Genomic DNA, 54,568 nt, shown 5'->3' on the forward strand with positions numbered 1-54,568 from the left:
GGCAGCGTCAGATGTGTATAAGAGACAGGGACAGGTCAGAGAGGGGGTGGGTTGCCATGCATGGCAAAAGTAGCGCCCAGGGAAGGGGTCACAGCGCCCCTCGGCGACCTGTCGCCGGATCAGCCCCGAGAGCATCGGTACGCCATCAGGACTCGTCGTCGTCCTTGCGGCCCTTGCCACCCAGGTTCTGCTGCCAGAAGCGCATGTTCTCCTCGGCCATCTCGCGCATCAGCTCCATCGGCGTGTGGCGCATGGCCTGCTGCCACTGGTCCTGCAGGTGCTTCTGCTGCTCCATCATCAGCTGCGTGCCCTGCTCCAGGTAGCGCGCCAGCGGCAGCGGCTGGGCCATGTTGTAGACGCGGATGAACTGGGCCAGCAGGTCGTTGGAGAACACCTGGGCGTCGCCGTCGGCCTGCTCCTGCTCGATGATGATGGTCAGCAGGATGGTCCGGGTCAGGTCCTCGCCGCTCTTGGCATCCTCGACCCGGAAGGGCACCTCGTCGAGGATCAGCTTGCGCAGATCCTCGAGGGTCACATAGCGGCTCTGTTCGGTATCATAGAGCCGGCGATTGGCATACTTGCGAATCACGCGCACGGCGCTCTCCTTGTTCGAATCGGGTGGGCGAATGCCTCCTTATGCAGGTATTGTGCACCGCCTTACCGACCATGCAAGGCATACCGGCACCACGAGGCCCCATGAACCTGATCCTGCTCTCCCCCGACGACATCGAGAACGACCGCCTGGCCCGGGTGCGCGCCCCGCGCCGGCTCGCCCATCTCAGGGAGGTCCATCGGGCCCGCGAAGGGGACACGATGACGCTCGGCATCGCGGGTGGCGCCCTGGGGCGCGGCGAGCTGCTGAGTCTCGGCGAGCACGAGGCAGTGTTCGACGTGTCGGGGCTCGATCAGGCGCCGCCACCGCCGCTGCCGGTGCATCTGGTGCTGGCCCTGCCGCGGCCGCGAATGCTGGCACGCACGCTCGAGCATGTCACCGCGCTGGGCGTGAAGGAACTGACGCTCTTGAACACCAGGCGGGTGGAGAAGAGCTACTGGCAGTCGCCGGAGCTGTCCGAGGACAAGATCCGCCGCCATCTGGAGCTGGGCCTGGAGCAGGCCCGGGACACCCGTCTGCCGCGGGTGACCCTGGCCAAGGGCTTCCGTCCCTTCGTCGAGGACGACCTGCCGGGGCTCTTGGCCGGCCGCCGCGGGCTGCTGGCCCATCCCGGCATGCCGGACGCCTGCCCCCGCGGGGTCGAGGCGCCGACACTGCTGGTGGTGGGCCCCGAGGGCGGCTTCATCCCCTGGGAGGTGGAGAAGCTGGTCGAAGCCGGCTGCCAGGGCGTCCACATGGGGCCGCGCATCCTGCGCGTGGAGACCGCGGTCACCGCCCTGCTGGCGCGGCTATTCTGACGCCGACTCGGTCTCGGACTCGGCGGCCGATGACGACGATGCCTCACCGCCATCGGCCTTCCCGCTCTCTCTGTTCTCTCTCTTGTCACCGTTCTCCCCGTCATCGCCGGACGCCTCATCATCGGCTCGATGGGGCATCCGCGGCGCGTCGCCGTCGCAGCCGGGCTCGGTCAGGTGAGTGCTGGCCACGTCCAGGCGGCCCAGGTGGCCGATGGTCTGGCGCCCCAGCAGGATCGGGTAGGTCATCTCCGAGCGGTCGCGCAGGCTGAACTCCTCCTCGTAGCGCACGCCGTCCACGCACACATCCAGCAGCACCACCGGCCGGTCGTCGGTACCGCCGGCGCCGCGCACCGTCAGGCGCCGCACCCGGGGGCGCTCGAGGGTCATGGCGAAGGTCTCGCCCTTGTCGTCGTCATCGAACTGCAGCCGGAAACGCACCCAGGCCTCACCGTCGCGCTCGAAGCGTTCGATGTCCCGCGCATCCAGCGACGAGGTCAGCGCCCCGCTGTCCAGCTTGGCCTCGAAGGGCAGGTTCCAGGGCATCAGGGTCACCGATTCGACCCAGCCCACGCTGCGATCCGGGGCCTCGGCCAGGGCCAGCCCCGACCACAGCGCCGCCGCCAGACACCACGCCGCACGCCTCATGAGCCCACCTCCCGCAGCCGCTCCAGCAGGCCCAGGGTGGCGAAGCCGTCCGGCGTCACGCCGATCTCGCGCTGGAAGGCCCGCAGGCCACGCCGGGTGTTGGGCCCGAGGATGCCGTCGGCCTCGCCGACCTCGTAGCCGCGGGCGTTGAGCCGCCGCTGCAGCTCCAGCACCTGGGTACGCCTGAGCGCCGGCTCCTCGCGGGGCCAGTCGCCCTGGACCGCGGGGCGCCCGTCGATGGCGTCGCCGAGCGTGGCCACCGCCAGGGCATAGCTGGTGGCGTTGTTGTAGCGGCGAATGACCCGGAAGTTGTGGCCGACCAGGAAGGCCGGCCCCCGTGCACCCGCCGGGGCGATCAGCGCGGCCTCGCTCAGTGCGGGCAGCGCCTCACCGGCGCGCGGGTGCACGCCCGCCGCGGCCCAGTCGTCGGCGCTGCGACGCGTGGTATCGCCCGTCAGCGAGTAGTCGAAGTCGGCCGGCAGCACCACCTCGGCGCCCCAGCGCTCTTCGGCCCGCCAGCCAGCCTCGACGAGATAGGCGGCGATCGAGGTCAGGGCATCCGGGACGCTGCCCCAGATATCGCGGCGGCCGTCGCCGTCGCCGTCCACCGCGTGGGCCAGGTAGCTCGACGGCAGGAACTGCGGATGGCCCATGGCGCCGGCCCAGGAGCCGACCATGCGCTCGGCAGGCACGTCGCCGGCCTCGAGGATGCGCAGCGCCGCCAGCAGCTCGCCGCGGGCGAAGTCGCGCCGGCGACCGTCATAGGCCAGGGTCGCCAGGGCATCGAGGGTCGAGACCTCGCCCTGATAGCCGCCGTAGCTGCTCTCGATGCCCCAGATCGCCACCAGCACTTCGGCCGGCACGCCGTAGCGCGACTCCGCGCGCTCGACCGTGCGGCGATAGGCGTCGAACCGGTCGCGGCCGGTGCTCACCCGGCTCGCCGACACCGCGCCGTCGAGATACTCCCAGATCGGGCGCACGAACTCCGGCTGACGCCGATCCAGTTCGATGACCCGAGGCAGGTAGCGCAGCGCGTCGATGCGGGCCAGGGCAGTCTCGCCGAGGCCCTCGTCACGGGCCAGGCCGCGGAAGTCGCGGCGCCAGTCGTCGAAGTCGCCCACGGCCTCGGGGCGCTCGGCGGATGCATTCCCCCCGCCCTCCGGCCTCGTCGAGGCGGCGACCTCGGCCGTGGGCGACGCCATCGGCGAGATCGGAGAAGAGGCGGCTTCGGCGCGGGGGGTGGCGATACCCTGGCAGCCGGCCAGGCCGGCGCAGAGCAGCACGAGGAGCAGTAACGGGGGCAACATCGACGACGTTCCTTGACGAAAAGAGCCCCCGATGATCGCGCAGAACGCCGGCTCAGGCCAGTAGCAGCAGCCGGGCGATCAGCGCCAGATGGCAGGCCGCCACCACGGCGGTCAGGCGAGTACGAAGCCGCCGATAGTCGCTCGGCAGCCCCCCGGCGCCGGGGCCCGCCTCGTAGAGACGCAGGGCGACGAAGCCGGTCAGCAGCGTTGCGGCGGTGGCCGGCGGGTCGAGCAGCAGCGCCGGCCAGGCGATCAGGCTCGGCAGCACGCCCACGACCAGACGGCGACCCGCGGGCTCGGGGCCGCCGGCGCCGACCAGCGCCAGTCCCCAGTGCACCCCGCCGAGGAAGGACAGGATCACCGCGCCGTAGGCGAGGAAGGCCTCGATGGCCAGGGCCTGCCCGGGAGGCGGTGCCAGGAAGGCCGCCGCCAGGGTCGCGAGGAAGGGCCCCAGGCCGGCGACGCCGAGTCCGACCGTGGCGACGCGGGGCAACTGGCGAGCGCAGGGAGCGGAATCGGTACTCATGGCGCGGCCTCTTCCTGGATCGACAGCGAAGGGGGCGGCAGGAAAACCGCGGGATCATGCCGCCAGGGCCGATGGCGGGCGTTCCCGGGCGGCAGATCGGCGAGCTCGGGGCACCAGCGGGCCACATAGTCGCCCTGAGGATCGTAGCGCTCGGCCTGGTCCAGCACGTCGAAGCGATGCGCCTTGGCATGACGGCCACGGCCGGCGATATAGCCCCAGTTGCCCCAGTTGCTGGCGACGTCGTGATCGATCAGGCAACGCTCGAACCAGGCCGCCCCCAGTCGCCAGTCGACGCCCAGATCGTGCACGAGATGGCTGGCCACGTTCTGCCGGGCGCGGTTCGACAGCCAGCCGGTCTCGGTCAGTTCGCGCATTCCGGCGTCGACGAACGGCAGCCCGGTCTCGCCGCGGCACCAGGCCGCGAAGTCCTCGCCCCCGTCGGGTGGCGTGGCGCCGCCGTAGAGTCGCCGACCGTCCTGCCGGGCGGCCCAGTGGAAATACTCCCGCCACCAAAGCTCGAAGCGCAGCCAACGGCTCGAGTCACTGGCCCCGCGCTCCGCCTCCCAGTCGTCCAGGGCGTCGTTGACCTGAGCGGCGGACAGGCAGCCCAGCGCCAGCCAGGGCGACAGCCGGCTGGATACGTCGGCGCCGACCAGACCGTTGCGAGTCTCGGCGTAGTGCGCCACCGCCCCGCTGCCCCACAGATAGTCGTTCAGCCGGGCGAGGCCGGCACGCTCGCCGCCGGTGAAGCGAAAGCCGCCGAGCGACGAGGCGCTCCATTCCGCCGCCCGCACGTCGACCCAGCGCAGCGGCGGCAGCCCGCGTGAGGCCTGGGGCGGCCAGGGCGGCAGCGTCACGGGAATCGAACCGGCGTATTGCGGGGTGACGGTCTCGAGCCGACGCCGGAACCCGGAGAAGCCGGGCGGCAGCGCCTCGACGGGCCGGGGCAGGTCGTCCTCGGTGAACAGCATGCCCCCTTCCAGGCACTCGAGCTCGCAATCCGCGGCGAGGCGTGGCGCCAGCCGCTCGACGGCGCGGGTCTCCTCCCAGCCGGGATCCCACCGCACCCTCACTCGCCGAGCGCCGAGCTCGGCGGCCAGGGCCGCTACCTCCTCGGAAGGGTCACCGAGGCGTACCAGCAGATCGCTGCCCCGGGCGAGCAGGCGGCCGCGCAGCTCGATCAGGCTCTGCCACAGGAAGCCGAGGCGGGCCGCACCGATGCGCCGTTCCTTCAGCCAGCGCTCATCCAGCACATAGGCGCAGGCCAGGTGCTCTCCCAACGGCCCGTCGAACAGCGGATTGTCGGCTAGGCGCAGGTCCTGGCGCAGCCAGACTAGATCGATACTCATGACGGCCCCCTCATGCCCCGTCCTGGCGTCGTGAAAGGCGCCTGACCTCGCGACGGCAACGGTCGCTGCAATAGCGCACCTCCGCCCAGCAGCGAGCCCACTTGCGCCGCCACCGGAACGGGCGGCCGCAGCACTGGCACGGCTTGGAGGGCAGATCGGCCTTGCGACGCATGGCTCCACCTAACATGGACAGGGATAAAAAATGGTACAACTTATGTACATGTTATATCCCATGGCCGCGAACGCAAGCGGAACGGCCGACGCGGTCAGCATTCGCCCTGCGGGCCGGCAGGCGGGTGGGATGAACCGAACGTGGTGATCGAGACGTCGGCCTGTGGATGTCGCGAGTCTCGGGGGCGACGCGCCTCGGTGCAACGAGACGCGTCTTGCGGGCGGGGCAGTCAGTCGCGATGGGGCGGCGTGGCAGGCGGTTCGTCGTCGCCTTCGCGCCCGCTGCGCAGGCGATGGGTCAGCGGATCGTAGTGGGGGCGCAGCTCGTCCTTGACGGTGCCATCCCACAGTCGGGCCCCGACGAAGTAGCCGGCGCGGCCGATGATGTGCGCCGCCACCGGCGCCGTCAGCATGAGGAACAGGATGATCCCCAGGGCCCGGGCCACCACCGCCGTCTCGGCGAAGTGCACCGCCACCGACAGCATGATCAGCGACACGCCCAGCGTGGCCGCCTTGGTGGTCGCGTGCAGTCGCGTCAGCAGATCGGGCAGGCGGACCACCCCCAGGGCCGCCAGCAGCATGAAGGTCGAACCGGTCAGCATGCCGGCGGCGGTGAGCACCTCAGTCATCTCTCGGTCCTCCCCGCTCCAGGAACCGGGCGAAACCGATGGTCGCCATGAAGGCCATCAGCGCCATGACGATGGCCACGTCGAGCAGGATCGACACGTCGGTGGCGATGGCCACCACGCCGATGATGCCGACGAGAATCGAAGAGAATAGCTCCAGCGCCACGACCCGGTCCGGCAGGCTCGGCCCCCGGAACAGGCGCGCAAACGCCAGGCACAGGGCCAGCGACATCACGGCCAGGCTGAACAGGATCACGATCGACACGGGATAGGCCTCCCCTCGTCAGTGGAAGAGTTCCAGGGCACGCCGCTCGAGCTCGGCCAGGCTGCGGGTCAGCGCCGGCTCGTCGTCGAGGAACATGGCATGGATGTAGAGCACGCGGCGGTCGTCGGAGACGTCCAGGCTCAGCGTCCCCGGGGTCAGCGAGATCAGGTTGGCGACGAAGGCGATCTCGAATTCCGTGCGGGCCTTCAGCGGCATCGCGATCACCCCCGGCTTCATGTACCAGGGCGGCGTGACGATGTCGTAGGACACCCGCAGGTTGGAGACCACCAGCTCCTTGAGGAAGAAGACGACGAAGCGGATCAGTCGCGGCAGCCGCTGGGCGTAACCGGCCAGCGCCGGCACCTGGGGCTGGATCAGCGCCAGCACCAGGTAGCCGAACACCAGCCCGGCGAACAGGCTGCCGCCGCTGAAGTCGCCGGTCAGCACCACCCAGGCGACGCCGAGCATCAGGTTCCAGGCCGCGCCGATCATGATCCCCCTCCCGGTACGCCGAGTACCGCCTCGATGTAGCGCTCGGGCGCCAGCAGCTGCGCCGCCGAGGCCTCGGCCAGCGCATAGAGCGCGTCGGGCTGCAGGCCGATCGCCAGGGTGCAGAGCGCCAGGCCGACCGCCGGCGCGCCCATCAGCCACAGCTCGCGCTGCCCGACCTCCCGCTGGGGCTCGCCCCCGGCCTCGCCACCGGGCGGCGCCTTCCAGAACGCCTCGTTCCAGATCTTGATCATCGAGTACAGGGTGAGCAGCCCCACCAGCAGGGCGATCGCCGTCACCCCGTAGGCCTCGGCCTCGAGGCCCGCCCGGATCACGATGAACTTGGCGAAGAAGCCCGACAGCGGCGGCATGCCGGCCAGCGACAGCGCCGGTATCAGGAACAGCACCGCCAGCCAGGGATGCTCGCGATAGACGCCGCCCAGCGTCTCGAGGCGATAGCTGCCGCGCAGCCGCTGGACGATGCCGCTGATCAGGAAGAGGTTGGTCTTCACGATGATGTGGTGGGCGATATAGAACACGCCGCCGAGGATCGCCAGGGGCGTGAACAGCGCCAGCCCCAGGATCATGTAGCCGATCTGGCTGACGATGTGGAACGACAGGATGCGCCGGAACTCGAACTGCGCCGCCGCCCCCAGCACGCCGCACAGCATGGTCAGGGCGGCCCCCCACAGCAGGATCTCATGGGTATAGCCGGGGCTGTGATGGAAGATCAGCGTGAACACCCGAAACAGCGCATAGACCCCGACCTTGGTCAACAGACCGGCGAACAGCGCCGACACCGCGACCGGCGGCGTGTGGTACGAGGCCGGCAGCCAGAAGAACAGCGGGAAGGCCGCCGCCTTGATGCCGAAGGCGACCATGAACATCATCGCCAGCACATCGACCATGCCGGTATCGTCCAGCGTCGCCAGCCGGCGGGCGATGTCGGCCATGTTGAGGGTGCCCACCATGCCGTACAGCAGGCCCACGGCGACCAGGAACAGCACCGACGACACCAGGTTGAGGGTGACATACTTGATCGCCCCTTCCATCTGCGGCTTCTCGCTGCCCAGGATCAGCAGCGCGAAGGACGCCACCAGCATCACCTCGAACCACACGTAGAGGTTGAAGATATCGCCGGTCAAAAAGGCCCCGGCCACGCCGGCCAGCAGCAGGTGCATCAGCGGAAAATAGCCGTAGTCTTGGTGCCCGCGGCCGACCGACGCCAGCGAGAAGAGCGCCACCGCCAGGCCGATGATACCGGTCAGCACGACCATGAGCGCGCCCAGCAGGTCGGCGACCAGGCTGATGCCGAAGGGCGCCGGCCAGCCGCCCATCTGCATTACCTGGATGCCGTCGCGGTTCACCGTCATCAGCAGCCAGATGCCGGTGACCAGCAGCCCGACGGTGCCGCCCACCGCGATCAGGCGCTGCATCGTGCGGGACCGCCAGAACACCAGCGACAGGGCCCCGGCGAACAACGGTATGAGGACGGGTAGCGCGATCTGCGGGGTCACGTATCGGTATCCTTCATCCGGTCAAGGTCGTCGGCGCGCACGATCTCCCAGGCGCGCCGCACCAGCACCACCGCGAACGACAGCACGCCAAAGGCGATGACGATGGCGGTCAGCACCAGCGCCTGGGGCAGCGGATCGGCCACCGCCGACTCGGGGGCAGCGAGCCCCTCCGGCACCAGCGGCGGCGCCCCGCGGCGCATGCCGGCGGTGGCGAAGATCAGCAGGTTGGCGGCGTTGGACAACAGCATCAGCCCGATCACCAGCTTGACGATGGAGCGCCGCAGCATCATGTAGATGGCGGTGGCGAACAGCACGCCGATGGTCACGGCCATCAGGGGTTCCATAGGCTATCCCTCATCGTGTCGATCGGTGTCCACCAGGGCGGTGATGGCGGTGAGCACCACGCCCACGACCGCCAGATAGACGCCGATATCGAAGATCAGCGGCGTCGAGGCCTTGAAGTCGATCACCGGAATCGTCCACCAGTGGGCGGTGAAGAAGGGCTCGCCGCTCCACCAGGCCGGCAGCGTCGAGCTCACGCCGAGCAGCAGCCCCACGCCCACCAGGTCGCGCGGCGAGACCCGCAGCACCCGGCGCAGGGCATGACGACCGAAGGCGAACAGGTAGAGCGCGAAGGCCCCTGCCGCCACCAGGCCGGCGATGAAGCCCCCGCCGGGCTCGTCGTGTCCGCGCAGCAGCAGGAACACCGAGAACAGCAGCTGCAGTGGCAGCAGCAGGCGAGCGGCGACGCTCAGGATCAGGGTGCCGGACTTAACCATCGGACGGCCCTCCCGAGCGCCGGTCATCGCGAGCCTCGTACTCGCCGGCGTGGAAGCGCAGCATGGCATAGACGCCCACGGCCGCCAGGGCCAGGACGAAGATCTCGCCCAGGGTGTCCAGGGCGCGGAAATCCACCAGGATGACGTTGACGATGTTGTGCCCGTGCGCCAGCGGCTGGCTGTTCGCGACCATCCAGTCGGAGATGCGCGGCAGGCGCTCCCCGGACAGCACCGAGAGCATCAGCAACGTGATAAGCCCCCCGGTCAGGGTCGCCACCACCAGGTCGCGAAGCCGCTCGAGGGGGGTCGACAGGGTAGCGAAGCGCGGCAGGCGGAACAGCACCAGCGCCAGCAGCACCACGGTGAGGGTCTCCACCAGCAGCTGGGTGATGGCCAGATCCGGCGCGCTGAACAGCACGAAGGTCAGGGCGATGGAGAAGCCCATCACCCCCACCGCCGCCACCGCCGCCAGCCGGGCCCGCATCACGCAGGCGGCCACCGCGCCAGCCACCATCAGCCCGGCGACCACCGCCTCGTGGAAGTGGACCGACAGGCCGAGCTCGATCGCCAGGCCGTGACGGAAGAAGAAGGCGTGCCCCACCAGCCCCAGCAAGACCAGCAGGGTCATCACCAGGTAATTGCGCATATAGCCGTTCTGCAGGAAGCGAGTCTGCCAGGCCGACAGCGACACCAGGCCCGCCATCAGCGCCGCATAGCCGGCCTCGGGGCCACGCGCCATCAGCGGGTCGAGCCACCGCAGGGCCACGCGCAGCCGATCCCAGTGACGATACACCAGCGCCCCCAGCACCAGGCTGGCCACGGACAGCACCAGCGGCAGGTTGACCCCGTGCCACAGCGCCAGGTGCACGCCGGCGCCGGGCGCGCCGATGCCCGCCAGGATGGCGTTGGTCAGGCCATCCAGCCCGCCCGGCGCCAGCCCCAGCCACAGCGACAGCGACGTCAGCAGCAGGGGGCCGGCGAGCATGGCGAAGGGCGGCTCATGGGGCGTGCGGGGCGTCTCCCGAGAGGCACCGTAGAAGGGCCGCAGGGTGACGATCGCCGCCACCGCCAGGGTCAGGAAGGCGGCCGGGAAGGCCAGGGCCAGGAGCAGCCAGCGCCAGGCCGTGGCGCCCAGTACCGAGGCAAACATCAGCTCCTTGCCGACGAAGCCCAGCAATGGTGGCAGGCCGGCCAGCGACAGCCCGGCGACCACGGCCAGCGTGGCGGTCAGCGGCATGGCCCGACGCAGCCCGCCCATGGCGGTGACGTCCTTGGTACCGGTCTCGTGGTCGAGGATGCCGGCGATCAGGAACAGCGTGCCCTTGTAGAGCGAGTGCGCCAGCAGGAAGACCACGAAGGCGCTCAGGGCCCCGGGCGTGCCGATGCCCAGCAGCAGGGTCAGGGTGCCCAGCGCCATCACCGTGGAATAGGCCAGCAGCTTCTTGATGCTGGTGTGATGAATCGCCAGGAAGGCCCCGGTGGCCATGGTCAGGGCGCCGACCAGCGACAGGGTGAGCGTCCAGGTCTCGCTGCCGCCAAGCGCCGGATGCAGACGCGCCAGCAGGTAGATCCCGGCCTTGACCATGGTCGCCGAGTGCAGATAGGCCGAGACCGGGGTCGGCGCCGCCATGGCATTGGGCAGCCAGAAGTGGAAGGGGAACTGGGCCGACTTGGTGAAGGCCCCGACCAGGATGCAGATCAGCAGCGGCGTGTAGAGATCGTGCTGGCGCAGCAGTTCGCCACGCTCGACCAGGGCCGCCAGCGACCAGCTGTCGCCGGCCACGGCCAGCATGACGAAGCCCGCCAGCAGCGCCAGGCCGCCGCCCACCGTCACCAGCAGCCCCTGCTGGGCGGCCTTGCGGGCCGTCGCATCGGTATGATTGAAGCCGATCAGCAGGTAGGAGGTCACACTGGTGAGCTCCCAGAACACGAACAGCGCCACCAGGTTGTCGGCCAGCACCAGGCCCAGCATCGACATCATGAAGGCGGTGATCACCACCAGGAAGCGCGGCAGGTCACGATGGCCACGCAGGTACTCGCCGCTGTAGGCCAGCACCAGGGCGCCGATCACGCTGATCAGCAGGGCGAACAGCAGCGACAGGCCGTCGATCAGGAAAGTCAGGCTGATATCGAGCCCCGGGGCCCAGGCCCATTCCAGGCGCAGGGTGTCGCCCGCGACGATGGTCGGCCACTGGGCCAGCAGCCAGGCGGCGATCCCCGCCGGCAGCGCCGCCATCAGCAGCGGGGTGCGCGCGCCGAACCAGCGATGCAGCAGCGGCGCCATCCCGGCGAGCAAGAAACCTCCCAACACAACCAGTTGCATCGAGCATCCCTCCCTGGCGTCCGCGCGGTCCCAGCGGATGAAAACGTGACCCAACCTTAAAGAGCCCGATTTTGAAAGGCAAGATGGCGCGAGCCGCCGCCCGATACGGTAAGGTATTGCGATTCAACTACTTCATGGGGCTCGATCGGCCCCGGGACGGAGGCGGCGCCTGACCTCTTGCGCGCGGCCGCCCTCTCGGCATGATGACGCTCCGACATGACGCAACCGAGCAGGATGACTGATCGATGACCTTGATGTGGATAGCGCTGCTACCCCTTCTCGGCGTGCTGGTGCCGGCCTTCGGCGCCGGACTGAGACGCCGGGAATGCTCCCTGGCCACCGCCGCCCTGCCCGCCCTGGCATTGCTGCTGATGCTGGCGGAAATCCCCGCCCTGCTCGACGGCGAGACGCTGCGTGTCGCCGTCGACTGGATACCAACCCTGGGCCTGGAGCTGGCCTTCCGGTTGGACGGCCTGTCGCTGCTGTTCAACCTGCTGATCCTGGGGATCGGCCTGCTGATCCTGCTCTACGCGCACTACTACCTGGATCCGGACGAGCCCTACGGGCGTTTCTACGCCTACCTGATCCTGTTCATGGCCTCCATGGTCGGCATCGCGATGTCCGACAACCTGCTGCTGCTGTGGATCTTCTGGGAGCTGACCAGCCTCTCGTCCTTCCTGCTGATCGGTTTCTGGTCGCACCGCAGCGATGCCCGCAAGGGCGCGCGCATGGCGCTGACGGTCACCGGCGCCGGCGGGCTGGCGCTGCTGGCCGGCTTCCTGCTGATCGGCGACATCGTCGGCAGCTACGACATGGACACCGTACTGGCCAGCGGCGAGACGATCCTCGCCGACCCGCGCTACCCGCTGACCCTGGCCCTGGTGCTGCTGGGCGCCTTCGCCAAGTCGGCCCAGTTCCCCTTCCACTTCTGGCTGCCCCACGCCATGGCGGCGCCGACTCCGGTCTCGGCCTATCTGCACTCGGCGACCATGGTCAAGGCCGGCATCTTCCTGATGGCGCGCCTGCATCCGGCCCTGGCCGGCGGCGAGCTGTGGACCCTGACGGTCTCCCTGGTGGGCATGATCACCATGCTCTATGGCGCCTGGTTCGCGCTGATGAAGACCGACCTCAAGGGTATCCTGGCCTTCTCCACCGTCAGCCACCTCGGTCTGATCACCGTGCTGCTGGGCATCGGCAGCCCCATGGCGGTCCTGGCCGCGCTGTTCCACATCATCAACCACGCCACCTTCAAGGCCGCGCTGTTCATGGGGGCCGGCATCGTCGACCACGAGACCGGTACCCGCGAGCTGTCGCGCCTGGGCGGGCTGCGCCGGGCCATGCCGCTGACCGCCGTGCTGACCACCATCACCGGCGCGGCCATGGCCGGCGTGCCGCTGTTCAACGGTTTCCTGTCCAAGGAGATGCTGTTCGCCGAGACCCTGCACACGCCGATCCTCGGTGGCCTGAGCTGGCTGATGCCGGTGCTGGCGACCGCCGGCGGCGTGCTCTCGGTGGCCTATTCGCTGCGTCTGGTCCACGCGGTGTTCTTCAAGGCAGCGACCCAGGCGCCGCCCAAGACGCCCCATGAGCCGCCGCGGCTGATGAGTGCCCCGATGGCGCTGCTGGCCACGCTATGCGTGCTGGTCGGGCTGTTCCCCTCGGCGCTGGCCGGCGGCCTGCTCGACCTGGCCAGTCGCGCCGTGCTGCTGGCGCCGCTGGAGTTCCACCTGGCGATCTGGCACGGCCTCAATCTGCCGCTGGCGATGAGCGCCGTGGCACTGGCGGTCGGCATCGGACTCTACAGCGCCCACTCGCACCTGCGACGCTTCCTGCGCGGCTTCAAGCCGGTGGATGCCCGCCTGGTGTTCGAAGCCGGCGTGCAGCGCGCGGGAAACCGTGCCGAAGCCCTGCTGGAACGCCTCGACAACGCCTCGCTGCAGCGCTACGTGGGGCTTCTGCTGCTGGTGTCCCTGATCTTCGTCGCGCTGGGCCTCGGCAAGATGCCGAGCCTGGCCGGCGAGACGCCACAGCGACCGGTGGACGGCATCCTGCTCACCGGTGCGGCGCTGCTGATCTTCAGCGGTATCGCCACCGTGGTCACCCACCGCTACCGCCTGATCTCGCTGTTGATGCTGTCGATGGTGGGCCTGCTGGTGTCGCTGACCTTCGCCCGTTTCTCCGCCCCGGACCTGGCCCTGACCCAGCTCTCGGTGGAGGTGGTGACCATCATCCTGCTGATGCTGGCGCTGTTCTTCCTGCCCCAGAAGACGCCCCGCGAGTCCTCGATGCCGCGCAACCTGCGCGACATCGCCCTCGCCGGCGGCCTGGGCACGACCATCGCCAGTCTCAACTACGCGGTGCTGACCCGCGACAACGCCGGCATCTCGGGCTTCTTCCTCGACAACAGCGTGTCCGGCGGCGGCGGCCACAACGTGGTCAACGTCATCCTGGTCGACTTCCGCGGCTTCGATACCCTGGGCGAGATCACCGTGCTGGCCATCGCCGGCCTGGCGATCTTCAAACTGCTCAATCGCCTGCGCCTGTTCATGCCGCACAGCGATACCGAGGGCCGGCTGTGGTGCCCGGACCGCTATCCGATGATCCTGACCACCATCTCCCAGGCGCTGCTGCCCCTGGCCCTGCTGGTGTCCGCCTTCATCTTCCTGCGCGGCCACAACCTGCCGGGCGGCGGCTTCATCGCCGGCCTGATCACCGCCGTGGCGCTGATCCTGCTGCTGATCGCGCGCGGCGTGGAGTGGGCCCAGGCGCGCCTCGACTTCCCCTACCAGCCGGTGGCCATCGCCGGCGTCGGCCTGGCGACCCTGACGGGGGTGGGCAGCTGGCTGTTCGGCTATCCCTTCCTGACCTCGTCCTTCGGCCACTTCCACCTGCCGCTGGTCGGCGACTTCGAGCTGGCCACGGCGATGATCTTCGATCTGGGCGTCTACCTGGCCGTGGTCGGGGCGACGTTGATGATCCTGGCCAACCTCGGCAAGGTCACCACGCCCCACCGGCCGGGCAAGGACGAGACCCCAGCCACCACCTCCAGCGGCAAGGAGAAACGCTGATGGAAAGCCTCTACGCCATCACCACCGGCGTGCTCAGCGCCTGTGGCCTCTACCTGATCCTGCGGGGACGCACCTTCCCCGTGGTGGTGGGCCTGACCCTGCTGTCCTATGCGGTCAACCTGTTCCTGTTCTCCATGGGCGGGCTGACCACCCACGGCGCGGCCATCGTCGACGGCAAGGCCGCCTACGCCGATCCCCTGCCCCAGGCGCTGGTGCTGACCGCCATCGTCATCGGCTTCGCCATGACCGCCTTCGCGGTGATCCTGGCGATGCGGGCCCGGGGCGACATGGGTAACGACCATGTCGACGGCGGCCGCAACCGCGACGACCGAGAGGAGAACCGTCGATGAGCCCACATCTGATCGTTCTGCCCGTCGTGCTGCCGCTGATCGCCGGGGTGCTGCTGCTGCGCACCCGCCACGGCAACCCGCGCAACAAGCGCTGGCTGGGCGTCGGCGCCACCCTGGCGCTGGTGGTGGTCTCGGCGATGCTGGTCGACCGGGCGGCGGGGGGCGAGATCGCCTACTACGCCCTCGGCGACTGGCAGCCGCCGTTCGGCATCGTGCTGGTGCTCGACCGGCTCTCGGCGCTGATGGTGCTGCTGACCTCGGTGCTGGCCCTGGGCTGCGTGATCTTCGCCTGCGGCGGCGACGACGAGCAGGGCAGCAACTTCCATGGCCTCTTCCAGCTGCAGCTGATGGGCATCAACGGCGCCTTCCTGACCGGCGACCTCTTCAACCTCTTCGTGTTCTTCGAGGTGCTGCTGCTGGCCTCCTACGCCCTGCTGCTGCACGGCGGCGGCAGGTCGCGCACCCAGGCCGCGGTCCACTACGTGGTGCTGAACCTGGCCGGCTCGTCGTTGTTCCTGATCGCCGTGGGCACCCTCTACGGCGCCACCGGCACCCTCAACATGGCCGACATGGCCGCCCGCATCGGCGAGCTGCCCGCCGAACGCAGCGGCCTGGTCACCGCCGGCGCGCTGCTGCTGCTGGTGGTGTTCGGCCTCAAGGCCGCCATCCTGCCGCTCTACTTCTGGCTGCCGCGGGCCTATGCCGCGGCCCCGGCCCCGGTGGCGGCGCTGTTCGCCATCATGACCAAGGTCGGCATCTACGCCATCCTGCGAGTCTACTCGCTGATCTTCGGCGAGCAGGCCGGCAGCCTGGCCGCCCTGCAGCAGCCCTGGGTCTGGTGGCTGGCCCTGGCGACCCTGGCCGTGGCCACCCTCGGCGTGCTGGCCGCCCGCGATCTGCGCCTGCTGGTGGCCTATCTGGTGCTGGTCTCGGTGGGCACCCTGCTGGCCGGCGTCGGCATGGGCACAGTCGAGGCCACGTCCTCGCTGCTCTATTACCTGGTGCACAGCACCCTGGTCACCGGCGGCCTGTTCCTGCTCGCCGAGATGATCGGCCTGCAGCGCGGCAAGGCCGGCACGCGCATCGTCCGCGGCCGCCCGCTGACCCAGGGCGGCGCCCTGGCGATGCTGTTCCTGGCCGGCGCCGTGGCCGTGGCCGGCCTGCCGCCGCTGTCCGGCGCCATCGGCAAGGCGCTGCTGCTTGACGCCGCCACGCCCGAGCAACAGCCGTGGCTGTGGCCGCTGCTGCTGATCAGCGGACTGGGCGCCATCATCGCCTTGTCCCGGGCCGGCTCGACGCTGTTCTGGCGCAGCCAGAAGGGCGAGCGCGACGGCGAGCCGCTGCCCCGCCAGCAGTGGATCGGCGTCACCCTGCTGATGGCCACCTCGCCGCTGCTGGTGGCACTGGCGGGCCCGGTGAGCGACTACACCCAGGCCGCCGCCGAGCAGCTAGCCAACCCCGACGCCATGGTCCGCACCCTGCTGTCCGACGCTGGAGACGCCTCATGATCCGCTCTCGCTCCTGGCTTCCGATCCCGATGCTGTCGCTGCTGCTGCTGGTGGTGTGGCTGCTGCTGGTGCGCAGCCTGGCCTTCGGCCAGTTCCTGCTGGGCGGCGCCCTGGCCATCGCCATCCCGCTGCTCACCTATCGCTTCTGGGACGTGCAGCCCAACGTCAAGCGACCCGGGCTGCTGCTGCGCTACGTGCTGCGGGTCCTCGGCGACATCGTGGTCGCCAACTTCCAGGTGGCCTGGCTGATCCTCAACCCGCGTCAGCGCTCGCGGCCTCACTTCGTCGAGTATCCACTGATGCTGGAGGAGCGCTTCACCATCACCCTGCTGGCCAGCACCGTCAGCCTGACGCCGGGCACGGTGTCGGCCAACCTGCGCATGGACGGCCGGACGCTGCTGATCCATGCCCTGGACGTGGAGGATGACGAGGCGCTGATCGAGCAGATCCGCGAACGCTACGAGCGCCCGCTCAAGGAGATCTACGAATGCTAGACATCGCCCTGAAGATCAGCCTGACGCTGGTGATGTTGGCCCTGCTGCTCAACACCTTCCGGCTGACGGTCGGCCCCAGCCTGCCCGACCGCATCCTGGCGCTGGACACCATGTACGTGAACTCCATCGCGCTGATCGTGCTGCTCGGCCTGTGGCTCGGCACCAAGACCTACTTCGAGGCGGCGGTGCTGATCGCCATGCTCGGTTTCATCAGCACCGTGGCGGTCTGCAAGTACCTGCTGCGCGGCGACATCATCGAATAGGAGAGCCCCGCATGACGTTCTACGTGATTCTCGAGGCCATCATCTCGCTGTTCCTGATCGCCGGCGGGGCCTTCGCCTTCATCGGCTCGCTGGGCATGGCCCACCTCCGCGACTTCTACATGCGCCTGCACGGGCCGACCAAGGCGACCACCATGGGCATCGGCTGCACCCTGGTCGCCTCGATGCTCTACTTCGGCATCGCCGACAGCGAGCCGGTGGTGCAGGAGATCCTGATTGCCCTGTTCCTGTTCATCACCGCCCCGGTGAGCGCCCACCTGCTGGCCAAGACCGGCCTGCACCTGCAGCTCAAGTACGTCGACAAGACCCGCGGGCGCCCCGTGGAGCTGCAGGAGGAAGAGGTCGGCCAGACGCCGGTGCCCCACGGTTCGCCCCCCGACCGCGGCCCCATCACGCTCGAGAAGCGCCCGCCGGGACGCTGAAACGGCCGACGCCTACCGCGGCTCGACACGAACGGGCGGCCCCTTGCGGGGCCGCCCGTTCGTGTTGTGACGGCTGGTGATGGACGGCCTACAGCCAGCCGGCGAGCTCCTGGCGGACGATGGCCTCGAGCGCCGCGACGTGATCGTCGCGGGCGTTCAGGCAGGGCACGTAGGTGAAGGTCTCGCCGCCGGCCGCGAGGAAGGCGTCGCGGATCTCCTGCTGGACCTCCTCGAGGGTCTCCACGCAGTCGGCGGAGAAGGCCGGGGAGATCACCGCGATATGCCTGCGCCCCTGGCGAGCCAGCTCGGCGACCCGCTCCACGGTGGCCGGCCCCACCCACTCCTCGGGACCGAACTTGGACTGGAAGGTGGTCTCGATCGCCGCATCGTCGACCCCCAGACGCTCCTGCAGCAGCCGAGTGGTCTGGCGGCAGTGGCAGTAGTAGGGATCGCCCTCGTCGAGGTAGCGCTTGGGCACGCCGTGATAGGAGGCCACCAGCACCTCCGGGGTCGACTCGGCGGCCGCATAGGCCTCGCGCACCGAGGCGGTGAGCGCCTCGAGGTAGGCCGGATGCCGGTAATAGGCGGGCACGGTGCGGATCGCCGGCTGCCACTTGAGACGCATCAGGGTGCGGAAGGCCTGGTCGTTGGCGGTGGCGGTGGTCGGCGAGCCGTACTGGGGATAGAGCGGAAAGAACAGGATGCGCTCGCAGCCCCGGGCCTGCAGGCGACGCAGCACGCTGTCGGTGGAGGGATTGCCGTAGCGCATGCAGAAGTCCACCTCGACCTGGTCGCCGTAGGCCGTCTCGAGCCGCTCGCTCAGCTTCTCCGTCTGTTCCCGGGTGATGGTCAGCAGCGGGCTCTCGTCACGCTCCTGGTTCCAGATGCTGCGATAGGCCTTGCCGGAAATGAAGGGGCGCCGGGTCAGGATCACCAGCTGCAGCAGCGGCTGCCACAGCCAGCGCGAATAGTCGACCACGCGACGGTCGGACAGGAACTCGCCGAGGTAGCGGCGCATCGACCAGTAGTCCGTGGCGTCCGGCGTGCCGAGATTGACCAGCACCACACCGACCTTGGCGCGAGGCAGCGCGGGATGTTCCGCTGGCGCATGCCGCAGCCGCCCCTCTCCCGGTGAGTCCCGCTCGGCATCGGATGAGTGCTCTAAGGCTGGCATGGCGCGCGTTCCCCGTGGTCGACATGAGACGAAACTGAATGACCTAGCCTACCATCACGGGCGTTCGGGCGAAATATCGTTATACTATCGGTTAGATTTGTACAATTTCTGGTGAACCATGTCCCGTCCGCTGATCCTGGTGCTCGGCGACCAGCTCGATGTCGATCTGGCGAGCCTTCGCGAGGCGCCGCCCGAGGCCGTCATCGCCCTGTGCGAGGTCGCCGAGGAGGGCCGCTATGTGCCCCACCACCCCCAGAAGATCGCCCTGGTCCTGGCCGCCATGCGTCACTTCGCCGCCGACCTGCGCGACCGCGGCCACCGCGTCCACTACAGCGCCCTGGACGACCCCGACAACGCCCAGACGCTGCTCGACGAGGCCGAGCGACTGGCACGCCTGTACGGCTGCGACGAGATCCGCGCGGTGCGCCCGGGCGAGTGGCGGCTGTGGCAGGCCATGCGCGAACGCCAGGGCAGTGCCCTGCCCTGGCGGCTGATCGAGGACGATCGCTTCTACACCACCCCCGACGACTTCGCCGCCTGGGAGCAGGGACGCAAGTCACCGCGCCTGGAGTACTTCTACCGCGAGATGCGTCGCCGCACCGGCCTGCTGATGGAGGACGACGCGCCCGCCGGCGGGCGCTGGAACTACGACCACGACAACCGCGAGCCACTGCCCGAGGGGATCGAGGTGCCCGCCCCGCCCCGCCATCGCCGCGATGACGTGACCCGCGAGGTCATGACGCTGGTGGAAGAACACTTCGGAGACCACTTCGGTGACCTCGCGGGCTTTCACTGGCCGGTGACCCGGCGCCAGGCCCTGGCCGACCTGCGCCACTTCCTCGCCGAACTGCTGCCCGACTTCGGCCGCTACCAGGACGCCATCAGCGACAGCGAGCCCTTCCTGTTCCACTCACGGCTGTCGGCGGCACTGAACCTCGGCCTGCTCTCGCCACGGGAGCTGTGCGAGGGCGCCGAGCGCGAGTATCGTCAGGGCCGCGCGCCGCTCAACGCGGCGGAGGGCTTCATTCGCCAGATACTGGGCTGGCGGGAATACGTGCGCGGCCTCTACTGGACGCGTATGCCCGACTACAAGCGTGCCAACGCCCTGGGGGCGAACCGCGGGCTGCCGGCCTGCTACTGGAGCGGCGACACCGAACTGCGCTGCCTGAAGCGTGCCATCGAGATGACCCGCGACAATGCCTACGCCCACCACATCCAGCGGCTGATGGTCACCGGCAACGTCGCGCTGCTGTGCGACGTGGCGCCGGACGCGCTGTGCGACTGGTACCTGGCGGTCTACGCCGACGCCTGCGAGTGGGTGGAGCTGCCCAACACCCTGGGCATGGTGCTGCACGGCGACGGCGGGCTGATGGGCTCCAAGCCCTACTGCGCCTCGGGCAAGTACATCGACCGCATGTCGGACCACTGCCGGCACTGCCGCTTCGATCCCAAACGGGTCGTCGGCGACAACGCCTTCCCGCTCAACAGCCTCTACTGGCGCTTCCTCGAGACCCACCGCGAGGCGCTGTCGGGCAACCACCGCATGAAGCTGATCTACGGCTCGCTGGACCGCATGTCGGACGACAAGCGGGCGGCGATGCGCGACCAGGCCGAGGCCTTCCTCGCCGGGCTCGAAACCGAGCCGGCCTACGGTCGAGGCGAGCACCGCGCCGGCTATCATGACGCCACCGACCACGGAGCCCCCTGATGATGCACCGCCCGCGCTCGACACGTCGCGCCCCCTCGCCTCGTCACGCCGTCTCGCCGGTGACACTCTTCCACGACGGCCACTGCCCCTTCTGCCAGCGTGAAGTCGCCTGGCTGGCGCGCCACCCGCGCCGCGAGCGGGTCAGGTTGGTCGACATCCAGACGACCGACGTCGCCGCCGAATGGGGGCGTTCGTTCGAGGTCATGATGGGCCGCCTTCACCTGCGCGACGCCGACGGCACCTGGTTCGTCGGCATGGACGCCAGCCGGGCGCTCTACGCGGTGCTGGGCTATCGTCGCCTGGTGGCGCTGTCGATGCTGCCGGGCCTGGCGTGGGGCGTCGATCGCGGCTATGCCGTCTTCGCTCGCTACCGGATCGGGCTGGGGCAGCGCTGGCAGGCCTGGACGAGGCGCTCGGATCGCTGAGCGATGGGGGCGACGCCATCGGGCACGGCGAGAACGCGACGGAAACCGGGCTGGCCGGAAAGGCCGGAAGACGCGGGGGAAAACATGCCACCAGTCGGGTCGGGGAGCGCGCTGAGGCGTACGGTGGCAGGTCGGTGGGCCGGCGCGATGCCGGAGGTCGGTGAATGGTGATCGAGGAAAGGCGCGGCTCGCAGGCTAGAACACCAGCGGCATGCGAGAGCTGAGCGCGTCGTGGTAGTTAGCGTCGCGACCGATCATCTCGTCGTGCGCCACGTACTGCACCAGATAGGCACGGTGGATGCCGGCGCGCTTGAGCTCGAGGTAGACGTCGTCGAGGGCGCGGAACAACATCGGCTTGCCGCGCTGGGTCAGCAGGTGGCGCTGGCCCTCGATGTCTTCCAGTTCGACCTGGTAGACGCGGCTGCCGGCATGGCTGATCACGCGGATCTCGAAGTTGTCGTGCTGGGCCACGAAGGCCTTGAGGTCATTGAAGTCCATGATCCCTCCATCGGGATATCTCAGGATGAATGCTGATACAGTCTCGTCCTGTCGGATGACACGACGATGACGGCACCGTATCGCCCTGAGACCGATGGAGGGCACCGGGGTTCCCGGCGGGAAGCCGCCGAAGGCGGTTACTGGTAGTCGGCGGGATCGATCGCCTTGCCCAGGGAATTGCGGTCGACCCACTTGCCGGCCTTGGTCTCCTTGTAGCGGAACACCACGCGATCGCCGACCGCGACCGGCAGCTCCGAGTCCTCGGTCTGATAGCTGTAGTCCTCGCCGTCCACCACCAGCTGGTAGCGATAGAGATCCGGCATGCCCAGCCACTCCTTGAACGGCCCTTCGCGTTCCACGGACTGCAATTCGCCGCGCGCCTCGAGCTTCGGGGTGCGCCGCCGATTACCGCGCTGAAATCCGCCTGCCATGGTGCTTCTCCAGTGTGCTGTTCGAGGGGTGGGGATTATACGGCGCCGGCTGCCCCGCTCAAGGGGGTCACTCGCCGAAGGTGTCGCCATAGCTGTCCGGCGCCAGATCCTCGAAGCGGGTGTACTTGCCGATGAACGCCATGTGCACCGTGCCGATCGGCCCGTTACGCTGCTTGCCGATGATGAATTCGGCCAGTCCCTGGTTGTCGGGGTTATCCGGATTGTAGACCTCATCGCGATAGACGAAGCCGATCAGGTCGGCGTCCTGCTCGATGGCGCCGGACTCGCGCAGGTCCGACATCACCGGGCGCTTGTTGGGACGCTGCTCCAGCGAGCGGTTGAGCTGCGACAGCGCCACCACCGGGCAGCCGAATTCCTTCGCCAGACCCTTGAGCGAGCGCGAGATCTCCGAGATCTCGCCGGTGCGGTTCTCGGAGAAACCCGGTACCTGCATCAGCTGCAGGTAATCGATCATGATCATCGCCAGGTTGCCGTGCTCACGCACGATCCGGCGCACCCGCGAGCGCATCTCGTTGGGCGACAGCGCCGCGGTGTCGTCGATGAACAGCTGCTTGTCCTTGAGCAGGTTCACCGCCGAGGTCAGGCGCGGCCAGTCCTCGTCCTCGAGCTGACCCGTCCGCACCCGGGTCTGGTCGATGCGCCCCAGCGACGAGAGCATCCGCAGCATGATCGCTTCGCCCGGCATCTCCATCGAGAACACCACCACCGGCTTGTCGCTGGAGATCACCGCATGCTCGACCAGGTTCATGGCGAAGGTGGTCTTGCCCATGGACGGGCGCCCGGCCACGATCACCAGGTCCGAAGGCTGCAGTCCGGAGGTCATGTCGTCCAGGTCGCGGAAGCCGGTCGACAGGCCGGTCATCTCGCCCTGCATGTTGAACATCTCGTCGATGCGATCCACCGCCTTGGCCAGCAGGTCGCTCATGCCGACCGGGCCACCCTCCTTGGGCCGCTCCTCGCTGATCTGGAAGACCAGGCGCTCGGCCTCGTTGACGAGCTCGTCGGCGGGCCGCCCCTGGGGCGCGAAGGCGCTCTCGGCGACCTGGTTGGCGGCATGGATCAGCTTGCGCAGGGTGGCCCGCTCGCGAACGATGTCGGCATAGGCGCGGATGTTGCTGGCCGACGGCGTGTTGCGTGCCAGCTCCGCCAGGGTGGCCAGGCCGCCCACGGTCTCGAGCTGATCACGCCCCTCCAACGCCTCGGACAGGGTCACCACGTCCAGCGGCCGCGCCTCCTCGGCCAGCGTCGCCATGACGTTGAAGATCAGGCGATGCTCGTAGCGATAGAAGTCGTTGGCCACCAGCCGGTCGGCCACGCTGTCCCAGGCCTGGTTGTCGAGCATCAGTCCGCCGAGCACCGACTGCTCGGCCTCCAGCGAGTGAGGCGGCACCTTCAGCGCCGCGGTTTCCTGATCGAGCTCGAGGGATTCGTTCATTGGGGCGGGCACCTCCGCAACATGGGCCGGCACATTCTACCTCGAAGGACGCCTGACGCCCCAGCCGGGATAACGTGGCACGGGCAAGCAAAAAAGGGCGCGAGGATTTCTCCTCGCGCCCCTGGCGTCCGCGGGGGAGTCGGGCTTATTCGGCCACGACCACCACGCGCACGGTGGCGTCGACTTCGGCGTGCAGGTGCAGCGCGATGTCGTATTCGCCGGTCTGACGGATCGGACCTTCCGGCATGCGGACTTCGCTCTTCTCTACCTCGATGCCGGCAGAGGAGATGGCGTCGGCCAGGTCGCGCGGACCGATGGAACCGAACAGCTTGCCTTCATCGCCGGCCTTGGCGACCAGGGACAGCTCGATGTCGTTGAGCTGTTCGGCGCGGGCTTCGGCTTCGGCCTTGCGCTCGGCGGCCTGAGCTTCGAGCTCGGCACGCTGGGCCTCGAAGGCTTCGATGTTGTCCTTGGTGGCCGGCACGGCGAGGCCGTAGGGCACCAGGTAGTTGCGGCCATAACCGGGCTTGACGGTGACCTGGTCACCCAGACCGCCCAGCTTGCCAATCTTGTCGAGCAGAATGACTTCCATCTCGTAAACCTCTTGTCAGTCGCTGCGGCCGAGTCGTCCGCGAATATCCGCGAACGCGTCGATCAGGGCCGCAAGCAGCACGATGAGAATCATGGGCCAGGTGGTGATCAGCAGCACATAGAAGGCGACCAGCCACAGCCCGTTCATTCCCTTCAATCCGATAACACCGTGCACCAGCGCGATGCCGGCCACCAGCAACGGCACCCAGAGCATCAGGCCGAGGCCGGGCAGCACCAGCACCGTGCCGATGACGAGAAACGCCATCAGCACCAGCAGCTCGCGGGGCACCAGGCGCAGGGCCTGGAACTCCTCGCGAAAGCCGCCGGGGTTGTAGAGCCCCGCCTGCCAGCCCCTGGCCAGGGCCAGGCAGGCCACCGAGGCCAGCAGCACGATCAGCCCGGTGACGCCGCCGATCAGCATCTCGGCCAGCCGTTCGGTCTCGAGCCCCTGGCGCGAGAGCTCGTCGAGCATCGAGGCGAACTCCGGCGAGCCCTGGCGCAGCTGCTCCAGCAGGGGCCCGGTGCCGCCCGGCGGCACGAAGATGCCCAGCTGGATCATCGCCGCCCCGGCGAGGGCGCCGACGATCAGCGTCTCGCTCCAGCGCAGGCGCGAGCGCAGCACCACCGCCATCAGCGTGACCAGCAGGATGCAGGCCAGCGGGATGACGTCACCCCGGGTCCACCACCAGCCCGCCGGCACGGCGGCGGCGACGATCACCGGGAGCGCCGGTGCCAGGCCGCGGCGCAGCGTGACCAGGCCGGCGATCGCCGCGCCCAGCCAGAACAGCCAGGGGACCAGTGTGGCCGCGGCCGCCCCGGCGACTGCCTGGGGCGTACCGCGCATCATCCAGCGGGCGACGGGCAGCATCACGCTAGTGTCTTACTGGTGGCTATCGGTGTAGGGCAGCAGCGCCAGGTAGCGAGCCCGCTTGATGGCGGTGGACAGCTGACGCTGGTAACGGGCCTTGGTCCCGGTGATGCGGCTGGGAACGATCTTGCCGGTCTCGGTGATGTAGGCCTTGAGGGTGTCCAGATCCTTGTAATCGATCTGCTTCACGCCTTCAGCGGTGAAACGGCAGAACTTGCGGCGACGGAAAAAGCGTGCCATGGGAAAGACTCCTTAGCGTGCGATGTGTGGCTTAGGCGGACTGGGCGGGACGCGACGGCTTCTCGTCACGACGGGCGCGCTTCTCTTCCGCCGGCTTCATCATCGGGGAAGCCTCGGTGACGGCTTCCTTGCAGCGCACGACCAGGCTGCGGATGATGGCGTCGTTGAAGCGGAAGATGTTCTCGATTTCCTCGAGAGTCTCGCCGCGGCACTCGACGTTCATCAGCACGTAGTGAGCCTTGTGGATCTTGTTGATCGGGTAGGCCAGGTGACGGCGACCCCAATCTTCGAGGCGATGCACGGTACCGCCGTTCTCGGTGACGATGCTGGTGTAGCGCTCGACCATCGCCGGAACCTGCTCGCTCTGGTCCGGGTGGACCATGAACACGACTTCGTAATGACGCATGGGTTCTCCTTGCGGTTTGGCAGCTTCCAGAGAGGCGTGAGGCCCCAGGGGAAGCAAGGAGGTGATTATCGAAATACACGATGTCCGTTCGTCGGACGAACGGGCGCCAGTATTCTAAAGAGCGCGCGCCAGATGCGCAAGCTGGAAGCTGGAAGCTGGAAGCTGGAAGCTGGAAGCTGGAAGCTGGAAGCTGGAAGACAGCATGAACTCCGCCATCATGGGGTCAAGGATTGTCTTCAAGCTTCCGGCTCAAGCCCGCGAAGCGGGCGTTCTTCCAGGTGCGAAGCACCGCTCTTTAAGCTTATGGCTTCAAGCTTCTTTGCCGGACCGCCTCGAACAGGCCGATGCCGGTGGCCACCGAAACGTTGAGGCTCGAGACGCTGCCGGCCATGGGCAGCTTGACCAGCTGGTCGCAGGCCTCGCGGGTCAGCCGGCGCATGCCCTTGCCCTCGGCGCCCATCACCAGCGCCGTGGGCCCGGCCAGATCGGCCTCGAACAGGCTCGCCTCGGCCTCGCCGGCGGTGCCGGTGATCCACACGCCGAGCGCCTTGAGCTTGCCCAGCGCACGAGCCAGGTTAGTGACCTGATAGACCGGCACGCTCTCGGCGGCGCCACAGGCCACCTTGCGCACCGTGGCGTTGAGCGGCGCCGACTTGTCCTTGGGCACCACCACGCCGTGGGCACCGGCGGCGTCGGCGCTGCGCAGGCAGGCGCCGAAGTTGTGCACGTCGGTCACCCCGTCGAGCACCAGCAGCAGCGGCGCCTCGGCGTTCGACCAGCCCTGGAGGCGATGCCACAGCGCGGCTTCGGCCTCGAAGGCCAGCGGCGGGCAGAAGGCCACGATGCCTTGATGGGCGGCCCCCTGGGCGAGGCGATCCAGGTCGTCGCGGGGATGGGCACTGACCCGGGCGCCGCGTGCCCGAGCCTGATCGACCAGCTCGGCGAGACGGCCACCGACCTCCCCTACCTGCAGCCAAAGCTCGCGCGGGGCTTCTCCCCGATCGAGCAGCGCCCGCACCGCGTGCACGCCGTAGACGGCATCCAGGCCGTTCGGCATCTTGGGCCCGCGGCGCGGCGCGGGCTTGTTCTTCGCTTTCATCGACATCTCGGTTCTTCTCGACATCCCGGCATCGGCCTCAGCGACGACGCGGGCCGCGGCGGCGACGCTTGTTGCCGCCGCTCTTCTCGCCGTCGCCCGAGGACTGCCCCTGGGCGTCGCCCTTGCCCCCGCCCTTGCCCTGCTGGCCACGCGGCTTGCGGGCCTTGCGCTGCGGCCTGGGCTGGTCGTCGGCCAGCTCGAAGTCGATCTTGCGATCGTCCAGGTCGACCCGCGCCACCTGCACCGAAACGCCGTCGCCGAGGCGATAGCTCATGCCGCTGCGCTCGCCCTTGAGGCGATGCTTCTCGGCCTCGTAGTGGTAGTAGTCGGAGGGCAGCGAGGTGACGTGCACCAGGCCCTCGACGAAGAACTCGTCGAGGCGCACGAAGATGCCGAACTGGGTCACCGAGGCGATGGTGCCGCTGTAGACCTCGCCGAGCTTGTCGGACATGAACTCGCACTTCAGCCAGCTCTCGACGTCGCGGGTGGCGTCATCGGCGCGCCGCTCGGTCATCGAGCAGTGCTCGCCCAGTTCGAGCATCTGCTCGAAGGTATAGGGGCACCACTTGCTCGGCGGCTCCACCGGTGCGCCCTCCTCGCGCAGCACGGTCGCGGTCTGGCGCGGCCCGCGGATCACCGAGCGGATCGCCCGGTGCACGAGCAGGTCGGGGTAGCGACGGATCGGCGAGGTGAAGTGGGCATAGGCCGGATAGGCCAGGCCAAAGTGCCCCTCGTTCTGGGGCGAGTAGACCGCCTGGCTCATGGAGCGCAGCATCACCGTCTGGATGATGTCGGCGTCCTCGCGGCCGCGGATGGTCTCGGCCAGGGTCTGGTAGTCCTGGGGCGTGGGCTCGTCGCCACCGGGCAGCGACAGGCCCAGCTCGTTGAGGAACAGCCGCAGCTTGTCGAGGCGCTCCGGCGAGGGCCGCTCGTGGATGCGATACAGCGCCGGCAGGTCGTGCTTGTCGAGGAAGCGCGCGGTGGCGACGTTGGCCGCCAGCATGCACTCCTCGATGATCTTGTGGGCGTCGTTGCGCGAACGCGGCACGATCTTCTCGATCTTGCGCTCGTCGTTGAAGACGATCGCCGTCTCGGTGGTCTCGAAGTCGATGGCGCCGCGCTCGTCGCGGGCACCGCGCAGCACCTTGTAGAGGGAGTGCAGGTCTTTCAGCGGCTTGACCAGCTCGCTGTACTGCTCACGCAGCGCGTCGCCCTGCTCGTCCTCGTCGTCGAGGATCGAGGCGACCTTGTTGTAGGTCAGGCGTGCGTGGGAACGGAACACCGCCTCGTAGAAACGATAGCGGCTGATGGCGCCCTTCTGGGAGATGTTCATCTCGCAGACCATCGCCAGGCGGTCGACGTCCGGGTTCAGCGAGCACAGGCCGTTGGACAGCAGCTCCGGCAGCATCGGCACGACCTGACCCGGGAAATACACCGAGTTGCCGCGGCTGATCGCCTCCTGATCCAGGGGGCTGCCAGGACGCACGTAGTGGGAGACGTCGGCGATGGCCACCAGCAGCTTCCAGCTGCCGGACTTGGTCTGCCAGGCGCAGACGGCGTCGTCGAAGTCGCGGGCGGACTCGTCGTCGATGGTCACCAGCGGCAGGTGGCGCAGGTCGACGCGGTGCGCCTTGTCGTCCTCGGCCACCTCGGCGGACATGCCGGCGATCTGGTCCTGCACCTCCGGCGGAAACTCGGACGGGATCTCGTAGCTGCGGATGGCGATGTCGATCTCCATCCCCGGATCCATCCGCTCGCCCATCACCTCGGTGACATGGCCCACCGGCTGCACGCGGGTGGCCGGCTGCTTGACGATATCGGCCGAGATCACCTGGCCGTCGCGGGCGCCGCCGTTGGCGTTATGCGGAATGATGATTTCCTGGGCGATGCGCGGATTCTCGGGAATCAGCACGCCGAACTCGGGAGTGTTCTCGCGATAGACGCCGACGATGTTCTGGGTATTGCGCGCCAGCACCTCGACGATGGTGGCCTCGTCGCGGCCGCGGCGGTCGCGGCCGCTGATGCGCACCAGCACGTGGTCGTTATGGAACACGCGGCGCATCTGGCGCGGCGGCAGCACCAGGTCAGGCTTCTTGCCGTCATCGCGCAGCAGGAAGCCGATGCCATCGCGGTGGCCGAGCACCCGGCCCTTGATCAGGTCGAGCTTGTCGATCAGCGCATAGGCGCCGCGGCGATTGCGCAGCACCTGGCCGTCGCGCTCCATGGCCGACAGCCGGCGGCGCACGGCCTCCTGCAGATCCTCGTCCTCGAGGCCCAGCATCTCGCTCATGGCCTCGTGGGTGATCGGCTTGCCGTATTCCTCGAGCCGCGCCAGCAGGTATTCGCGGCTGGGCGCCGGCTTGTCGTACTTGTGGGCCTCGCGGCTGGCGTGCAGATCGTCGCTGAGCGTCCAGTGATTCATGCGGAGAGCATCCTTGGCAGGGTCGGGGACGACGTAAGGAGGGTGGCGCTCACGCGCCGCGGGCATGCAGTGATGCAATAGGGGTCTCTTGTCATGGCGGCAGTATAGCGTTGCGCAAGGGCGCACCCAACCATGTGCCGGCCGATAAAGGGACCGGAGACGCAAAAAAAGCCACCTGCCGACACACCAGGGGTTGCATCACCGAAAATTTACGGTAATATACGCGCCACTTGCCCAGATGGCGGAATTGGTAGACGCGCTAGCTTCAGGTGCTAGTGTCCTTACGGACGTGGAGGTTCAAGTCCTCTTCTGGGCACCAATTCGATACACTGTCAGCAGCATCGTCAGGTATCACGCTCTTTAAAAGCTCGATTCGCTCGTGTTTCGCCCAGGTGGCGGAATTGGTAGACGCGCTAGCTTCAGGTGCTAGTGTCCTTACGGACGTGGAGGTTCAAGTCCTCTCCTGGGCACCATTCATCGCTCAAGCGATGGCTCGGAACACGACGAATATGCATGACGCGCCCAGGTGGCGGAATTGGTAGACGCGCTAGCTTCAGGTGCTAGTGTCCTTACGGACGTGGAGGTTCAAGTCCTCTCCTGGGCACCATTTCGCGTTATGCAGACAAGAGCCGTACTTCGAGGCCATATCCTCGAACCCCCACATCGCTATATCGTCTTATTATCTCCGGCCGCACACGTTGCGGTTTTTTTGCGTTTCTGGCCGCCGGAAACCGACGATGCACTCATCCTCTCTGCCCGCTCCCCTGCTGCGCCATCGATGACGGCTCGCCTCGCTCAGTCGAAGCGTCCCGGCAGATCGGCGACCGCCTCGAGCCCCCAGCCTCGGGTATCCACCCGCCCTTCCAGCTCGCGCTCGACGGCTTCGGGGAGATCCGGGAAGAAATCCAGCCCGGTCAGCGTCTCGATGCGATCGATGCTGACCACGAAGCGATCCAGCGGCTCGTCGCCACGCACGCTCTGCGGCATCACGAAGGCCAGCGCACGAGGATGCTCCCCCGGCACCACCAGGATCTTGTAGAAGGCCACGGGCACCTCCACCAGGCCAACCCGATTCAACATGCCCTGAGTGAACTCCGATGCGAAGATCGGCCCGGTAATGACCTGCAGGGTGCCATACTGCGGCACGAAGCGGTCGATCACGACTTCTTCCAGGCGCTGCCAGAGCCGGCGGTTCAGATCCGGTCGCTGAGGCGCCATGTTGCTCATCAGGAAGGTATCATGCTGGGCGGACGGACCATGCACCCGGGCGATGGCATAGTTGGGCGCCAGATGGCCGCGGTCATAGCCGCTACGCAGATAGCTGTCCGGGGTGACGGGCCAGAGTGTTCGCCAGTCGCGACGGAATCCCGGGCGATCGCCGACCTCCGCCACGCGATCGGCGTACAGCACGTAGCTGGCCCACAGCGGGCTGACCCGCACGTCCGACCAGCCCACCAGGAAGCCGTCGTTGCGCAGCACGCGATGAACGCTCAGCGGCGTCAGCCGCTCCCAGGTCGGCACGCCCATCCAGCTGAGGCGCTCGCGCACCTCGCGCTCTTCCATGTACCACAGCCCGCTGCCCACCGCCGCGAACAGCGCGGCGATGCCCAGGCGGCGCAGCGAGCCGCGCCATGAAGGCAGGCGAAGGAGGCGTTGCAGCACCGGCGGGCCTTACCAGCCCAGCGCGAACATGGTCTCGAGATCGTGGCGCGAGTGCACCTGCAGGGCATTGAGGGTCTCGGTCTCGCGGATGCCCTCGACGTCGTTGAGACGCCCGGTCACCAGCTCCGCCAGCCCCTCGAAGTCGCGGGTCCGGGCGATGGCGACCAGGTCGTAGCGCCCGCAGGTGGAGAAGACCTCGCTGATGCCTTCCACCTCGGCCAGACGCTCGGCCACGGACTTGACCTGCCCCTTCTCGGTGTTGATCAGGATGACGGCATTCTGCATGGGACAATCTCCCTCGAATAGCGGTTCACGGCGGCGAGTATAACAGCGTCCTCGCCCGACGGGGGCCCCGGCACTTCCCGAGCGCTCGTCGCCCTTCCCGGGCTCGGCTACGCTGAATGAGCCGATCCCGCCTGCCGCACGCGCGCCACACGGCGGGAACGAGACGCCAAGAGCCGGCTCACCGGCCGCCGAGCGTGACATCAACCGTGACCCTCAGGAGGAACCCTCATGGCCAACCCCAGCCGTCGCGACTTCATGCGCCACAGCCTGCTGGGCCTCGCCGCCCTGCCACTGGGTATCGGCGCGCTGTCGACGCGCAGCTTCGCCCAGGATCTGCCACCGCTGGCCCCCGAGAGCGACCAGGCCAAGGCCCTGAACTACGTCGAGATCGCCGCCGACGCCAGCGATCATCCGGCCTACGCCGAAGGCGAGACCTGCGCCAACTGCATGTTCTACCAGGCCGATACCCAAGGCTGCCAGCTGTTCCCGCAGAACAGCGTCGCCCCGGGCGGCTGGTGCCAGTCCTGGACCGCCCAGGCCTGACCACCGCCCATCTCGCCTCCAACCGGCCCACCCCAAGCACCAGCGGCCCGCCCCGAGGGGGCGGGCCGGATCACGCCTGAGCCGGGTTCGGGCCTGCCTCAGGCATCCTTCTGCTCGTCCTCCGGCAGCGGCCAGTGATAGCGACGCACCACCTCGTCGTCCTCCAGAGACTCGAGCTTCACCGGGAAACCCCACAGCTGGTGCAGGTGGCGCATCACCGGATAGACGCTGCGCGCCAGCGGGCGACGGTTGTCCTGCACGTGGCGCAGCGTCAACGAGCGGTCACCGCGGATGTCCGCCGACCAGACCTGGATGTTGGGCTCGCGCACCGAGAGCGCATACTGCACGGCCAGGCCATCACGGATGCGCTGATAGCCACGGTCGTCATGGATGGCGGTGACCTCGAGCATCTCGTCACGGTCGTCGTCGAGCACCATGAACAGCTTGAGGTCGCGAATCACCTTGGGCGACAGGTACTGCTGGATGAAGGACTCGTCCTTGAAGTTGCGCATGGCGAAGTGCAGCGTCTCGAGCCAGTCGCTGCCGGCGATCTCGGGGAACCAGCGCCGATCCTCGTCGGTGGGATGCTCACAGATCCGCCGCAGGTCGGTGAACATGGCGAAGCCCAGGGCGTAGGGATTGATGCCGCTGTAGTGGGGGCTGTCGAAGGCCGGCTGATGGACCACCGAGGTATGGGACTGCAGGAACTCCAGGATCAGCCCCTCGTCCACCAGGCCGTCGTCGTAGAGGCGATTCATCAGGGTGTAGTGCCAGAAGGTCGCCCAGCCCTCGTTCATCACCTGGGTCTGGCGCTGGGGATAGAAGTACTGGGCGAGCTTGCGCACGATGCGCACCACCTCCCGCTGCCAGGGCGCCAGCAGCGGCGCATTCTTCTCGATGAAGTAGAGCAGATTCTCCTGAGGCTCGGGAGGGTAGCGCCCGCCGGCGTGCAGGCCGAGCGGATCCTCCGCATCACCGTCCTCCTGATGCCCCTCCTCGCTCGGCCGCCCGGGAATGGTGCTCCACAGGGTGTTGACCTGGGCCTGCAGGTAGTCGGAGCGCTCCTGCTGGCGACGCGCCTCCTCCTCGGCGGAGATAGGCGAGGGCCGCTTGTAGCGGTCCACGCCGTAGTTCTGCAGGGCATGGCAGGCGTCGAGCAGCTGCTCGACCGCGGTCACGCCGTGACGCCCCTCGCACTCGGCGAGGTAGCGCCGGGCGAACAGCAGGTAATCGACGATGGAACCGGCGTCGGTCCAGGTGCGGAACAGGTAGTTGCCCTTGAAGAAGGAGTTGTGGCCGTAGCAGGCGTGGGCCATCACCAGCACCTGCATCATCAGGGTGTTCTCCTCCATCAGGTAGGCGATGCAGGGATCGGAGTTGATGACCAGCTCGTAGGCCAGCCCCATCTGGCCACGCCGGTAGGCCTGCTCCACGGCCAGGAACTGCTTGCCGAAGGACCAGTGATGATAGCCCACCGGCATGCCCACGCTGGCGTAGGCATCCATCATCTGCTCGGTGGTGATGATCTCGATCTGATTGGGGTAGGTGTCCAGCCGATACTCGTCGGCCAGCCGGGCGATCTCCGTCTCGAACCGCTCCAGGACCTCGAAGTTCCAGTCGGAGCCGCTGGCGATGGGCTTGCGTTCGGTCATGCTGCCTCCTTGGCCTCGCCTCAGGACTGGACCGTGCGGCGCCGGAACAGCTCGCGGAACACCGGATAGATGTCGCCGGCCTCGACGATCTGCCGCATGGCGAAGCGCTCGGGATACTCGGCCTCGACCTTCTCGTACTCTTCCCACAGGGCCTGATGCGCGTGCGGCGTGATCTCCACGTAGGTGAAGTACTGCAGCCGCGGCATCAGGGTATTGGCCAGCTGATCGCGACAGGTCAGGGAGTCGTCGTCCCAGTTGTCGCCGTCGGAGGCCTGGGCCACGTAGAGGTTCCACTGGGTCGGCGGGTAGCGGTCGGTGATGATCTCGTCGACCAGGGTCAGGGCGCTGGAGACGATGGTGCCGCCGGTCTCCCGGGAATAGAAGAACTCCTCCTCGTCGACCTCCTTGGCGGCGGTGTGGTGGCGCACGAAGACCAGCTCGACCTTCTCGTAGTTGCGTTCCAGGAACAGGTAGAGCAGCAGGAAGAAGCGCTTGGCGATGTCCTTGTGGGCCTGGGTCATGGAGCCCGAGACGTCCATCACGCAGAACATCACCGCCTTGCTCGACGGCTGGGGCTGGTTGACCAGATTGTTGTAGCGCAGGTCATAGGTATCGATGAACGGCACCGCCTCGAGACGCTTCTCGAGCCGCTCGACCTCGGCCTTGAGCTCGGCGATGCGCGCCGGATTGCGCAGCACCGGATCCTTGCGTTCCTCGGCCTCCAGCGCCTCCTGGGCCTCGCGCAGGGCCCGGCGAATCGGCCCGCGCATGGCGATGCGCCGGGCATGAGCCTCGCGCATCGAGCGCACGATGTTGATACGGGCCGGCACCCCGTCACGGGTGAAGCCGGCCCGCACCGGGCGCACCTCGTCGAGGTCGACCAGGTTCTTGCGCTCCAGATGCGGCAGCTCCAGGCCGTCGAACACGAAGTCCAGGAACTCCTCGCGGGACAGGGTGAAGGCGAACTCGTCCATGCCCTCGCCCTGGTTGGAGGCGCTGCCCTCGCCGGATCCGCCGCCGCCTCCCCCGCCGGGGCGACGCAGACGATCGCCCTCGACGAACTCCTTGTTGCCGGGGGCGATGATCGAGCGCTTGCCGCCGGACCCGTGCTGGAACACCGGCTCGGAGATGTCCCGGGCGGGAATCGACACCTTCTCCCCGCGCTCCATGTCGGTGATGGAGCGGCGATTGACCGCCTCCTCGACGGACCGCTTGATATGGGTGCGATAGCGATCGAGGAAGCGCTGACGATTGACCGCACTCTTGTGCCTGGCATTGGCACGGCGGTCGATGAAGTAGGTCATGCGGACCTCCTGGGCTGCCCTGCGTCCTCACGGAGCGCCATGCCTCGGCGCCCCGTGCGGCCCTCGACGGCTACTGCGACTTGCGTACCCGCAGATACCACTCGGAGAGCAGGCGCACCTGCTTCTCGGTGTAGCCGCGGTCGACCATGCGGGCCACGAAATCCTCGTGCTTCTTCTGGTCCGCGGTGGAGGCCTTGGCGTTGAAGGAGATGACCGGCAGCAGCTCCTCGGTGTTGGCGAACATCTTGTGCTCGATCACCCCGCGCAGCTTCTCGTAGGACTGCCAGCTCGGGTTCATGCCGTTGTTCTGGGCCCGGGCCCGCAGCACGAAGTTGACCACCTCGTGGCGGAAGTCCTTGGGATTGGAGATGCCCGCCGGCTTCTCGATCTTCTCCAGCTCCTCGTTGAGCGACTGGCGGTCGAACAGCTCGCCGGTCTCCGGATCGCGGTACTCCTGATCCTGGATCCAGAAGTCGGCGTAGGTGACGTAGCGGTCGAAGATGTTCTGACCGTACTCGGAGTAGGACTCGAGATAGGCGGTCTGGATCTCCTTGCCGATGAAGTCCACGTAGCGCGGAGCCAGGAACTCCTTGATGAAGCGCAGATAGCGCTCGAAGGTTTCCTTGGGCAGCTGCTCCTGCTCGAGACGCTGTTCGAGCACGTAGAGCAGGTGCACCGGGTTGGCCGCCACCTCGTGGTTGTCGAAGTTGAACACCTTGGACAGGATCTTGAAGGCGAAGCGCGTGGACAGCCCGTCCATGCCCTCGTCGACGCCGGCGGCGTCGCGGTACTCCTGGATCGACTTGGCCTTGGGATCGGTGTCCTTGAGGTTCTCGCCGTCATAGACCCGCATCTTGGAATAGACGCTGGAGTTCTCCGGCTCCTTGAGCCGCGAGAGCACCGAGAACTGGGCCAGCATGCGCAGGGTGTCCGGCGCACAGGGCGCCTCGTTGAGCGAGGAGTGCTCGAGCAGCTTCTTGTAGATGTTGATCTCTTCGGTCACCCGCAGGCAGTAGGGCACCTTGACGATATAGACCCGGTCGAGGAAGGCCTCGTTGTTGCGGTTGTTGCGGAAGGCCTGCCACTCGCTCTCGTTGGAGTGCGCCAGCACGATGCCGTCGAACGGGATCGCGCCCATGCCCTCGGTGGGGTTGTAGTTGCCCTCTTGGGTGGCGGTCAGCAGCGGATGCAGCACCTTGATCGGCGCCTTGAACATCTCGACGAACTCCATCAGGCCCTGGTTGGCCCGGCACAGGCCGCCGGAGAAGCTGTAGGCATCCGGATCGTCCTGGGAGTAGAGCTCGAGCTGACGGATGTCCACCTTGCCGACCAGCGAGGAGATGTCCTGGTTGTTCTCGTCGCCGGGCTCGGTCTTGGCGATGGCGATCTGATTCAGCCGCGACGGATAGAGCCGCACCACCCGGAACTGGCTGATGTCGCCACCGGCCTCCTTGAGGCGCTTGGCGGCCCAGGGCGACATCACGCTCTTCAGGCAGCGCGGCGGGATGCCGTATTCCTTCTCGAGCAGCTCGCCGTCATGCTCCGGCGAGAACAGCGCCAGCGGCGACTCCTGCACCGGCGAGCCCTTGATGGCATAGAAAGGCACATGCTCCATCAGCAGCTTGAGCCGCTCGGCCAGCGATGACTTGCCGCCACCGACCGGGCCGAGCAGGTAGAGGATCTGCTTCTTCTCCTCGAGCCCCTGGGCGGCATGGCGGAAGTAGGCGACGATCTGCTCGATCGCCTCTTCCATGCCGTAGAACTCGGAAAAGGCCGGATAGCGACGGATGACCTTGTTGGAGAAGATACGCGACAGACGAGGGTCCTTGGCCGTGTCGATCACCTCGGGCTCGCCGATGGCCTCCAGCATTCGTTCGGCCGCACTGGCATAGGCCGAGGGGTCCTCACGGCAGAGTTCCAGGTACTCCTGCAGGCTCATTTCCTCCTGCAGGGTGCGTTCGAAGCGGTTCTGCACATGATCGAAGATGCTCATCGATGCCTCCTTAAAGCCCGGGGCTCCGGCCTGGCAATCCTGGCCCTCTCGGCCGGGTCGGTAGCTTCAGCGTAGTCAGCGCGACCGGACGATGACGCCCGAAATCTTCAACGCAGGGCTACACTTCCTATGAGCCCGCGAAGCCGAAGCGGTTCATCCCGGGGCGTGCAGATTTTCAACGAACGCGGCTCATTCCCTCCTCTAGAGCGTGGCAGCCAGCCGCACGCCCTGGTCGATCGCGCGCTTGGCATCGAGCTCGGCGGCCCGGTCGGCGCCGCCGATGACGTGGACCGAAACGCCCGCCTCGCCCAGCGGCTCGAGCAGGTCGCGCACCGATTCCTGACCGGCGCAGATCACCACGCTGTCGACCTCGAGCAGGCGCGGCTCGCCCTCGACGCGGACATGCAAGCCGGTGTCGTCGATGCCGACGTACTCGCAGCCGGCCAGCATCTCCACGCCGCGATGGCGCAACGAGGCGCGATGCACCCAGCCGGTGGTGACGCCGAGCCCGGCACCGGGCTTCGACGTCTTGCGCTGCAGCAGGGTCACCGTCCGCGGCACCGGCGGCCGCTCGGCCGCGCGCAGTCCTCCCGGCGCGGTCACCGTCAGGTCCACCCCCCACTCGTCGCACCAGGCGTCGGCGTCCAGGGCGGGATGGCCGGCATGGGTCAGCAGCTCCGCCACGTCGAAGCCGATGCCGCCGGCACCGATGATCGCCACCCGTGCGCCCACCCGCTCGGGATGCTGGATGGCCAGCGGGTAGGACACCACCTTGGGATGATCGATGCCCGGCAGCTCGAGGGCCCGCGGCCGAACGCCGGTGGCCAGCACCACCTCGTCGAAGCCACGCAGCTCGTGGAGCCCGGGGTCGGTCGCGAGCCGCACGCTGACACCACGCTTCTCCAGCATGGTGCGGAAATAACGCAGCGTCTCGTCGAACTCCTCCTTGCCGGGAATCTGCCGGGCATGATTGAACTGGCCGCCCAGCTCGGCCTGACGCTCGAACAGCGTCACCGCATGACCGCGTTCGGCGGCGGTGACCGCCGCGGCGAGCCCGGCGGGACCGCCGCCCACCACCGCGACGCGCTTCATCGACGCCGCCGGCACGATGGCAAGCTCGGTCTCATGGCCGGCCCTCGGGTTGACCAGGCACGAGGTCGGCTTGCCCTGGAAGGTGTGATCGAGACAGGCCTGGTTGCAGGCGATGCAGGTATTGATCTCGTCGACCCGTCCCTCCCGGGCCTTGGTCACCCAGGCCGGATCGGCCAGGAAGGGACGCGCCATGGAGATCAGGTCGGCATGTCCCTCGGCCAGCAATCGCTCGGCGACCTCGGGCATGTTGATGCGGTTGGTGGCGATCAGCGGCACCGGCAGCGCGTCGCGCATGCGCCGCGACACCTCGGCGAACAGCGCCCGCGGCACGCTGGTGACGATGGTCGGCACCCGCGCCTCGTGCCAGCCGATGCCGCCGTCGATCGCATCGGCGCCGGCCTCGGCCACCGCGCGCCCCAGGGCGACCACCTCGTCATGGGTACTGCCCTCCTCCACCAGGTCGATCATCGACAGCCGGAACAGGATCAGGGCCTCGGCCCCCAGGGCCTCGCGGATGCGCCGCACTGCCTCCACCGGGAAGCGGATGCGGTTGACGAAGCGACCGCCCCACTCGTCCTCTCGATGATTGGTCCCCCGGCAGACGAACTGGTTGATCAGGTAGCCCTCGGAGCCCATCACCTCCACGCCATCGTAGCCGGCCTCCCGGGCCAGGCGTGCGCAGCGCACGTAGTCGTCCAGGGTGCGCTCGATCTCCGCCGCGCTCAGGGCACGAGGCGGGCGAGGGTTGATCGGCGCGCGGATCGCCGAGGGCGCCACCGGCGCATCGGTGTAGGCGTAGCGGCCGGCGTGCAGGATCTGCAGGCAGATGCGACCGCCCTCGGCATGCACCGCCTCGACCAGGCGCCGGTGCTCGGCCACCTGCTCCGGGCGCTCCAGGGTGGCGCCGCCGTCGAACACGGCACCCTCCGCGTTGGGCGCGATGCCGCCGCCGACGATCAGCGATACGCCGGCCCGGGCACGCTCGGCATAGAAGGCGGCCAGGCGCGAGAAACCGCCGGGCATTTCCTCCAGGTTGGTATGCATCGAGCCCATCACCACCCGGTTGGGCAGGCGCAGCGGGCCCAGTTCGATGGGGCGAAACAGATGCGGAAAGTCAGCCACGTTCGAGCCACCTCGGAGCGTCGACAGAAAATTAAAACAACTGTATGACAGTCCCGCGGGCAGCGCAAAAGCCGCCTCGGCATTCGCCAGGAAAAGCCCGAGGCATTCGAACGAAAAAACCAGGTTCCAGACAACAGAAAAGCCCCGTGGCGTGAGCCACGGGGCTTTGGAATTCTGAGCAGATGGCGGACCGGACGGGACTCGAACCCGCGACCTCCGGCGTGACAGGCCGGCATTCTAACCAACTGAACTACCGGTCCGCGTGGTGGGCGATACTGGACTCGAACCAGTGACCCCCAGCATGTGAGGCTGGTGCTCTAACCAACTGAGCTAATCGCCCACGCGGTACTGCTTAGATTGTGCGTCATCGTGGCGGACCGGACGGGACTCGAACCCGCGACCTCCGGCGTGACAGGCCGGCATTCTAACCAACTGAACTACCGGTCCGCAAGTGATGATGCGGTACAGAAAACGCTGGCGGACCGGACGGGACTCGAACCCGCGACCTCCGGCGTGACAGGCCGGCATTCTAACCAACTGAACTACCGGTCCGCACTCGTTTCTGCGATGCAATCGGCCACTGTCTTTGACAGTGGTGGGTGGTACAGGGATCGAACCTGTGACCCCCAGCTTGTAAGGCTGGTGCTCTCCCAGCTGAGCTAACCACCCCCGGTCACATGGCGCTGCATTCTACGGAAACTGCGTTCATTGTCAACGCGTTTTTTCATCCCCGTGGCGAACGGGCGGCGCAGAACGGCAGGCCATTCATCCACTTGGCCGCTATCGGTCCCCGGACGCATCCCGCGCCATGGCCTCGGCGATGGCCGTCGCCCCCTCGGCGATCAGGGCGGCCTGATCGCGTCCCGAGGCTCGACGTGGCTTCCAGTCATGCTCGCCGTCCTCCAGCCAGTGCAGCTCGACGCCGGCGGGCAGCGCATATTGCGCCACCTCCTCGCGAGTGCCGAAGGGATCCCGCGTGCCCTGCACCACCAGCGTCGGGCAGGCCAGGCTCGGCCAGTGATCGAGACGCAGCGACTCGGGCTTGCGCGGCGGGTGGAAGGGATAGCCGCAGAGCGCCAGGCCATCGGCGCCGTCGCGGGCCGCCAGCAGGCTGGCCACCCGGCCGCCCATGGACTTGCCGCCCAGCCACAGCGGCCCCGAAGCAAGATGCCGTACGCCATCGCGCCAGGCGGCGTACTCGTCGACCAGCCGCTCGACCCGCGGCGGCGGCCGACGCCGTCCCTCTTCGCGCATGCGCTGCATATAGGCGAACTCGAAGGCCAGGGTCTGCACGCCCCGCTCGGCCAGCGCCGCTCTCAGGCGTTGCATGAACATCGCGTCCTGGCCGGCGCCGGCACCGTGCGCCAGCAGCAGCTGGCCATGGCGCGCCTCGCCGGTGACGTCCAGCGGCCCGAGGGCGTCGAGATGGAAACTTTTTCTGAACTCACTCATTGTATACACTTAATGAATACATTTAATCTGGCCGTATAACATACAAGAACGACGGTTCACGCCAGGCGGCAGCGCAAGATCGACACGCCGCCCGCTCCCGACTTGACCGTCATCATCATGTGGGCGAAAGCCTTGAGCTAGACTGCTGCCCAAGCGCGACTCCCTCCAACGCGTTCGATGGAACCCGACATGAGCACAGCACTGGAACACCCCACCTACAACTACAAGGTCGTGCGACAGTTCGCGATCATGACCGTTGTCTGGGGCATCGTGGGCATGGTCCTCGGTGTCACGATCGCCGCCCAGCTGGTCTGGCCGGAACTGAACCTGGGACTGCCCTGGACCAGCTTCGGCCGCCTTCGCCCGCTGCACACCAACGCCGTGATCTTCGCCTTCGGCGGCTCGGCGCTGTTCGCCACCTCCTACTACGTGGTGCAGCGAACCTGCCAGACGCGCCTGATATCGGACCGGCTGGCCGCCTTCACCTTCTGGGGCTGGCAGGCGGTGATCGTCTCGGCGGTGGTGACGCTGCCCATGGGCTACACCACCACCAAGGAATACGCCGAGCTGGAATGGCCGATCAGCCTTTTGATCGCGGTGGTCTGGATCGCCTACGCCATCGTCTTCCTCGGCACCATCAAGAAGCGCCGAACCTCGCACATCTATGTCGCCAACTGGTTCTACGCCGCCTTCATCCTCACCGTGGCGGTGCTGCACATCGTCAACAACGCGGCGCTGCCGGTCTCGGCCATGTACTCCATCTCGATCTACGCCGGCGCCGTGGATGCCATGACCCAATGGTGGTACGGACACAACGCGGTGGGCTTCTTCCTGACCGCCGGTTTCCTGGGCATGATGTACTACTTCGTGCCCAAGCAGGCCGAGCGTCCGGTGTACTCCTATCGGCTGTCGATCGTCCACTTCTGGGCCCTGATCATGATCTACATGTGGGCCGGCCCTCACCATCTGCACTACACCGCCCTGCCCAACTGGGCACAGTCGCTGGGCATGGTGATGTCGATCATCCTGCTGGCGCCCTCCTGGGGCGGCATGATCAACGGCATGATGACCCTTTCCGGCGCCTGGCATAAGCTGCGCACCGATCCCACCCTGCGTTTCCTGGTGGTGGCACTGTCGTTCTACGGCATGTCGACCTTCGAGGGGCCGATGATGGCGGTGAAGACCGTGAACGCCCTCTCCCACTACACCGACTGGACCATCGGTCACGTCCATGCCGGCGCCTTGGGCTGGGTCGCGATGATCACCATCGGCTCCATGTACCACCTGATCCCGCGGCTCTACGGCCGCACCGAGATGTACTCGGTGTCGCTGATCGCCGTGCACTTCTGGCTGGCCACCGTCGGCACCGTGCTCTACATCGCCGCCATGTGGGTCAACGGCATCCTGCAGGGCCTGATGTGGCGCGCGGTGAATCCCGACGGCACCCTGATGTACACCTTCATCGAGTCCGTCGAGGCCAGCGGCGCGGGCTATGTCGTGCGCACCGTCGGCGGGCTGTGCTGGGTCGTCGGCATGCTGATCATGGCCTTCAACGTCTTCATGACCGTGCGCCGCCAGCAGAGCCTCCAGCAGCCGCAGCCCCAGGCCGCCGCCTGAGACAACAGGGAACGAGAAGACTGCCATGAGACACGAGATCGTCGAAAAGAACGTGGGCCTGCTCGCCGTGCTGGTGCTGGTGGTGATCAGCTTCGGCGGCCTGGCCGAGGTCGTGCCGCTGTTCTTCCAGAAGCAGACCACCGAGCCGGTGGAAGGGCTCGAGCCGCTGGAACCGCTCGAGCTGGCCGGCCGCGACATTTACCGCCGCGAGGGCTGCGTGGGCTGCCACTCGCAGATGATCCGCCCCTTCCGCGCCGAGACCGAGCGCTACGGCCACTACAGCGTGGCCGGCGAGTCGGTCTACGAGCACAATTTCCTGTGGGGCTCCAAGCGCACCGGCCCGGATCTGGCCCGGGTCGGCGGCCGCTACAGCGACGACTGGCATCGCGCGCACCTCTACAACCCCCGCGACGTGGTGCCGGAATCGATCATGCCGGCCTACCCCTGGCTGTTCGAGAACGTTCTCGACGGCGAATCCATCGCCGACAAGATGCGCGCCATGCGCACCCTGGGCGTGCCCTACAGCGACGAGCAGATCGCCGGCGCCCGTGACGCGGTACGCGGCGAGCGCGAGATCACCGCCCTGGTGGCCTACCTGCAACAGCTCGGCACCGTGCTCAAGGACACCCGCTGACATGGATATGGGAACGCTACGCGGCATCATCACCGGCCTGCTGCTGATCGGCTTCATCGGCCTGGTCTGCTGGGCTTATTCCAAGCGGCGCAAGCCGGACTTCGACGAAGCGGCCAACCTGCCCTTCGCCGACGACGACGAGCACTCGGCCCGCGACACCGGCGCCCACCGGGACGACGCCCGGCGGGATCAGGCTCGTCAAGAACAGGGAGACCGTGACTCATGAGCTCATTATGGAATGACGTCCTGCCCGGCTTCTGGAGCGTCTGGATCATCGTCATCACGCTGGGCACCATCGTCATCAGCGCCTGGCTGCTGTTCGCCAATCGCAAGACCGACAAGGTCGCCGACGCCGAGGGCAACGTCGAGACCACCGGCCACGCGGCCGACGAGATCGAGGAATACGACAACCCGCTGCCGCGCTGGTGGTTCCAGCTCTACGTCGGCACGGTGATCTTCGCGCTCGGCTATCTGCTGCTCTACCCCGGCCTCGGCAACTTCGCCGGCCTGCTGGGCTGGACCCAGGAAGGCCAGTGGGAAGCCGAGGTGGCCCGGGCGGAGGAGCGCTACGCGCCGATCTTCGAGCAGTACCAGCAGGTCCCGATCCCGGCGCTGGCCCAGGACGCCGAGGCCATGCAGGTTGCCGAACGCCTGTTCCTCAACAACTGCGCCATCTGTCACGGCGCCAATGCCCAGGGCGGCTACGGCTTTCCCGACCTGACCGACGACGCCTGGCTCTACGGCGGCACGCCCGAGGCCATCGTGACCAGCCTCACCAACGGGCGCAACGGTCTGATGCCCGCCTGGCAGCAGCTCGGCGAGGACAACATCGGACGCCTCACCCAGTACGTGCTGTCGCTGTCCGGCCAGGCCGAGGACCCGCAGCGCGCCGAACAGGGCGAGGCGCTGTTCGCCTCGGTGTGCGCGGCCTGCCACGCCCCCGACGGCACCGGCAACCAGGCCCTCGGCGCGCCGAACCTGACCGATGACGCCTGGCTCTATCGCCAGCCCGGCCAGCCGCTGGAGGCGTCCATCCGCCAGACCCTGCGCAACGGCCGCAACGGCCACATGCCGGCCCAGGCCGCCTACATCGGGGAGGACAAGGTCCACCTGGTGGCCGCCTACGTGTACGGCCTCAGCCGACGCGACTGAGCCCCGGCGGCGGACCCACCCCGCCGCCGCCATCGATGCACAGGCCGCCTGTCGAGAAACCGCCATGAGCGACAAGATTCCCCACCGCGACATCACCGACGCCGGCGACACCGTCAGCCAGGCGATGTACGCCCGCCGCCGGCACCTCTACGTGCGCGAGATCAAGGGCGTCTTCCAGCGCCTGCGGCGCAGCGCCAACTGGGCGCTGATGCTGGCCTACTTCCTGATCCCGTGGATTCCCTGGGGCGACCGCCCGGCGGTGTGGTTCGACCTGCCAGGCCGCGAGTTCCACATCTTCGCCGCCACCTTCTATCCCCAGGAGTTCATGCTGCTCTCCTGGCTGCTGATCATCTGCGCCTTCGGGCTGTTCTTCATCACCGTGTTCGCCGGCCGCGTCTGGTGCGGCTACACCTGCCCGCAGAGCGTCTGGACCTTCCTGTTCATCTGGGTGGAACATCGCACCGAAGGGCCGCGCAACCGTCGCATCCGGCTCGACCGGCACGGCTGGAGCGCCGACAAGCTGCGCCGCAAGCTCGCCAAGCACGCCATCTGGCTGGTCATCGCCGCCGCCACCGGTCTGACCTTCGTCGGCTACTTCACGCCGATTCGCGACCTGGTGATGGAACTCCCGACCCTCGAGGCCCACGGCTGGTCCTACTTCTGGGTCGGCTTCTTCACCCTGTTCACCTACCTCAACGCCGGCTGGCTGCGCGAGCAGGTGTGCATCTACATGTGCCCCTACGCCCGCTTCCAGTCGGTGATGTTCGACGCCAACACCCTGATCGTCTCCTACGACGCCGCCCGGGGCGAACCGCGCGGCCCGCGCAGGAAGCGCCTCAGCCACGACGAGGCTCGGGAAGCCGGCCACGGCGACTGCATCGACTGCGAGCTGTGCGTGCAGGTCTGCCCCACCGGCATCGACATCCGCGACGGCTTGCAGTACGAATGCATCACCTGCGCGGCCTGCATCGACGCCTGCGACAGCGTCATGGACCGCATGGGCTATCCCCGCGGACTGATCCGCTACACCACCGAGAACGCCCTCGAGGGCAAGCCGTCGCATCTGCTGCGTCCGCGCCTGCTCGGCTACCTGGCCGTGCTGCTGGTGATGATCGGCCTGTTCGCCTGGACGGTCAGCGACCGCATCCCGCTGGGCTTCGAGGTGGAGCGCGGCCGCCAGCAGCTGTTTCAGATGACCGACGACGGCAGAATCCGTAACGTCTATACCCTGACGGTGCGCAACCTGGACCGCGAGGACCACGCCTACCGGCTCGCCGCCACGGGCCTGGAGGGGCTGACCCTCGACACCCGACGCGTCAGCGTGCCCGCCGGCGAGTCGCGCCGGCTGGTGGTGGAAGTCACCGCCCCGCCCGACGCCCTCCAGCGCCCCAGTCACGAGATCCGGCTGCGCCTGGAAGCCGTCGACGCCCCCGACATCGCCCTCGAGCGCGACGGCCGCTTCATAGGAGACACCCGCTGATGACGGCAGAACAACCGCCCATCGCCCCTTGGTACAAGCAGTTCTGGCCCTGGTTCATGATCGGCCTGCTGGGGGCCTCGGTCAGCTTCAGCCTGGTCTACCTGGCCCTCTCGATCCACTACTTCGACGGCACCGTGGCGGAGGACTATTACAAGGAAGGCCTGGCCATCAACGAGCAGATCGCCAAGCAGGAACAGGCCCGCACGCTGGGGCTCTCGGCTGCCCTGAACGCCGACCCGGCCACCGGCGACCTGGTGGTCGACCTGACCGGGGAGTCGCGCCCGGAGCGGCTGACCCTGAAGCTGATCTTTCCCACCGAAAGCGAGCGCGACCGGCGGCTGACGCTCGAGCACGTGCGCGCCGGCCGCTACGTCACCATGCTCGAGACGCCCCTGCGCCACCGCTGGTACCTGCACCTGGAACCCGGCGACGGCAGCGAGCCCGCCTGGCGCCTCACCGGCGAGGCCCGCTTCCCCGCCGAGGCCGAGATCGTCCTGGCGCCCGGAGACTGAGCGGCACCATGACCGCGACCACCGCCACCGCGCCCGTCGAGCGCGCCGCCTGCTATCACTGCGGCGCCCGGGTTCCACAGGACGCCCCCTGGACGATCACCCTCGACGACGCCGAACACCCGCTGTGCTGCCCCGGCTGCGAGGCGGTGGCCCACGCCATCGTCGACGGCGGCCTGGCCGGCTACTACCGCTTCCGAAGCGAGCTGCCGACACGGCCCGACGAGCGCCGGACCGCCCAGGCCGAGACCTGGGCACTGTTCGACGACCCTGGCCTGCAGCGGCGCTTCGTGCATGCCGACGATGAGGGTGTGCACGCCACCCTGGCGGTGGAGGGCATCACCTGCGCCGCCTGCGCCTGGCTGATCGAGCATCGCCTCAACGCCCTCGACGGCGTCAGCGCCAGCGCCGTCGATCTCACCCACCACCGCGTCCGCGTCGCCTGGGACCCGCAGCGCATCGCCTTCTCGCGGCTGCTCGCCGAACTGGCCGCCATCGGCTACCCGGCCCAGCCCTATGAGCCCGACGAGGCCCAACGACGCCTGCAGCGCGAGGAACGCCGCCAGGTGCGCCGGCTGATCGTCGCCGGGGTCGGCATGATGCAGGTGGCGATGTTCTCGATCCCCTTCTACGTGGCCGGCGACGGCGGCCTGGGCGCCGACTTCGATACCCTCTTCCACTGGCTGGCCTTCGCCCTGACCACGCCGGTGGTGCTCTACTCGGCCCAGCCGTTCTTCGCCGGAGCGCGGCGCGACCTGCGCAACCGACAGCTGGGCATGGACGTGCCGGTGTCGCTGGCCATCGCCGGCGCCTACCTCGCCAGCACCTGGGCGCTGCTCGTCGGCCATGGCGACGTCTACTTCGACTCCGCGGCCATGTTCACCTTCTTCCTGCTGTTCGGCCGTTTCCTGGAGGTGCGCGCCCGGCGGCGCAGCGGGCGCCGCGGCAACGCCCTGACCGAGATCCTGCCGCTGTCGGCGATCCGCCTCGGCGAGCACGGCGAGGAGCGCCTCCTGCCCGCCAGCGAACTGGTCGCGGGCGACCGGGTGCTGGTCAGGCCCGGCCACGGCGTGCCCGCCGACGGCGTGATCGAACAGGGCGCCTCCAGCCTCGACGAATCGATGCTCACCGGAGAGGCGCTGCCGGTGACGCGCGGCGTGGGCGACACCGTGACCGGCGGCAGCCACAACGTCGAAAGCCCGCTGACGGTGCGGGTGACCCATGCCGGACGGGATGCCCGGGCGGCGCGGCTGCTCGACCTCACCGACCGCGCCTTCGCCGAACGCCCGCCCGTCGCGCGCCGGGCGGCCCGGCTGGCCCATCACTTCGTGATCCAGGTGCTGCTGATCGCCGCCGCCACCGGATGGGTCTGGTCATTCGTCGACCCCGAGCGGGCCTTCTGGGTGACCCTCTCGGTGCTGGTGGTCAGCTGTCCCTGCGCCCTGGCGCTGGCCACGCCCGCCGCCCTGACCGCCGCCCACGGCAGGCTCTACCGCCGCGGCGTGCTGCTGACCCGTGCCGACGCCCTGGAGACCCTGCCGCGCCTCGACCGGATGATCTTCGACAAGACCGGCACCCTGACCCAAGGCGAGATGCGGCTGGAGCGCACCGTGCCGCTGGCGGAACACGACCCCGAGCGTCTCACCGCGCTGGCCGCGGCCCTGGAGGCCCATTCCGAGCATCCCATCGCCCGCGCCTTTCGCCCCCATCGCCGCGCCGGCATCAGTGCCCGCGACGTCACCGCCCGCCCCGGCCTGGGCCTCGCCGGCGAGATCGACGGCCGTCCCTGGCGGCTCGGCCGGCCCGACTTCGCGGCCCCGGACCGAGTGCCGACGAATCCGGACAGCGGTGCCGAGATCGGCCACTGGCTGCTGCTGGCCGAGGACGGCGAGCCACGGGCCTGGTTCGCCCTGGGCGACCAGCCTCGGGAAGATGCCGCCACCACCGTCGCCGCCCTGGCGGCGCGAGGCATCGCGGTGGAACTGCTGTCCGGCGACGCCGAGGGGCCCACCCGGGCACTGGCCGAGCGACTGGGCATCGCCGAGTGGCGCGCCGGCGCGAGCCCCGAGGACAAGCTCGCTCGGCTGCGCGACTGCCAGGCCGAGGGCCAGCGGGTGGCCATGGTCGGCGACGGCATCAACGACATCCCGGTGCTGGCCGGCGCCGACATCGCCTTCGCCATGAACGCGGCCACCGACCTGGCCCGCACCCGGGCCGACGCCGTGCTGCTCGGCCCCCATCTCGGGCGGCTGGTCGAAGCGCTCGACGTCGGCCGCGCCACGCGGCGCATCATCCGCCAGAACCTGGGCTGGGCGCTGGCCTACAACCTGCTGGCCCTGCCCCCGGCGGCGCTGGGCTGGGTGCCCCCCTGGCTGGCGGCGCTGGGCATGTCGGCGAGTTCGCTGGTGGTGGTCGCCAATGCCCTGAGGCTGGCCCGCCAGCGGCGCGCCGAGAATACCCTCGCCCGGGAGGCATCATGAGCATTCTCTACCTGCTGATACCGCTGTCGCTGATCCTGCTCGGCCTGGCCGTCTGGGCCTTCTTCTGGGCCGTGCGCCACGACCAGTTCGAGGACCTGGAAGGCCCTGCGCATCGCATCCTGTTCGACGATGACGACCCGCCGCAAGGGCCAGGCCCAGCGCACGATGCGGGCGAGCCGAACGCCGCCCCCGACCGTGACCGAACCCGGGACAAGGACAGCGACAAGGACGCCCGATGAACCCCACCGGACTCGACCTGCCACCGCTGGCCGCGGCCTTCGTCTTCGGCCTGCTCGGCGGCGCCCACTGCATCGGTATGTGCGGCGGCATCATGAGCGCCCTGAGTTTCGCCGTGCCGCCCAGCCTGCGCCATCCGGTCCGGCTCGGCGGCCTGCTGCTGGGCTACAACCTGGGGCGCATCGCCAGCTACGTGCTCGCGGGCGCCCTGGCCGCCGGGCTCGGCACCCTGGTCGGGCTGGCCCCCGGGGTGCGCCTGGCGCTGCAGGTGCTGGCCGCGACGATGCTGATCCTGATGGCGCTCTACATCGCCGACTGGTGGAAGGGGCTGTTGAGGCTGGAGGCCCTCGGCAAGCGCCTGTGGCGCCGCCTGGAGCCCCTCGGACGGCGACTGATGCCGGTCGTGACGGTGCCCCAGGCGATGGCCCTGGGCGCCGTCTGGGGCTGGCTGCCCTGCGGACTGGTCTACTCGATGCTGACCTGGAGCCTGGCCAGCGCCGATCCGCTGCGCGGCGCGGCGCTGATGGGCGCCTTCGGACTCGGCACCCTGCCGGCGCTGCTGGCCACCGGCCTGGCCGCGCGTCGGCTGGGCGGCCTGATCCGCCACCCGGCCACCCGCACCCTGGCGGCACTGACGATCATCGGCTTCGCCCTGTGGCAGCTGTGGGGGCTGTGGCCGGGCGCGATGCCCCACGAGGCCGGCCACGCCGGGCAGCACTGAACCGCTTTCGCCGTCGCGCTTGACCCAGCGCAACACCGCCCGCTTCCGCGACCGCTAGCCTGATGGCATGCACTCCCGGAATCCTGCCATGCCCGTCACCGCTCCTTCCGACTTCGGCGCCGACGACTACGCCGCGGCGCTGGCCGCCAGCAACGCCGACGCCCGTCCCCTGTCGCTGCATCTGCGCCTGCCGCTGCGCCACGATGGCGACGCGCGCGTCGATCACGCCAAGGGCATGGACCCGTTCGAAGTCGACCTGGCCCGACTGGATCGCGAGATGGTGCTGGTGCGACGCTGCCTCGCCCCCGATCGACGGATCGAGGCCCTGCACTGGGGCGGCAGCCTGCCCCCCTGGCTGAGCCTGTCGCGGATGAGCGGGCTGGTCGATCGGCTGGCCTCGCGCTTTCCCTTCGAATCGGGACATTGGCGCGACTTCACCGTCGAACTCGATCCCCGTGCCACGGATCTTCTCACCCTGCGCCATCTGGAGGCACTGGGCTTCAACCGCCTGAAGCTGGTCATGCGCCTGCCGAGGGCCGACCGCCCGGAAGCCCTGACGCGGCTGCAGTCACGCATCGAGCCGCTGCTCGACGAGAGCGTCCGCATGGGCTGGCACTCGCTGAACCTGGTGCTGATCGTGCCGCCGGCGACGCCCGAGCAGGAGGCCGCCGCGGCGCTCGCCACGCTGATGACCATGACGCCGCCACGCCTCTCGCTGCGCCCGGACCCCGCTTGGCAGGAGGGCGAGTCGACGCTGCCGGCGACGCTGCTGGCTCGGATCGAGGACCGCCTGGCCGGAAACGGCTATCGGTCGCTGGGAGGCGGGTTCTACGCCCGCCACGGCGCCGCGCTGGAGGACGCCAGGGCGCAGACGCGACGCGAGCAGGCCCGCGACCGGCTGGGGCTTGGCCCCGGTGCCATCTCGCGGCTGCCCGACGCCGTGGCCTGCAACGCCGGCTCGGCCGAGGACTATGCCGCGGCGCTGGATGAGGGGCGACTGGCCACCGCATCGGGGCACTGGTCGCGCTGCCGCCGTTCGGGCGCGGGACACGGCTAAGGGATGCTATGCCCGGGCGGGTGCTATCCGCCATAATGGGGAAGGCAAGCCCCGATCAAGGAGGACAGCATGCCCGATATCGCAGCCGGCAGGCGCCGCTCACTGCTGCACGAGACCCGCTGCCGGACCTGCAGCCTGAGTTCCCTGTGCCTGCCCCTGGCCCTCGAACTCGAGGACATCGATCAGTTCGATGCCATCATCCGCCGCCGTCCGCCGCTCAAGAAGGGCGAGTCGCTGTTCCGTCAGGGCAGCCCCTTCACCAGCGTCTATGCGGTTCGCTCCGGCAGCCTCAAGCAGATCACCAGCGAAGGCGGCGGCATGGATCAGCTGACCAACTTCTATCTGCCCAGCGAACTGGTGGGGCTGGACGGCATCGACGAGTCGACCTATCCCGGCTCGGTCATCGCGCTCGAGACCACCACCGTGTGCGAGATCCCCTTCGATCGCCTGGATGCCCTGTCGGAAAGCCTGCCGGAGCTGCGCGCCCAGCTCTACCGCAGCATGAGCAAGGAAATGCGCGACGACCGCCGCATGATGCGCCTGCTGTCGCGCAAGACCGCCGACCAGCGGCTGGCCACCTTCTTCGCCAGCCTCTCCGACCGCTTCCGGCGCCGCGGCTACTCCGCCTACAGCTTCCGGCTCTCCATGTCCCGGGCCGACATCGGCAACTACCTGGGGCTGGCCGTGGAAACCGTCAGCCGCATCCTGGGCCGCTTCCAGCAGCAGGGCCTGGTGGCCGTCTCCGGCCGCGAGGTGAACATCCTCGACCTGGACGCCCTGGCCGAGCTGGCCGAGGAAGAGGGCTGCCGCTGACAGCGCCAAGCGCCAAGCGCCAAGCGCCAAGCGCCAAGCGCCAAGCGCGGCAGGATGATGTCATGGCCATTCCTGACGTCAACGAAGAAACCCACAGGACTCGACGTCCCGTGGGTTTCTCATTGGCTTCCTCGACATCTGCCGCCCGTTACTGAGCAGCCGGGCGCTTGCCGCTAGGCGCTACTCACTCGTTATGCAGATCGATGCGGTCGGCCTGCATCTTCGCCTGCTTGTCCTCCAGCCCGGCGAAGTCGAACAGCTCGCGGTCGGCCAGCTGCGAGGGGGCGACGTTGGTGACCGCCTTGAACATGCTTTCCAGACGGCCGGGATGCTTGGCCTCCCACTCGGCCAGCATTTCCTTGACCACTTGGCGCTGCAGGTTGGGCTGCGAGCCGCACAGGTTGCAGGGGATGATCGGGAAGGCCATGCGCTCCGAGAACTCGGCGATGTCGGCCTCGCGGCAGTAGGCCAGCGGGCGGATGACGATGTTCTTGCCGTCGTCGGAGAGCAGCTTGGGCGGCATCGACTTGAGGCTGCCGCCGAAGAACATGTTGAGGAACAGCGTCTCGAGGATGTCCTCGCGATGATGACCGAGCGCGATCTTGGTGGCACCGATCTCCTCGGCATAGCCATAGAGGGAGCCGCGGCGCAGCCGCGAGCACAGCGCGCAGGTGGTCTTGCCTTCCGGGGTCTTCTCCTTGACCACCGAGTAGGTGTCGCGCTCGAGGATATGGTAATCGACGCCGAGCCCGTCCAGGTACTCGGGCAGCACATGCTCGGGGAAGCCGGGCTGCTTCTGGTCGAGGTTCACCGCCACCAGCGAGAAGTTCACCGGCGCGTTGCGCTGCAGATTCCGCAGGATCTCCAGCATGGTGTAGCTGTCCTTGCCGCCGGACAGGCACACCATCACCTTGTCACCCTCGCGGATCATGTCGAAGTCGATGATGGCGTTGCCGACCTGGCGCCGCAGCCGCTTCTGCAGCTTGTTGAACTCGCGCTTGGCCTTGGCGTCGGGCGCCTCGGCGGACAGGGTCGACGGCTCGGCCGAAGCGGCCTCATCGGCGGGACGGGGATCGAAGGTCACGGCATCTTGCATGGTCGGGGCGCTGCCAGGGCAATCGGGGAAAGGGAAAGGGCGCCTATCCTACCACCCTGCCGCCAGGCTGGCGACGTGGCGCGCGTTCAGCCGCTGCGGCGCTCGAGCAGCGCGTCGCGGTCCAGCCGCAGGTGCATCAGGGCCGTGGTCACGGCGGTGCCCAGCACGCTGTGGCGCCCCATCAGCGGCACCTCGAGCTGCGCGGCGACCCGCTCGAAGGCCGGTGCCACCTCGAGCCGCGAATGATGATGGTAACGCTGGTAACGCTGGACCAGGTCGATGCCGGCATTGGGCAGGTCGAAGCCGAATCGGGCGCGCAGCGGGCGGTTCAGCAACGCCAGGTCGCGATCCAGCCGCCAGCCGACCAGCGGGCGATTGCCGACGAAGTCGAGCAGCCGCGCCAGGGCCTGGTCGAGCGTCACGCCGTCGTCGAGATCGATGCCGCGCAGGCCGTGACGCCGCAGCACCTCGGCGTCCACGCCTTCCGGGCGCGTCAGCCGCAGCTCCAGCGACTCGCTGGTCAGCACCCGATCGCCGCGCAGGCGCACCGCGGCGATCGCCAGCGGCTCGGCGCTGCGCACGTCGCCGCCGGTCGACTGCACGGCCAGCGCCACCAGCTCCTCCCCCGTATAGGGGCGGAACAGCCAGCCATACTGGCCATGGGCGTGGCGGTGGCGGTCGACCAGGCGGCGCAGGGTCTTGAGCATGTCGATGTCCTTGTCGTGTCGAGAGGCGGCGGCCGGCCACCTCAGGTGTATTCGAGGTGATAACGATGGGAAATCCGCTGCTTGAAGTCCTTGACGATGTGCAGCGCCTCGCGCAGCAGGTCACGCTCCAGCGACGACAGCGACTGGACCACGACCCGGTCCGGCTCGCCGCTCTCGTCGCCGCCGTCGCCCTCCAGCCGCGCCAGCTGCTGCTCGAGGCGCAGCTGGGTGAACAGCGACAGCGCCTCCCCCAGGTCTTCGGCGAAGCGCTCCTCGAGCCGCCCGTCGGCGGCCAGGGCATCGAGGCGATCCAGGGTGCCGGTGGCGAGGATGCCGCGCTCCAGCGCCATGACCCGCACGCCATGCACGATGGGAAAGATGCCGCCCTTCTTGATGTCGATGCCGTGCTGGGGCTTCTTCAGCGAGCCGAACAGGGTCAGCGGCGTGGAGAAGCGCATCACCGGCCGGGCGAAGTAGGAGAGCAGCAGCTCGTCACGGGAGGCCGCCTCGAACAGCGTCTCCCTCACCCGCTCGAGCAGTGCCGGATTGCCGGCCACCGCATGAGCGTCGAGCATGATCGCCAGCTTCATCAGGCTGTCGCCGTCGCGAGCCTCGACCCAGCGCGCGATGCGCGCCTTCCACTGGCGCTCGGTGCCCACCCAGTCCGGGTTGGAGACCATGATGTTGCCGGGGCAGCGCGGGTAGCCGAGCGAGACCAGGGTCTCGGTGAACTCGGCCATGCGCTCCATGCAGTCCGGCCACGCCAGGTCGTCGTCGAGGATCAGGCCGTTGTCCTGGTCGGTCTTGAGCATCTGCTCGCCGCGCCCCTCGCTGCCCATCACCATCAGGCAGCTGTCGCGCCTCAGGGACTCGGGCATCGAGAAGTCCCAGGCCTTGTGGATGATGCGACCGTTGAGCGCGGCCAGCAGCCCCATGGCGAAGCGCAGCTTCACGCCCTGGGCCATCAGCGCACCGGCGAGCTCGGCGGTACGGCGGCTGGCGGAGGCCAACTGCTTCAGGTCGCCGGCCTGCTCGACCTGCAGGCTGACCACGTGGCTGCGGCTGGAGAAGTAGCTGAGCACGTCGGTCAGCTCCACCACGCCCACCGGCGCCTCGTCCTCGACGATCACCACCCGCTCGATGCGCCGGCGGGTCATCAGCACCAGCACCTCGAACAGGTACTGATCGGGCCGGGCGGTGATCAGCTCCTCCCCGGCCAGCGACGACAGCGGTGTCTCCTGGCCGAGCCCCTCGAGCACCAGGGCGTCGAGCAGGTCGGTCTTGGTGACCATGCCCGGCCCGGCCTCGCCCTGCACCAGCAGGCTGTCGACCGCCTCGTCATGCAGCAGACGCACCGCCTCGGCGATGGTGGTCTCGCCGCCCAGGCAGCGCGGCGGGCGCATGCAGTCCTGGGCCCGCGCCAGCATGAAGCCGGCCATGGTCACCCCGCCGGCCGCGCGCTGCTCGGTCAGCAGCCGCGCCTTGTCGGCGAGACGCTGGCGGAAGAAGGCATCGAAGGCCGGATAGGCGTCGCACAGCTCGAGAAACAGCGCCCGGGGCAGCAGGTAGCACAGCGATTCCTGCTCGGCACGGAAGCGATAGCGACTCTGGCCATTGAGAATGCTGATGGCACCGAACAGGTCGCCGCCGGTGTAGTGGCCGATGCGCTGGCGCTCGCCGGGCTGGGTGGTGTCCAGCTCGGCGACCTCGCCCTTGTGGATGAGGAAGACGTTATCGCCGGGCTGCCCCGCCTCGAGGATGATCTCGTCGCAATCGAAGTAGGCCAGGTCGAGACCGCCGCGCACGCGCTCCCGCCCGGCCTCGTCGAGCAGGCTGAAGGGGGCGTGGGAGAGATCGACATCGACCATGGAAGCGGGTCCTCGTGCCGGGAATCGCCGCCCCGGATCGCGCACCGAACGGGGCATGGGCCACGCGCGAGACGAAGAACCGGGGACAGCAGGGCTCGGGTCCAGAGTAGCAACCCCCTCTCGCGACCAGAATCTAGACCATGGTGTTAGGTATTCCGCCGCAGGCCGACCCGACGAATCTCGGCTTTATACCAAAGTCATAGCCCACGACCGTGACCTCATGCGTCATGACGTTATGCCGAGA

The 54,568-nt window shown here is 68.3% G+C and carries 54 protein-coding genes and 8 tRNA genes; 24 read left to right on the forward strand and 38 right to left on the reverse strand.

Going from position 1 to position 54,568, the window contains the following annotated elements; translation table 11 throughout:
- Window positions 1-145: 145 nt before the first annotated feature.
- Window positions 146-595 carry a polyhydroxyalkanoate synthesis repressor PhaR gene (phaR, locus tag C9J49_RS03675; protein ID WP_107181934.1) on the reverse strand — a complete coding sequence of 150 codons (450 nt, stop codon included), beginning with the start codon at window positions 593-595 and terminating at the stop codon, window positions 146-148.
- Window positions 596-696: 101 nt separating this feature from the next.
- Here phaR and C9J49_RS03680 point away from each other — a divergent pair, with 101 nt between their 5' ends.
- Window positions 697-1,410 (forward strand): 16S rRNA (uracil(1498)-N(3))-methyltransferase, encoded by a 714-nt coding sequence (locus tag C9J49_RS03680; protein ID WP_046078211.1) that lies wholly within the window; start codon window positions 697-699, stop codon window positions 1,408-1,410.
- Here C9J49_RS03680 and C9J49_RS03685 read toward each other — a convergent pair.
- From C9J49_RS03685 to C9J49_RS03740, 12 genes are all read right to left on the reverse strand, one after another.
- Window positions 1,402-2,055, reverse strand: a complete 654-nt coding sequence (locus C9J49_RS03685) for a RimK/LysX family protein (RefSeq protein WP_082090818.1) — start codon at window positions 2,053-2,055, stop codon at window positions 1,402-1,404. The two genes, C9J49_RS03680 and C9J49_RS03685, sit on opposite strands and share 9 nt — an antisense overlap.
- Window positions 2,052-3,362, reverse strand: coding sequence for a lytic murein transglycosylase (locus C9J49_RS03690; RefSeq protein ID WP_107181935.1), 1,311 nt, complete (start codon window positions 3,360-3,362; stop codon window positions 2,052-2,054). Before C9J49_RS03690 ends, C9J49_RS03685 begins: the two co-directional genes overlap by 4 nt.
- 52 nt (window positions 3,363-3,414) lie before the next feature.
- Window positions 3,415-3,888 carry a DUF3429 domain-containing protein gene (locus tag C9J49_RS03695; protein WP_107181936.1) on the reverse strand — a complete coding sequence of 158 codons (474 nt, stop codon included), beginning with the start codon at window positions 3,886-3,888 and terminating at the stop codon, window positions 3,415-3,417.
- Entirely contained in the window at window positions 3,885-5,237 is a 1,353-nt protein-coding gene (locus C9J49_RS03700) for a DASH family cryptochrome (protein WP_107181937.1), read from the reverse strand. Before C9J49_RS03700 ends, C9J49_RS03695 begins: the two co-directional genes overlap by 4 nt.
- A gap of 10 nt (window positions 5,238-5,247) precedes the next feature.
- On the reverse strand, window positions 5,248-5,424 hold the full coding sequence (locus C9J49_RS03705) for a DUF2256 domain-containing protein (protein WP_307725214.1): 177 nt from the start codon (window positions 5,422-5,424) through the stop codon (window positions 5,248-5,250).
- A 214-nt stretch (window positions 5,425-5,638) separates the two neighbouring features.
- A complete protein-coding gene (gene mnhG, locus C9J49_RS03710; RefSeq protein WP_107181938.1) occupies window positions 5,639-6,037 on the reverse strand; it encodes a monovalent cation/H(+) antiporter subunit G in 399 nt (132 codons plus the stop codon).
- Window positions 6,030-6,299 (reverse strand): monovalent cation/H+ antiporter complex subunit F, encoded by a 270-nt coding sequence (locus C9J49_RS03715; protein WP_106487934.1) that lies wholly within the window; start codon window positions 6,297-6,299, stop codon window positions 6,030-6,032. Before C9J49_RS03715 ends, mnhG begins: the two co-directional genes overlap by 8 nt.
- Before the next feature lie 18 nt (window positions 6,300-6,317).
- Window positions 6,318-6,791: a Na+/H+ antiporter subunit E gene (locus C9J49_RS03720; RefSeq protein ID WP_035596628.1), complete on the reverse strand. Its 474-nt coding sequence runs from the start codon at window positions 6,789-6,791 to the stop codon at window positions 6,318-6,320.
- A complete protein-coding gene (locus C9J49_RS03725; protein ID WP_107181939.1) occupies window positions 6,788-8,305 on the reverse strand; it encodes a Na+/H+ antiporter subunit D in 1,518 nt (505 codons plus the stop codon). The genes C9J49_RS03720 and C9J49_RS03725 overlap by 4 nt, the downstream gene beginning before the upstream one ends.
- On the reverse strand, window positions 8,302-8,649 hold the full coding sequence (locus C9J49_RS03730) for a Na+/H+ antiporter subunit C (protein WP_016853685.1): 348 nt from the start codon (window positions 8,647-8,649) through the stop codon (window positions 8,302-8,304). The genes C9J49_RS03725 and C9J49_RS03730 overlap by 4 nt, the downstream gene beginning before the upstream one ends.
- A 3-nt stretch (window positions 8,650-8,652) precedes the next feature.
- Window positions 8,653-9,084, reverse strand: a complete 432-nt coding sequence (locus C9J49_RS03735; protein WP_035596699.1) for a Na+/H+ antiporter subunit B — start codon at window positions 9,082-9,084, stop codon at window positions 8,653-8,655.
- Window positions 9,077-11,407: a putative monovalent cation/H+ antiporter subunit A gene (locus C9J49_RS03740; protein WP_107181940.1), complete on the reverse strand. Its 2,331-nt coding sequence runs from the start codon at window positions 11,405-11,407 to the stop codon at window positions 9,077-9,079. The genes C9J49_RS03735 and C9J49_RS03740 overlap by 8 nt, the downstream gene beginning before the upstream one ends.
- Before the next feature lie 245 nt (window positions 11,408-11,652).
- Here C9J49_RS03740 and C9J49_RS03745 point away from each other — a divergent pair, with 245 nt between their 5' ends.
- The 6 genes from C9J49_RS03745 to C9J49_RS03770 are packed head-to-tail and all read left to right on the forward strand — an operon-like array spanning window position 11,653 to window position 17,530.
- On the forward strand, window positions 11,653-14,475 hold the full coding sequence (locus tag C9J49_RS03745; RefSeq protein ID WP_046078218.1) for a monovalent cation/H+ antiporter subunit A: 2,823 nt from the start codon (window positions 11,653-11,655) through the stop codon (window positions 14,473-14,475).
- Window positions 14,475-14,825 (forward strand): Na+/H+ antiporter subunit C, encoded by a 351-nt coding sequence (locus tag C9J49_RS03750; RefSeq protein ID WP_035596643.1) that lies wholly within the window; start codon window positions 14,475-14,477, stop codon window positions 14,823-14,825. Before C9J49_RS03745 ends, C9J49_RS03750 begins: the two co-directional genes overlap by 1 nt.
- Window positions 14,822-16,333, forward strand: coding sequence for a monovalent cation/H+ antiporter subunit D (locus tag C9J49_RS03755; protein ID WP_035596646.1), 1,512 nt, complete (start codon window positions 14,822-14,824; stop codon window positions 16,331-16,333). The genes C9J49_RS03750 and C9J49_RS03755 overlap by 4 nt, the downstream gene beginning before the upstream one ends.
- Window positions 16,330-16,827 (forward strand): Na+/H+ antiporter subunit E, encoded by a 498-nt coding sequence (locus C9J49_RS03760; protein WP_035596648.1) that lies wholly within the window; start codon window positions 16,330-16,332, stop codon window positions 16,825-16,827. Before C9J49_RS03755 ends, C9J49_RS03760 begins: the two co-directional genes overlap by 4 nt.
- A complete protein-coding gene (locus C9J49_RS03765; protein WP_016853678.1) occupies window positions 16,821-17,090 on the forward strand; it encodes a K+/H+ antiporter subunit F in 270 nt (89 codons plus the stop codon). Before C9J49_RS03760 ends, C9J49_RS03765 begins: the two co-directional genes overlap by 7 nt.
- 11 nt (window positions 17,091-17,101) lie before the next feature.
- Window positions 17,102-17,530, forward strand: a complete 429-nt coding sequence (locus C9J49_RS03770) for a Na+/H+ antiporter subunit G (RefSeq protein WP_035596652.1) — start codon at window positions 17,102-17,104, stop codon at window positions 17,528-17,530.
- An 88-nt stretch (window positions 17,531-17,618) separates the two neighbouring features.
- Here the strand turns inward: C9J49_RS03770 and hemH are convergent, their stop codons facing one another.
- Window positions 17,619-18,704, reverse strand: coding sequence for a ferrochelatase (gene hemH / locus C9J49_RS03775; protein WP_035596654.1), 1,086 nt, complete (start codon window positions 18,702-18,704; stop codon window positions 17,619-17,621).
- Window positions 18,705-18,822: 118 nt separating this feature from the next.
- On the opposite strand from hemH, the gene C9J49_RS03780 reads away from it, so the two are divergent.
- Both C9J49_RS03780 and C9J49_RS03785 read left to right on the forward strand, forming a co-directional pair.
- The gene (locus C9J49_RS03780) at window positions 18,823-20,412 is read left to right on the forward strand and encodes a cryptochrome/photolyase family protein (protein WP_107181941.1); all 1,590 of its coding nucleotides are present in this window, start codon (window positions 18,823-18,825) and stop codon (window positions 20,410-20,412) included.
- Window positions 20,412-20,837: a thiol-disulfide oxidoreductase DCC family protein gene (locus C9J49_RS03785; RefSeq protein WP_237022327.1), complete on the forward strand. Its 426-nt coding sequence runs from the start codon at window positions 20,412-20,414 to the stop codon at window positions 20,835-20,837. Before C9J49_RS03780 ends, C9J49_RS03785 begins: the two co-directional genes overlap by 1 nt.
- 195 nt (window positions 20,838-21,032) lie before the next feature.
- On the opposite strand, the gene C9J49_RS03790 is transcribed toward C9J49_RS03785, so the two are convergent.
- The 9 genes from C9J49_RS03790 to rnr all read right to left on the reverse strand — a co-directional run bounded on the left by C9J49_RS03790 (window position 21,033) and on the right by rnr (window position 28,848).
- Window positions 21,033-21,335, reverse strand: a complete 303-nt coding sequence (locus C9J49_RS03790; protein ID WP_035596658.1) for a DUF6482 family protein — start codon at window positions 21,333-21,335, stop codon at window positions 21,033-21,035.
- 137 nt (window positions 21,336-21,472) lie between these two features.
- Window positions 21,473-21,766 (reverse strand): hypothetical protein, encoded by a 294-nt coding sequence (locus C9J49_RS03795; protein WP_035596660.1) that lies wholly within the window; start codon window positions 21,764-21,766, stop codon window positions 21,473-21,475.
- 67 nt (window positions 21,767-21,833) lie between these two features.
- A complete protein-coding gene (gene dnaB / locus C9J49_RS03800) occupies window positions 21,834-23,222 on the reverse strand; it encodes a replicative DNA helicase (RefSeq protein ID WP_035596663.1) in 1,389 nt (462 codons plus the stop codon).
- Between the two features lie 145 nt (window positions 23,223-23,367).
- The gene (gene rplI, locus C9J49_RS03805; protein ID WP_035596666.1) at window positions 23,368-23,814 is read right to left on the reverse strand and encodes a 50S ribosomal protein L9; all 447 of its coding nucleotides are present in this window, start codon (window positions 23,812-23,814) and stop codon (window positions 23,368-23,370) included.
- 15 nt (window positions 23,815-23,829) lie between these two features.
- Window positions 23,830-24,681, reverse strand: a complete 852-nt coding sequence (locus C9J49_RS03810) for a hypothetical protein (protein WP_107181942.1) — start codon at window positions 24,679-24,681, stop codon at window positions 23,830-23,832.
- 12 nt (window positions 24,682-24,693) lie between these two features.
- On the reverse strand, window positions 24,694-24,921 hold the full coding sequence (gene rpsR / locus C9J49_RS03815) for a 30S ribosomal protein S18 (RefSeq protein ID WP_016853668.1): 228 nt from the start codon (window positions 24,919-24,921) through the stop codon (window positions 24,694-24,696).
- A 31-nt stretch (window positions 24,922-24,952) separates the two neighbouring features.
- Window positions 24,953-25,327: a 30S ribosomal protein S6 gene (rpsF, locus tag C9J49_RS03820; RefSeq protein ID WP_016853667.1), complete on the reverse strand. Its 375-nt coding sequence runs from the start codon at window positions 25,325-25,327 to the stop codon at window positions 24,953-24,955.
- 301 nt (window positions 25,328-25,628) lie between these two features.
- Entirely contained in the window at window positions 25,629-26,426 is a 798-nt protein-coding gene (gene rlmB / locus C9J49_RS03825; protein ID WP_107181943.1) for a 23S rRNA (guanosine(2251)-2'-O)-methyltransferase RlmB, read from the reverse strand.
- Between the two features lie 37 nt (window positions 26,427-26,463).
- Complete coding sequence (gene rnr, locus C9J49_RS03830; RefSeq protein ID WP_107181944.1) at window positions 26,464-28,848, reverse strand: ribonuclease R; 2,385 nt, start codon at window positions 28,846-28,848, stop codon at window positions 26,464-26,466.
- Between the two features lie 232 nt (window positions 28,849-29,080).
- Between rnr and C9J49_RS03835 the strand changes: the two genes are divergently transcribed.
- From C9J49_RS03835 to C9J49_RS03845, 3 genes are all read left to right on the forward strand, one after another.
- Window positions 29,081-29,167: transfer RNA gene (locus tag C9J49_RS03835), tRNA-Leu, on the forward strand.
- A gap of 67 nt (window positions 29,168-29,234) precedes the next feature.
- Window positions 29,235-29,321 (forward strand) — tRNA-Leu (locus C9J49_RS03840).
- A gap of 47 nt (window positions 29,322-29,368) precedes the next feature.
- A tRNA-Leu gene (locus C9J49_RS03845) sits at window positions 29,369-29,455 on the forward strand.
- A 188-nt stretch (window positions 29,456-29,643) separates the two neighbouring features.
- Here C9J49_RS03845 and C9J49_RS03850 read toward each other — a convergent pair.
- Both C9J49_RS03850 and C9J49_RS03855 read right to left on the reverse strand, forming a co-directional pair.
- Entirely contained in the window at window positions 29,644-30,468 is an 825-nt protein-coding gene (locus C9J49_RS03850) for a DNA/RNA non-specific endonuclease (RefSeq protein ID WP_046078433.1), read from the reverse strand.
- Between the two features lie 51 nt (window positions 30,469-30,519).
- On the reverse strand, window positions 30,520-30,795 hold the full coding sequence (locus C9J49_RS03855; protein ID WP_016853663.1) for an Lrp/AsnC family transcriptional regulator: 276 nt from the start codon (window positions 30,793-30,795) through the stop codon (window positions 30,520-30,522).
- Window positions 30,796-31,023: 228 nt separating this feature from the next.
- Between C9J49_RS03855 and C9J49_RS03860 the strand changes: the two genes are divergently transcribed.
- A complete protein-coding gene (locus tag C9J49_RS03860; RefSeq protein ID WP_107181945.1) occupies window positions 31,024-31,338 on the forward strand; it encodes a high-potential iron-sulfur protein in 315 nt (104 codons plus the stop codon).
- A 98-nt stretch (window positions 31,339-31,436) separates the two neighbouring features.
- On the opposite strand, the gene C9J49_RS03865 is transcribed toward C9J49_RS03860, so the two are convergent.
- From C9J49_RS03865 to C9J49_RS03910, 10 genes are all read right to left on the reverse strand, one after another.
- Window positions 31,437-32,990, reverse strand: coding sequence for a SpoVR family protein (locus tag C9J49_RS03865; protein ID WP_107181946.1), 1,554 nt, complete (start codon window positions 32,988-32,990; stop codon window positions 31,437-31,439).
- Between the two features lie 20 nt (window positions 32,991-33,010).
- The gene (locus C9J49_RS03870; protein WP_035597439.1) at window positions 33,011-34,294 is read right to left on the reverse strand and encodes a YeaH/YhbH family protein; all 1,284 of its coding nucleotides are present in this window, start codon (window positions 34,292-34,294) and stop codon (window positions 33,011-33,013) included.
- 70 nt (window positions 34,295-34,364) lie between these two features.
- Entirely contained in the window at window positions 34,365-36,287 is a 1,923-nt protein-coding gene (locus C9J49_RS03875) for a PrkA family serine protein kinase (protein ID WP_016853659.1), read from the reverse strand.
- A gap of 201 nt (window positions 36,288-36,488) precedes the next feature.
- Window positions 36,489-38,432: an NADPH-dependent 2,4-dienoyl-CoA reductase gene (locus C9J49_RS03880; RefSeq protein WP_246124764.1), complete on the reverse strand. Its 1,944-nt coding sequence runs from the start codon at window positions 38,430-38,432 to the stop codon at window positions 36,489-36,491.
- Window positions 38,433-38,684: 252 nt separating this feature from the next.
- Window positions 38,685-38,761: transfer RNA gene (locus C9J49_RS03885), tRNA-Asp, on the reverse strand.
- Window positions 38,762-38,764: 3 nt separating this feature from the next.
- Window positions 38,765-38,841, reverse strand: a tRNA-Val gene (locus C9J49_RS03890).
- 30 nt (window positions 38,842-38,871) lie between these two features.
- Window positions 38,872-38,948, reverse strand: a tRNA-Asp gene (locus tag C9J49_RS03895).
- A gap of 28 nt (window positions 38,949-38,976) precedes the next feature.
- Window positions 38,977-39,053 (reverse strand) — tRNA-Asp (locus C9J49_RS03900).
- A 41-nt stretch (window positions 39,054-39,094) separates the two neighbouring features.
- Window positions 39,095-39,170 (reverse strand) — tRNA-Val (locus C9J49_RS03905).
- Between the two features lie 111 nt (window positions 39,171-39,281).
- Window positions 39,282-39,953, reverse strand: a complete 672-nt coding sequence (locus C9J49_RS03910) for an alpha/beta family hydrolase (protein ID WP_035597445.1) — start codon at window positions 39,951-39,953, stop codon at window positions 39,282-39,284.
- 189 nt (window positions 39,954-40,142) lie between these two features.
- Here C9J49_RS03910 and ccoN point away from each other — a divergent pair, with 189 nt between their 5' ends.
- From ccoN to fnr, 11 genes are all read left to right on the forward strand, one after another.
- Window positions 40,143-41,570, forward strand: a complete 1,428-nt coding sequence (gene ccoN / locus C9J49_RS03915; RefSeq protein ID WP_035597448.1) for a cytochrome-c oxidase, cbb3-type subunit I — start codon at window positions 40,143-40,145, stop codon at window positions 41,568-41,570.
- A 25-nt stretch (window positions 41,571-41,595) separates the two neighbouring features.
- Window positions 41,596-42,204 carry a cytochrome-c oxidase, cbb3-type subunit II gene (ccoO, locus tag C9J49_RS03920; protein WP_035597451.1) on the forward strand — a complete coding sequence of 203 codons (609 nt, stop codon included), beginning with the start codon at window positions 41,596-41,598 and terminating at the stop codon, window positions 42,202-42,204.
- A 1-nt stretch (window position 42,205) separates the two neighbouring features.
- Window positions 42,206-42,430: a cbb3-type cytochrome c oxidase subunit 3 gene (locus C9J49_RS03925; protein WP_107181948.1), complete on the forward strand. Its 225-nt coding sequence runs from the start codon at window positions 42,206-42,208 to the stop codon at window positions 42,428-42,430.
- Entirely contained in the window at window positions 42,427-43,356 is a 930-nt protein-coding gene (gene ccoP, locus C9J49_RS03930; protein ID WP_035597460.1) for a cytochrome-c oxidase, cbb3-type subunit III, read from the forward strand. The genes C9J49_RS03925 and ccoP overlap by 4 nt, the downstream gene beginning before the upstream one ends.
- Before the next feature lie 64 nt (window positions 43,357-43,420).
- Window positions 43,421-44,836: a cytochrome c oxidase accessory protein CcoG gene (ccoG, locus tag C9J49_RS03935; protein WP_107181949.1), complete on the forward strand. Its 1,416-nt coding sequence runs from the start codon at window positions 43,421-43,423 to the stop codon at window positions 44,834-44,836.
- Window positions 44,836-45,348, forward strand: a complete 513-nt coding sequence (locus tag C9J49_RS03940) for a FixH family protein (protein WP_046078227.1) — start codon at window positions 44,836-44,838, stop codon at window positions 45,346-45,348. The genes ccoG and C9J49_RS03940 overlap by 1 nt, the downstream gene beginning before the upstream one ends.
- Window positions 45,349-45,356: 8 nt before the next feature.
- Window positions 45,357-47,825 carry a heavy metal translocating P-type ATPase gene (locus C9J49_RS03945; RefSeq protein ID WP_107181950.1) on the forward strand — a complete coding sequence of 823 codons (2,469 nt, stop codon included), beginning with the start codon at window positions 45,357-45,359 and terminating at the stop codon, window positions 47,823-47,825.
- Window positions 47,822-48,064, forward strand: coding sequence for a cbb3-type cytochrome oxidase assembly protein CcoS (gene ccoS / locus C9J49_RS03950; RefSeq protein ID WP_035597469.1), 243 nt, complete (start codon window positions 47,822-47,824; stop codon window positions 48,062-48,064). Before C9J49_RS03945 ends, ccoS begins: the two co-directional genes overlap by 4 nt.
- Window positions 48,061-48,783, forward strand: coding sequence for a sulfite exporter TauE/SafE family protein (locus C9J49_RS03955; protein ID WP_046078230.1), 723 nt, complete (start codon window positions 48,061-48,063; stop codon window positions 48,781-48,783). Before ccoS ends, C9J49_RS03955 begins: the two co-directional genes overlap by 4 nt.
- 88 nt (window positions 48,784-48,871) lie before the next feature.
- Window positions 48,872-49,840, forward strand: a complete 969-nt coding sequence (locus tag C9J49_RS03960; protein WP_111382295.1) for a hypothetical protein — start codon at window positions 48,872-48,874, stop codon at window positions 49,838-49,840.
- Window positions 49,841-49,909: 69 nt separating this feature from the next.
- A complete protein-coding gene (gene fnr, locus C9J49_RS03965) occupies window positions 49,910-50,653 on the forward strand; it encodes a fumarate/nitrate reduction transcriptional regulator Fnr (RefSeq protein WP_052052526.1) in 744 nt (247 codons plus the stop codon).
- Window positions 50,654-50,837: 184 nt separating this feature from the next.
- Here the strand turns inward: fnr and ttcA are convergent, their stop codons facing one another.
- The 3 genes from ttcA to C9J49_RS03980 form a co-directional block, all read right to left on the reverse strand.
- Window positions 50,838-51,749, reverse strand: a complete 912-nt coding sequence (gene ttcA / locus C9J49_RS03970) for a tRNA 2-thiocytidine(32) synthetase TtcA (protein WP_107181525.1) — start codon at window positions 51,747-51,749, stop codon at window positions 50,838-50,840.
- Window positions 51,750-51,835: 86 nt separating this feature from the next.
- Window positions 51,836-52,456: a DNA polymerase III subunit epsilon gene (locus tag C9J49_RS03975; protein WP_046078234.1), complete on the reverse strand. Its 621-nt coding sequence runs from the start codon at window positions 52,454-52,456 to the stop codon at window positions 51,836-51,838.
- A gap of 41 nt (window positions 52,457-52,497) precedes the next feature.
- A complete protein-coding gene (locus C9J49_RS03980; protein ID WP_107181526.1) occupies window positions 52,498-54,324 on the reverse strand; it encodes a putative nucleotidyltransferase substrate binding domain-containing protein in 1,827 nt (608 codons plus the stop codon).
- Window positions 54,325-54,568: the final 244 nt, after the last annotated feature.

The organism is Halomonas sp. SL1 (assembly GCF_003030865.2).
GTDB classification, from domain to species: domain Bacteria; phylum Pseudomonadota; class Gammaproteobacteria; order Pseudomonadales; family Halomonadaceae; genus Halomonas; species Halomonas halophila.

Coding starts and splice junctions, on each gene's coding strand:
- rpsR (WP_016853668.1), bottom strand. CDS start 24,921: ATGGCACGCTTTTTCCGTCGCCGCAAGTTCTGCCGTTTCACCGCTGAA.
- rnr (WP_107181944.1), bottom strand. CDS start 28,848: ATGAATCACTGGACGCTCAGCGACGATCTGCACGCCAGCCGCGAGGCC.
- ccoS (WP_035597469.1), top strand. CDS start 47,822: ATGAGCATTCTCTACCTGCTGATACCGCTGTCGCTGATCCTGCTCGGC.
- ccoN (WP_035597448.1), top strand. CDS start 40,143: ATGAGCACAGCACTGGAACACCCCACCTACAACTACAAGGTCGTGCGA.
- C9J49_RS03910 (WP_035597445.1), bottom strand. CDS start 39,953: ATGAGTGAGTTCAGAAAAAGTTTCCATCTCGACGCCCTCGGGCCGCTG.
- C9J49_RS03740 (WP_107181940.1), bottom strand. CDS start 11,407: ATGCAACTGGTTGTGTTGGGAGGTTTCTTGCTCGCCGGGATGGCGCCG.
- C9J49_RS03785 (WP_237022327.1), top strand. CDS start 20,412: ATGATGCACCGCCCGCGCTCGACACGTCGCGCCCCCTCGCCTCGTCAC.
- C9J49_RS03685 (WP_082090818.1), bottom strand. CDS start 2,055: ATGAGGCGTGCGGCGTGGTGTCTGGCGGCGGCGCTGTGGTCGGGGCTG.
- C9J49_RS03680 (WP_046078211.1), top strand. CDS start 697: ATGAACCTGATCCTGCTCTCCCCCGACGACATCGAGAACGACCGCCTG.
- C9J49_RS03760 (WP_035596648.1), top strand. CDS start 16,330: ATGATCCGCTCTCGCTCCTGGCTTCCGATCCCGATGCTGTCGCTGCTG.
- C9J49_RS03975 (WP_046078234.1), bottom strand. CDS start 52,456: ATGCTCAAGACCCTGCGCCGCCTGGTCGACCGCCACCGCCACGCCCAT.
- C9J49_RS03695 (WP_107181936.1), bottom strand. CDS start 3,888: ATGAGTACCGATTCCGCTCCCTGCGCTCGCCAGTTGCCCCGCGTCGCC.
- rpsF (WP_016853667.1), bottom strand. CDS start 25,327: ATGCGTCATTACGAAGTCGTGTTCATGGTCCACCCGGACCAGAGCGAG.
- C9J49_RS03745 (WP_046078218.1), top strand. CDS start 11,653: ATGACCTTGATGTGGATAGCGCTGCTACCCCTTCTCGGCGTGCTGGTG.
- ccoG (WP_107181949.1), top strand. CDS start 43,421: ATGAGCGACAAGATTCCCCACCGCGACATCACCGACGCCGGCGACACC.
- C9J49_RS03855 (WP_016853663.1), bottom strand. CDS start 30,795: ATGCAGAATGCCGTCATCCTGATCAACACCGAGAAGGGGCAGGTCAAG.
- fnr (WP_052052526.1), top strand. CDS start 49,910: ATGCCCGATATCGCAGCCGGCAGGCGCCGCTCACTGCTGCACGAGACC.
- C9J49_RS03755 (WP_035596646.1), top strand. CDS start 14,822: ATGAGCCCACATCTGATCGTTCTGCCCGTCGTGCTGCCGCTGATCGCC.
- C9J49_RS03780 (WP_107181941.1), top strand. CDS start 18,823: ATGTCCCGTCCGCTGATCCTGGTGCTCGGCGACCAGCTCGATGTCGAT.
- ttcA (WP_107181525.1), bottom strand. CDS start 51,749: ATGCAAGATGCCGTGACCTTCGATCCCCGTCCCGCCGATGAGGCCGCT.
- C9J49_RS03690 (WP_107181935.1), bottom strand. CDS start 3,362: ATGTTGCCCCCGTTACTGCTCCTCGTGCTGCTCTGCGCCGGCCTGGCC.
- C9J49_RS03870 (WP_035597439.1), bottom strand. CDS start 34,294: ATGACCTACTTCATCGACCGCCGTGCCAATGCCAGGCACAAGAGTGCG.
- rlmB (WP_107181943.1), bottom strand. CDS start 26,426: ATGAAAGCGAAGAACAAGCCCGCGCCGCGCCGCGGGCCCAAGATGCCG.
- hemH (WP_035596654.1), bottom strand. CDS start 18,704: ATGCCAGCCTTAGAGCACTCATCCGATGCCGAGCGGGACTCACCGGGA.
- C9J49_RS03705 (WP_307725214.1), bottom strand. CDS start 5,424: ATGTTAGGTGGAGCCATGCGTCGCAAGGCCGATCTGCCCTCCAAGCCG.
- C9J49_RS03765 (WP_016853678.1), top strand. CDS start 16,821: ATGCTAGACATCGCCCTGAAGATCAGCCTGACGCTGGTGATGTTGGCC.
- C9J49_RS03795 (WP_035596660.1), bottom strand. CDS start 21,766: ATGGCAGGCGGATTTCAGCGCGGTAATCGGCGGCGCACCCCGAAGCTC.
- ccoP (WP_035597460.1), top strand. CDS start 42,427: ATGAGCTCATTATGGAATGACGTCCTGCCCGGCTTCTGGAGCGTCTGG.
- C9J49_RS03865 (WP_107181946.1), bottom strand. CDS start 32,990: ATGACCGAACGCAAGCCCATCGCCAGCGGCTCCGACTGGAACTTCGAG.
- C9J49_RS03730 (WP_016853685.1), bottom strand. CDS start 8,649: ATGGAACCCCTGATGGCCGTGACCATCGGCGTGCTGTTCGCCACCGCC.
- C9J49_RS03945 (WP_107181950.1), top strand. CDS start 45,357: ATGACCGCGACCACCGCCACCGCGCCCGTCGAGCGCGCCGCCTGCTAT.
- C9J49_RS03735 (WP_035596699.1), bottom strand. CDS start 9,084: ATGGTTAAGTCCGGCACCCTGATCCTGAGCGTCGCCGCTCGCCTGCTG.
- C9J49_RS03980 (WP_107181526.1), bottom strand. CDS start 54,324: ATGGTCGATGTCGATCTCTCCCACGCCCCCTTCAGCCTGCTCGACGAG.
- C9J49_RS03860 (WP_107181945.1), top strand. CDS start 31,024: ATGGCCAACCCCAGCCGTCGCGACTTCATGCGCCACAGCCTGCTGGGC.
- C9J49_RS03955 (WP_046078230.1), top strand. CDS start 48,061: ATGAACCCCACCGGACTCGACCTGCCACCGCTGGCCGCGGCCTTCGTC.
- C9J49_RS03750 (WP_035596643.1), top strand. CDS start 14,475: ATGGAAAGCCTCTACGCCATCACCACCGGCGTGCTCAGCGCCTGTGGC.
- C9J49_RS03880 (WP_246124764.1), bottom strand. CDS start 38,432: ATGGGCTCGATGCATACCAACCTGGAGGAAATGCCCGGCGGTTTCTCG.
- C9J49_RS03940 (WP_046078227.1), top strand. CDS start 44,836: ATGACGGCAGAACAACCGCCCATCGCCCCTTGGTACAAGCAGTTCTGG.
- C9J49_RS03720 (WP_035596628.1), bottom strand. CDS start 6,791: ATGATCGGCGCGGCCTGGAACCTGATGCTCGGCGTCGCCTGGGTGGTG.
- ccoO (WP_035597451.1), top strand. CDS start 41,596: ATGAGACACGAGATCGTCGAAAAGAACGTGGGCCTGCTCGCCGTGCTG.
- mnhG (WP_107181938.1), bottom strand. CDS start 6,037: ATGACTGAGGTGCTCACCGCCGCCGGCATGCTGACCGGTTCGACCTTC.
- C9J49_RS03875 (WP_016853659.1), bottom strand. CDS start 36,287: ATGAGCATCTTCGATCATGTGCAGAACCGCTTCGAACGCACCCTGCAG.
- C9J49_RS03810 (WP_107181942.1), bottom strand. CDS start 24,681: ATGCTGCCCGTCGCCCGCTGGATGATGCGCGGTACGCCCCAGGCAGTC.
- rplI (WP_035596666.1), bottom strand. CDS start 23,814: ATGGAAGTCATTCTGCTCGACAAGATTGGCAAGCTGGGCGGTCTGGGT.
- C9J49_RS03925 (WP_107181948.1), top strand. CDS start 42,206: ATGGATATGGGAACGCTACGCGGCATCATCACCGGCCTGCTGCTGATC.
- dnaB (WP_035596663.1), bottom strand. CDS start 23,222: ATGAACGAATCCCTCGAGCTCGATCAGGAAACCGCGGCGCTGAAGGTG.
- C9J49_RS03700 (WP_107181937.1), bottom strand. CDS start 5,237: ATGAGTATCGATCTAGTCTGGCTGCGCCAGGACCTGCGCCTAGCCGAC.
- C9J49_RS03770 (WP_035596652.1), top strand. CDS start 17,102: ATGACGTTCTACGTGATTCTCGAGGCCATCATCTCGCTGTTCCTGATC.
- C9J49_RS03790 (WP_035596658.1), bottom strand. CDS start 21,335: ATGGACTTCAATGACCTCAAGGCCTTCGTGGCCCAGCACGACAACTTC.
- C9J49_RS03960 (WP_111382295.1), top strand. CDS start 48,872: ATGCCCGTCACCGCTCCTTCCGACTTCGGCGCCGACGACTACGCCGCG.